The sequence below is a fragment of the Kumtagia sp. genome, from assembly GCF_059502445.1.
Genome location: NZ_JCACER010000032.1, coordinates 1 through 54,913, shown reverse-complemented (window position 1 = coordinate 54,913; position 54,913 = coordinate 1). Strand labels below are relative to the sequence as shown.

Sequence of the window (54,913 nt, the reverse complement as noted above, 5' to 3'; positions counted from 1 at the left end):
TTCATGGCGAGCTTCGCCGCCATCTGGAACGCCATGTCGGAGGAATCGACCGTGTGGTAGGAGCCGTCGGAGAGATTGACGGCGACGTCGACCACCGGAAAGCCCAGCGGCCCGGATTTGAGGAAGTCGCGCACGCCGGCTTCGACGGAGGGGATGTACTGCTTGGGCACGACGCCGCCGGTGATGGTGTCGGTGAACTGGAAACCCGAGCCACGCGGCAGCGGCTTGATCTCGATGACGACGTCGCCGAACTGGCCGTGGCCGCCCGACTGCTTCTTGTGACGGCCGCGCTGCTGCGTGCCTTTTCGGATGGTCTCGCGATAGGGCACGCCGGGTACCGATTGCTCGACCGCGATCTGGTTCTTGCCGTCCAGCCGCTCGACGGTGACGCGCAGATGCATCTCCCCGTGGCCGGAAAGAATCGTCTCGCCGGTATCCTGATGGGCGACGCAGAGCGACGGGTCCTCCTCGGCAAGCCGCTGGATCGCCGCCGACATCTTCACGTCGTCCTTGCGCTCGCGGGGACGCAGCGCGATGGCGAAGACCGGCTGCGGCGCGGGCTCCTGGAAGAGCTGGACGGCGGCCGTCTTGCCGGTGGTCAGCGTCTGGCCGGTGCGCGCGCCCTCCAGCTTGCCGAGCGCCACCGTGTCGCCGACCGTGGCCGAAGCGAGCTTGCTCTGCTCCTTGCCGAGCAGCCGATAGATGCCGGAGACGCGCGCCGCGCCGCCGTCGGGCAGGACGAGCTCCGCGCCGTCGGCGATCGATCCGGACAGGATGCGGGCGACCGACAGTTTTCCGCCATGCGGCGTGTGCACGGTCTTCATCACCTGCGCCAGGGTCGCGGCATTGCCGGTCACGCCGAGCCGCTCGCGTGTCGCCTCGACATCGGCGACGTCGTGGCGGATCGTCTTCAGCAGCCTGAGCACGCCGTTGCCCTTCTCGGCGGTGCCGATCAGCACCGGCGTGACATGGCCCTCGCGCAGGTCGGCGGCAAGGTCGTCGAACACCGCGTCCTGCGGCGGCGCCACTTCCTCCAGCAACTGCTCCATCAGATTGTCGTCATGGTCGGCCAGGGTCTCCAGCATGGAGAAGCGCGCCTCGACCTCGCGGCCCTTCTCGTCGTCCGGAATCTCGGCGACCTCGCTTTCGGCATGCTCGCGCCAGACATAGGCGCGCTCCAGCGCGAGATCGATCGCGCCGACCACGATGCCATCGCGGCGCAGCGGGATCTGGCGCAGCAGCAGCGGCGTCTCGCTGACCGGCTGCAACAGCTTCAGCGTGTCGCGCACGCCCGCCGGAGTCTTGTCGATCTTGTTGAGGAACAGGATGCGCGGCAGGCCGATCTCATCGAGACGGCGCATGATGAGCTGCAGCGCCGGGATCTTCTTCTCGTCGGCCTCGGTCACGACGATCGCCGCATCGCAGGCGGCAAGCACGGGCTGCGCCTCGTAGGCGAACTCGACGGAGCCGGGGCAGTCGACGAAAGTGATCTGCTCGCCCATGAAGTCGATGGTGGCGACGGCCGCCTCGACGCTCATGGCGTGGGCGCGGGCCTCGGGGGAATTGTCACCGACCGTGCTGCCCGAAGTCACGGAATTTTGACGGGGGATGGCGCCCGTACGGGCGAGAATGGCTTCGAGAAGCGTTGTCTTGCCGCTGGCGAAGGGACCGACAATGGCGATGCATTTCGGTCCCGTTCGCCTGCCTCCGGCGCGAGTTCCCATGCTGACCTCCACTCAACCGTTTCCTCGTGAGCGGCGGCCGGCCTGCGGCCGTCGCGGGTGGGGCATTGTCGTTTGCCGCCTACCTCCGCGCATCGTCACATGGGTTTGCCGGGAGGGCAAGGAAAAAGCCCGGCTTGTGCCGCCAAGGCAATGCTCCTACTTTGTATGACGACCGCCATCTCGGTCACGACAGGCTCTTCAGAGTCGAACGCCCACAGGACGGTACCGCGAAGGCAGATGACGGACGGCAGGCAGCACACGGAACGGCTCTGGGCATTCGTCCACGGCGTCATGCTGTGGCTGGCGGCTGCCGTCGCGATCGCCGCCGCGCCCGCGGCATCGGAGCCGGACCGGCGCTTCGAGTCGGCTTCCGCCGCCGAGCGGGTGCTGGAGGCGCGTAAATCCGATCCGCGTCCCAGCGCGCCGCTCTGGGAAACCGGCATCATACCTGCCGAGCCGGATACACCGGCCTCGCCGCCCGACATTGCCGAGGCAGCGGACGGTTTCGGCCTGCCGCCTGCGGGTCCGTGGCATGGTCCGTCGCCGCAGCTGGCCGCGAGCCTGCCGGATCATCTTTCCTTCGTCGTCCGATCGGAGCTCGGCCTCGTCCAGGCGCGCGCTCCGCCGCCTGCCACGCTCGGCGCCTGATCGCCGGCAGGCCCGCGCCTGCCCCTGCCCAGGCAATGGTTCCGCGAACGTCCCATGACGCAAGCGTCTCGGATTTTAGACAGACAGGCAAAGGACTACCCATGGCCAAGACCCATCCTCTCGGTTTCCGGATCGAACCGGACATCAAGGAAGCGCTCACCGTCGCGGCGAAGGAGGACCATCGTTCGGTCTCCTCGCTGGTCGAGCTGATCATCGCCAAATGGCTGCGCGAGAACGGCTATCTCGCCGGCCAGCCGCATCGCTCGCTTCGTCCGGCGCTCGACGCCTGATGCCTCGTCGATCCGGGCCGGTGCCGGCCCGGATCGCTTGACGTATGAAAGTGTATGGAAAATACATTCACGCCTTCCCTAACGTCAGGCCTGTACTGTCTCTTCGTGTATGAGACAAAAGTCGTAATTCAATAGTCATAATCCTAAAGACGCTCTGCCTAAGCGCATTCTTTTCTGACACTTGTTCCGTCTGCCGGCCGAACCGGCCGGCATTTCCGACAAAACGGATCGCTTTCAGGAGGAACGACATGTCAGTGGCAGCAATTGCCGCTGCCGAGAGGCGCGGCATGACCAAGGAGGAGAAGAAGGTCATCTTCGCCTCGTCGCTCGGTACCGTCTTCGAATGGTACGATTTTTATTTGTTCGGCGCGCTTACGCTCTACATCGGCCAGGCGTTCTTCAACAGCTATCCCGAAGCGACACGCAACATTTTCGTCCTGCTGACTTTCGCCGCCGGCTTCCTGGTGCGCCCGTTCGGCGCGCTGCTGTTCGGCCGCATCGGCGACCTCGTCGGCCGCAAATACACCTTCCTCGTCACCATCCTGATCATGGGCCTGTCGACCTTCCTGGTCGGCCTGCTGCCCGGCTCCGCTACCTGGGGCATCGCGGCGCCGGCCATACTGATCGCATTGCGCATGCTGCAGGGCCTGGCGCTCGGCGGCGAATACGGCGGCGCGGCGACCTATGTGGCCGAGCACGCGCCTGACGACAAGCGCGGCTTCTACACATCATGGATCCAGACCACGGCGACGCTTGGCCTGTTCCTGTCGCTGATCGTCATTCTGGCGATACAGACGATCGTCGGCAAAGAGGCTTTCGCGGCCTGGTGGTGGCGTGCACCGTTCCTGCTTTCGGCCGTGCTGCTCGCGATCTCGGTATGGATTCGGCTGACGCTGAGCGAATCGCCGACCTTCCAGCGGATGAAGGCTGAGGGCAAAGGCTCCAAGGCCCCGCTTTCCGAGGCTTTCGGCCAATGGAAGAACGCCAAGATTGCGCTGCTCGCGCTGTTCGGTCTCACCGCCGGTCAGGCCGTAGTGTGGTATTCCGGCCAATTCTATGCACTGTTCTTCCTGACGAGCGTGCTCAAGGTCGATGCGCAGTCAGTCAACATCATGGTTGCGATCGCACTTGCGGTCGGCTCCATTTTCTTCGTCGTGTTCGGCTGGTTGTCGGACAAGATCGGCCGCAAGCCGATCATCATGGCAGGCCTGGCGCTGGCGATCGTAACCTACTTCCCGCTGTTCAAGGCGTTGACCTGGGCCGCCAATCCGGCCCTTGCCACCGCGCAGCAGACCACACGGGCAACGGTGACCGCCGCCCCGGGAGACTGCAACTTCCAGTTCAAGCTGACGGGAACCGAGAAGTTCACCTCGTCCTGCGACATCGCCACAGATTTCCTGACCAAGAACTCGGTGCCCTATGACGTCGTCACGACGGCGGCGGCTGGCACGCCGGCTTCCGTCAAGATCGGCGAAGAGACCGTCGAATCGTATGATTCGGTCGCAGCCGGTGCGGATGCGGCGGCGAAGAACGCGGCGTTCGCCAAGGGCGTCAACATCGCGCTTCAGGACGCCGGCTACCCGCTGGTGCGCGATCCGGCCAAGGTCGCCGATCAGAAGCTCGACGCCCTGGTGGCGGCCAATCCGAAGCTCGCCCTCGACGCCGCGGCGATCCGTGCCGGCGACAAGGCGACGGTTCCGCTCGAACAAGCGGTCAAGGACAAGCTGATCACCGCGGAAGAGGCGGCGGGCGCGACGGAGGTCGCCGTCTACACCGTGCCCGGCGCCGGCGCGTTCAAGATGGTAGCCGACCCCGCCAAGGTGAACTGGCCGATGATCATCGGCATCCTGTTCATCCTCGTGCTGTACGTCACGATGGTCTACGGGCCGATCGCGGCGATCCTGGTCGAGATGTTCCCGACCCGCATCCGCTACACCGGCATGTCGCTGCCCTATCACATCGGCAACGGCTGGTTCGGCGGCCTGCTGCCGGCGACCGTCTTCGCCATGAGCGCGGCGGCAGGCGATATCTACTACGGCCTCTGGTATCCGATCGCCATCGCCGCCATGTCGCTGGTCATCGGCCTGATCTTCGTGCGCGACACGCTCGGCACCGACCTGCACGCCAAGGAATAGGGCGAGCCGGACAGCTCTTGCTTCGGGCCGGCAGGCGGAAACGCCTGCCGGCCCTTCTGTGTTGGGACAGGCCTTGGCAAAGCCGAGCCGGGCGAGGCAGGATGGGGGGCAACAAGGACAGAGGGAACGGAAATGTCGGAACTGGACCATCTCAGCCGGCTCGTCGCCGGTGGGCGCCTCAGCAGGCGCGACTTTCTCGGCCGCGCCGCTGCGCTCGGCGTGTCGGCCGGCTTGGCGAATTCGCTGCTGGCGGGCGCCGCGCAAGCGCAGGCTCCCGTGAAAGGCGGCGTGCTCAGGGCCGGCATGGTCGGCGGCGGCGCCACCGACAGCCTCGATCCCGGCAGTTGGACAAGCCAGGTGCCCTACACGCTCGGCCGCTGCTGGGGCGAGCAACTCCTTGATGTGAAGCCGACCGGCGAGATCGACTACCGGCTTGCCGAATCCTTCGAGGCCTCCGACGACGCGAAGGTGTGGACCTTCAAGATCCGCCAGGGCGTCACCTTCCACAACGGCAAGGACCTGACGCCGGCCGATGTGGTGGCGACGATGGAGCGTCATGCCGACGCGAATTCCAAGTCGGCGGCGCTCGCCTTCGTCAGCGCCTTCGACAGCGTCAAGGCCGACGGCCAGAACGTTGTCATCACGCTCAAGGAGCCCAATGCCGACCTGCCATATGTCGTCGGCGACTACCATCTGATGATCCAGCCGAACGGGGGCAAGGACAACCCCACCGAGGGCATCGGCACCGGACCCTACAAGCTCGTTGTCAACGAGCCCGGCGTGAGGCATGTCGGCGAGAAGCATCAGGGATACTGGGGCAGCGACCAGCGCGGCCACGCCGATTCCATCGAGATCATCGTCATCAACGATGCCACGGCCCGAACCGCCGCCCTGCAAGGCGGCCAGGTCGACATGATCAACCGCGTCGAGCCGAAGATCGTCGACCTGGTCAAGCGGGTGCCCGGCGTCACCATCCGCAACGTGCCCGGCAAGGGCCACTATGTGATGATCGCCCATTGCAACATCGCGCCCTTCGACAACAACGATCTGAGGCTGGCGCTCAAATATGCCGTCGACCGCGAGGAGATGGTGCAGAAGATTCTCGGCGGCTACGGCACCGTCGGCAACGACACGCCGATGGTGAAGGGCTATCCGCTGTTCGACGACGACATCGAGCAGCGCAAGTTCGATCCGGAAAAGGCGGCCTTCCACTACAAGAAGTCCGGGCACAGCGGCCCGGTGCTGATGCGCACGTCGGATGTCGCCTTCCCCGGCGCCGTCGACGCCGCGCAGCTCTTCCAGCAGAGCGCCGCCAAATGCGGCATCACCGTCGATGTGAAGCGCGAGCCGGGCGACGGCTACTGGTCGGAGGTGTGGAACAAGCAGCCTTTTTCCATGTCCTACTGGACCGGCCGGCCGACGCAGGACCAGGTCTATTCCATTGCCTACCTGTCCAAGGCGGAGTGGAACGATACGCGTTTCTTCCGCGAGGATTTCGACAGGCTGATCATCGGTGCCCGCTCCGAACTGGACGCCGCCAAGCGCAAGTCCATGTACCGCCAGGCGGCGATGATCCTGCGCGACGAGGGCGGCGTGATCGTGCCGATGTTCAACAACTACATCGACGCGACCAGCCCGCGGGTCGGCGGCTGGGTCGACGATCCGAACGGCGAGATGATGGGCAGCCATGCGCTGACCAAGTGCTGGGTGGCGGTGTAGCCCGGCAGGTTCTATGAAGGCGGGCCGGACATGGATCGATCGGCCCGCCCATCCGACAGGAGAAACCGGCCATGAAGATCATTCCTTGCGGCAGCGTCGCCACCAAACCGGCGCCGGAAGCCTATTTCACCGGCCGGGTGCTGCAGACCCTGATCGTCGAGAAGGAGGAGCCGGCGCGGCTGCGCGCGCTGCTGGTGCAGTTCGAGCCGGGCGCGCGCACCGCCTGGCACACGCATCCGCTCGGCCAGACGCTGCTCATCGTCTCCGGCGCCGGCCGCGTGCAGAGCTGGGGCGAGCCGGTGCAGGAGGTGCGCACCGGTGACGTGATCTCCTTCGCCCCCGGCGAGAAGCATTGGCACGGCGCCGGGCCGGATACGGCCATGAGCCATATCGCCATGCAGGAGGCGCTGGACGGCGTTACCGCCGACTGGCTGGAGAAAGTATCGGAAGAGCAGTATTCGGATTGATTCTGCGGGATCGTCGCCGGACTAATGAAAGTTACGCAATCACCCAGAAGTTTGACCGATGAAGCGCCCTTCATCGGTTCTTTGGACCATCTCTGCCCCGGGTGAGAGGAACCGCTGCCGCGATGCCGGCGCTCCTCCGGCCCGGGTTCCTCGCCCCACGAAGTGGGAGAGGTGGCCCGGGAGGGCTGTGAGAGGACTGCCCAACAGACCCAAAAGTCAGAGCTCGAGGCCCTCGGTGTCGGGCTCCGGATCAAATCTTTCCGAGCGTCTCATTTGAGCTGCCCGTCGCCGGCACGGTCAGCTCCGGCAAAGTCCTTCATGACCTGTCCCATGAACTCGGAGCGGCTCACCCGCTTGTCGCCGTTGGCATCCATGGACGAGAACTGGTCCGGCGTCAGCATTTTCGCCACTTCGTCCTGGCTTATCGAGCCGTCACCGTTGGCGTCGATTTTCGAGAAGGCGGCGGACATGAAGGTCTGGTACTCGGCCTTGCTCACGCCGCCGCTTTTGTCGGTGTCGAGCTGGTTGAGTTGACCTTCATGCATCGCCGGAGCTTGTTGTGCTGTGGCGATGCCGTTGCCGAAAAACACGACGCACGCGGCCGTCAGAGCGAGCTTTTTCATCAGATATCTCCTGGTTAGCCGCAAGCCAGACGGTTTCCGAGGTAGCCGCCGCCGCCAATTCCGGCCGCCACCGCCAGGACCTGGCCGCTTCCTGCTCCGATCGTGCTTCCTATGAGGCCCCCGACGACCGCTCCGCCAACAGTGCCGGCCATGCAGCCGAACTCGTGGTTGCGGGCCTGCACCTGCGGGTCCGAACTCGATTGGCAGCCCGCTATCATGAGGGTTGCGGCGGAAATCGATAGAATACGTCTTCTGATCATAACCTCTCCTCGTATTCCGGACCGCTGAAACGTCGACGGTCCGTCGCCCCGACGGCAGGATGGCAAGTACCAGACCGAAAGACAACCTGTTGTTGTCTATTGATGTGTTGTCGGACGAGGAACGTGCCGGACAAGACCGCGGTGAGCCACAGCGGGCACGACGTCATCCGGCGTGGGAGCGCCTTGCCCGCAGCAGGTCGAGGAACATTTCCGACAGGCGCTCGGCAAGCTGCCGGCCGTCGGGCTCGCCTTTTTTCGATTGCCTCGTCCGTGGCGCCGTGCAGCCCCGGAAAGGACGATCGCCGTCAGTTTCGGCGATGCCGCCGACCAGGCTCCGGCGGCGGCGCCTGCGGCAATGAAGACCATGCCGTCGCGGCGGCCGGGCTTCTCCTGGTCACGCGGCTTGGGGTGGTGCGCGAGAACATCGCTGCGCCGCCGAATCCGGCGGCTGCCGTCGAAATCCCGTCAGACTTGTTACTCCCGCCTGTCGATTTCCGGTGCCAAAAGCTATCTCACGGCCAATGAGCGTACTGCGCGGCGGCCGCATCCCGCTCGGCGATACCGCGCTGCGCCCAATGAGGAGGTTCGAGATCATGACCGCATCAGCCGAAAATCGAAGCGGACATCCCGCCATGCACACGCCGCCGGTGGTATCGCCGCGGGAATGGGAGGCGGCCCGCGAAAAACTGCTGGTCAAGGAAAAGGCCAACACCCGCGCCCGCGACGCGCTCGCGGCCGAGCGCCGGCGCATGCCGTGGATGGCCGTGGACAAGGCGTATGCTTTCGAGGGGCCCGAAGGCAAGGCAAGCCTGCTCGACCTGTTCGACGGCAGGCGTCAGCTCATCGTCTACCGCGCCTTCTTCGAGCCGGGCGTGTATGGCTGGCCCGACCATGCCTGCCGCGGCTGCTCGATGGTCGCCGACCAGGTCGCCCACGTCGCTCACCTGAACGCCCGCGACACCACGCTCGTCTTCGTCTCGCGCGCCCCGCAGGCCGACATCGCGCGGCTGAAGGCGCATATGGGCTGGACGATGCCGTGGTACACCGTCACCGACAGCTTCGACGCCGATTTCGGCGTGGACGAGTGGCACGGCACCAATGTGTTCATCCGCGACGGCGACCGGGTGTTCCGCACCTATTTCATCAACAACCGCGGCGACGAGCAGATGGGGGGCACCTGGAACTACCTCGACATCACGCCGCTCGGCCGGCAGGAAGACTGGGAGGATTCTCCCGAGGGCTATCCGCAGACGCCGCCCTACAAATGGTGGAACTGGCACGACAGCTATGTCGCGGATGCGCCGCCGGACAGGAAGTGGGTGGAGGTGTCGGACGCCGGAGAGGCGGCTTTCCGCGACCAGGACGTCAAACCGTGAGCCACGCCTGCTGCGGCGGCTCTGAAGGCGGCGAGGCCCGCCGCAATGCCGCCGCACACCGGTCGGCCGACGGGCCAGCCCTTCGAGCGGTCGACGGGCTGGCGCTTGCGGCCTCGCCGACCTTCGCCGCCATGGCGCTGCTGACCGGCGTGCTGGGCGACCCGGCGGAGATGCTGTGCTCGGTCGCCGGTGTATCGCCGCTGAGCGGAATGGCCTTGATGTACCTGCTGATGAGCGTCTTCCACGCCGGGCCCTGGCTGAGGCTGCTTCGCGCCCGCCGGCCGGTCTGACGACGGGAAGCGAAGCCTCGCTTGCCGGACTGCTCCACCGCGGCTGGCCGCCGTCTTTCTTCTGCTTCCGTGAAAGAAAAACCCGGCACGTAGCCGGGTTCTTCTTCGTTCGATTGTCAGCGCCGCCTCAGTCCAGCGAGGCGGTGAAGCGCTGGATACGCGTGCAGGCCTCCTCCAGCAGCGCCTCCGAGGTGGCGTAGGAGATGCGGAAGTTCGGGCCGAGGCCGAAGGCCGTGCCGAACACCACCGCAACGCCTTCCGCGTCCAGCAGCTCGGCGCAGAAATCCTCGTCGTTCTCGATGACCTTGCCGGACGGGCCCTTCTTGCCGATCAGGCCGGCGCAGGACGGGTAGACGTAGAAGGCGCCTTCCGGCGACGGGCAGGAGATGCCGCGCGCCTGGTTGAGCATCGACACGACCAGGTCGCGGCGGCCCTGGAAGATCGCCTTGTTCCTGGCGATGAAGTCCTGCGGGCCGTTGAGCGCCTCGACCGAGGCCCATTGCGCGATCGTGCAGGCGCCGGAGGTCTGCTGGCCCTGGATCATGTCCATCGCCTTGATCAGCTCGACCGGACCGGCGGCGTAGCCGATACGCCAGCCAGTCATCGCGTAGGCTTTCGACACGCCGTTCATGGTGAGCGTGCGGCCGTAGAGGTTCGGCTCGACCTCGGCGATGGTCTTGAAGACGAAGTCGCCATAGGTCAGGTGCTCGTACATGTCGTCGGTAAGCACCCAGACCTTCGGGTGCTTCAACAGCACGTCCGCCAAGGCCCGTAGCTCGGCCTCGGTATAGGCCGCGCCGGACGGGTTCGACGGCGAGTTCAGCACCAGCCATTTGGTCTTAGGCGTGATCGCCTGCTCCAGCGCCTCCGCCGTCAGCTTGAAGCCGTTGGCCGAGGTCGTCGCGGCGAAGGTCGGCGTGCCGCCGCACAGCGCCACCATTTCCGGATAGCTCACCCAGTAGGGGGTCGGGATCACCACTTCGTCGCCGGGGTTCAGCGTCGCCATGAAGGCGTTGAACAGGATCTGCTTGCCGCCGGTGCCGACGATGGTCTGTTCCGGCCGGTAGTCGAGATTGTTCTCTCTGCTGAACTTCTTGGCGATCGCGTCGCGCAGCGGGGCGATGCCGGAGACCGGCGGATACTTCGTCTCGCCGCGGCGGATCGCTTCGATCGCCGCGTTCTTGATGTTGTCCGGCGTGTCGAAATCCGGCTCGCCGGCGCCCAGCCCGATGACGTCGCGGCCTTTCGCCTTGAGTTCGCGCGCTTTCTGGGTGACCGCGATCGTGGCGGAGGGCTTCACGCGGGAAAGGGCGTCGGCAAGGAATGCCATGACTGGATGTCTCCACAGGGTTCGGATCGGCTAGAGCCGCGGTTGACCGCCAGCGCGACATCGATCGTTCGGACGACGTCCAGCCGTGGGCGACGCTCTAATGTCCGATCGCGGAAAGATGTGCAAGTATTGCATCGTAACCGGGACAATTCCGCGCAAGGGCGGTTCCCGTTAACGGCCGATAAAACCATGCGGGTTACCGTCCCGTGTTGGCCAGAGGCGGAGGCGGACGTGTCGCCAAGCGGGATTTTCGCGCACATCGCCCGGGACGGCGACGGATCATCGGTCGGCGTGTGGGGAGCCTTCACGCTGCGGACGGCCTTCCAGCCGATTTTCGCCTTCCATGAGAACACGCTCGCCATCGCCGCCTTCGAGGGGCTGATCCGGCCCTACCGGCACGGCCAGCCGGTGCAGCCGGCCGCCTTCCTCGCCGCTCTGCCCGTCGGCGACCGTCTGCAGGTCGAGACGCTGGCCCGAACCCTGCACCTGGCCAACGCCGCCACCTGCCTGCCCGAGTCGGCCAGCGTCTTCGTCAATTTCGATCCCTCCATCTTCGTCGACAGGTCTATCGCCAGCGCGGCGCTTTCCGACACGCGCAACACCTTGGCGCAGGTCGGCATCAAGCCCGGGCGCGTCGTCTGCGAGGTGACGGAACAGAGATCGGCATCGCAGCAGGTGCTGCGCGACTTCGTGCGGTCGTTCCGCCAGGCCGGCTTCAGGATCGCCATCGATGACTATGGGGCCGAGGATTCCGACATCGAGCGCATCCGGGTGCTGAGGCCCGAGATCGTCAAGTTCGACGCTCATTGGGTGGCCAGGCTGATGGAAACCGGCCCGGGCCTCGGCCTGCTGAAGGCGATGGTCGGCATTTTCGCCGGGCAGGGGATCACGACAGTGTTCGAGGGCATCGAGGAAAGCCGGCAGATCGGACTTGCCGAGCAGGCCGGGGTAGCGATGGTCCAGGGTTTCGCCCTCGCCCGTCCGGAACTGGCGCCGGCGAGCTTTGCGACGTTTCCCAGGACCGCGATGCCCGTCGCTCGACGGGGACGCGGTCAGCCGGTGCATTCCATGGCCGGCCTTGCCGGAGAGACCTTCGGGCCGCGTTTCGGCCGCAAGGTGGCGCCATGAGCCCGAATCAGCGGATGCTGGCGATCATGGATGCGATCGCCGTCGACGAGACCGGCTTGTCCTTCGGCGTCCTCGACGCGCTGCGGCTGAAATGCGCCTTTCAGCCGATCTTCGCGCGGCGCGGGCCGATGCTGGTGCCCATTGCGGTCTCGGCAGGTTTCGTCGCACAGCGCCGAGGGCAATCGCTCGGCGAGACCGAGCTCGCGGGTTTGTCTGCCGCGGAGCGCGGTTTCATGCAGGCTCTCGGCCGCAGCCTCGCCATCCGCAATCTCGCCCATATCGGCTGCGACGATCCCGTGTTCGATCTCGTTCTCGACCTTTCCGAGGACGTCAGCGATCCCGAAGACGAGTTGCGGCTGCTCCTCGACGAAGCCGCGCTCGCCGACATCGCGCCGGATCGGCTCTGTTTCGACCTCACCGCGCTGCGCAGCGCTCCCTGTTTCGCCGCGCTTGCCATGCAGTTGGAGACGTCGGGCACGCCGCTGGCGCTGGATCTGGCGGCGGCGAGCCGGCGCGAGGCGGGTTCGGCTGCGGTGCCCGGGCTCGTCCGGATCCCGTCAGCCTGGACCCGCGCGATCGTCGCCGAGCCGGACCTGCTGCGGCTGTTGCGCCTGCTGGTGACGACGCTGCGGCGGCGCGGCGCCGCGGTCCAGATCGAGGGCATAACGGACGAAATCCAGCTGCGCGCCGCGGTGACCGCCGGCGCGGATAGGCTTCAGGGCGATTTCCTGGCGCCGGTCGCGCTCGCGGGCACGGATTTCGACGCCTCGCCGCGCGCCTTCGCCGATTTCATCGGCGGCAGCGGCAATGTCGTGCCGCTTTCGGCTTGACGCATCTCTCCCGAAAGTGTGCGGCGGTTTCGGGATAGTGACGTGCGCAAGATCAAGAACCCTACAGCGTAAAAGAAAAAGGCGGGAAGATCCCGCCTTTTTCTCAATTCCGAAGGTCGGACGTTCAGCCGATCTTGGCCAGCTTGCCCGCGGCGGACTTGCCGGTGCGGCGGTCCTGCTCGATCTCGAAGCTGATCTTCTGGCCCTCGACGAGGCCGGTCATGCCGGCGCGCTCGACCGCCGAGATGTGCACGAACACGTCAGCACCACCGGCGTCGGGCTGGATGAAGCCGTAGCCCTTTGTGGTGTTGAACCATTTGACAGTACCGGTAGCCATCTTCTCTCCTGGTGTCGCTACGTTCTGACCGGACTAGGCGCCCGGCAGGCCCTATCGAAATTTGCAGATGAACGTCAGCGGACGCGAAGGTATCGCGAGCTACCGATCGACCGAAAATTCAATACTGCGCGTATAAATTGCTTCGCCGGTCGAGACAAGAGGAGATCGGACCGTCGGCTCACGGACTTGTGATAGGATATGCGCCTGGAAAGGTGAACCCGCCCTGGGTGAGCCGCGTATCTGTTCTTGCGGACCGGCCGGCGGCCGGACCCGCGCTGACCTTCGGAGGCTTCGATGAAATCCGTGCTTCTGGCGCTCGGCCTGGCTCTGGTCGCCGGCGAGGCTTATGCGATCTCCCGCTACAATTCGGCCGGCATGAGCTGCGCCGAGGTGAAGGCCGTGATCCAGCGCGATGGCGCCGCGATCGTGCGCTACCGGTCCGCCCGCACCGGCGCCCAGCTCTACGGGCGTTATGTGCGCGACAGCCGCTTCTGCGCTACCAGCGAGCTGCCACAGATCGTCTACATCACCTCCGCCGACAGCCGGCAGTGCCTGGTGCGCGAGTGCCGCTACTATGATCCCGACGACGAGTTCCTGCTGTTCGGGCGGTAGCGCGGCCAGGGCCGGAATGACGCCAGGGCGCTTGCGCCGATCGGTTAGAAGGCGAAGGCGCCCTGTCCGGGCGGGGAAGGCGGGCGGGCCCGCTCCAGGTCAAGCAGCCGGCGCTTGGTGAACACGCCGCCCGGCGCCGAGAAGCCGCCCATCCTGCCGCCGGCGGCCAGCACCCGATGGCAGGGCACGATGATCGGAACCGGATTGCGGCCCATCGCCTCGCCAACCTCGCGCGCCATGCCGGGGCGGCCGACCGCCTCCGCCAGCCCGCCATAGGTGACGGTCTCCCCGTAGCCGAGCAGGCGCATGCGCGCGTAGAGCGCCTGGCGAAGGTCGTCCGCCTCGCCGAGATCGACCGCGACGCCGGCGAAATCGACGCGCTCGCCGGCGGCGTAGCGGGTCAGGGCGTCAATGGCAGCCTGTACGGGCGCCGGCGGCTCGCCGGGTTCGGCAGGCGCCCCGCGCGACAGCAGCCTCGCCCGGGTGGCGTCCCGGTCCCGCTCCGGCAGCTGCAGCTGGGTGATCCCGCGTGCGCTCCAGGCGACGCCGATCCAGCCGAGCGCGGTCTCGAACACGGCATGGCCTGTGGCGGTGGGTTCTGCGGACATCGGGCATCTCCTGATCAGGCGACTCTACCATGCGGTGCTCGGGGTACAAAGGGCGAACGGCGGCTGCCGTCCCTGCATGGAGCCCGAACCTCGTTCCACGCGCCCAAATCCGGGCAATCACCATCGGCTCGCGTTTTCGCGAGCCGGCGGATTGCCGGATTCGTTAAAGTTCGGTAAGTCGGCAATGGGGACAACAGAACGGCAGCCTCCGCATTGCCCTTGACGCCGAAGTACCTCCTGCTGATCGCAGCGCTCGCGCCGGCCGCTCTGAGCGGCTGCACGTCGACCGGAACCAATACCTCCGCGGCATTCAACATGGCGCCGGGCGATCCCGAATTGCCGGCGACGATGGCGCTCGAGCCGGGTACGACGGGCGAGATCGTCGCGGTCACCAGCTTTGCCGCGGCCGCTCCGGCCGGCAATGCCGCGGCCGCCGTCCAATCAGCAGTGCAAGCCAAGGTTGCGGACGCCGCGTCGCCGCAGCAGCCGGAAGGCGAGGCGGCGGCTGCTGCGGATGAAAAATCCGCGCCGGCCGCCGCGACAACAGGTCCGCTGGCGATAGCCGAGGCCGCGGCGGCCAGGAAAGCCGGCACGATGGCAGCGGCGGGCCCGCCGCCGGCCGAGGGTCGGGCACAGGCGGTCAAGGCGATCGCCAGGCCTGCGGATCTGGCGGCGGCAACGGCTGCGCCTGCTGCCTATGCGAAGGCGGACAACTCGCGCGGCGACCTCGACCAGCTCATCGCCAAATACGCTGCCCTCTACGAGGTGCCGGTCGATCTGGTGCGGCGCGTCGTCAAGCGCGAGAGCAATTTCAACCCGGCCGCCTACAATCGCGGCCATTACGGCCTGATGCAGATCAAGCACGCCACGGCGCGCGGCATGGGCTACCAGGGGCCGGCAAAAGGCCTGTTCGACGCCGAGACCAATCTGAAATACTCGGTGAGATATCTGCGCGGCGCCTACATGGTCGCCGACGGCGACCACAACCGCGCCGACCGGCTCTACCAGACCGGCTACTACTATCACGCCAAGCGGAAAGGCCTGCTCGAAGAGACGGGCCTGGGCAGGGACCGCGTGCGCCGGCGCGCGGCCGCGCTTCCCGAAATGGCGCCGGTTCCCGTTCCGACGCAGTAGTGCCTTTCCGGAAGGCAGGAACCGCATCGCTGACCTATGCGGCGATTGCATAGGTCGGCCCTCGCAGCCTCGCGCCCCACTCCCCACATAGTCGGAAAGCATCTTTCCGAAAGGACGCCCCGATGGGCTATCACGACAAGGATCTCGGCGCTGACGCCGCGCTGCTCGACGCCTATTCGACGACCGTGGCCGACGTGGTCGACCGGGTCGGGCCGGCGGTGGCGCGCATCGACCGGCTGGGTGGGCGCGGCGGCCAGGGGTCGGGCTTCGTCATTGCGCCGGACGGGCTGATCGTCACCAACAACCATGTGGTCGAGGATGCCCGCAGCGTGCGGGTGACATTGCCGGACGGCCTTGCCGGCGAGGGCAGGGTGCTCGGCCGCGATCCCGACACCGACGTCGCGCTGGTGCGCGCCGACCTCAGCCCGCCCGTCTACGCGCCGCTCGGCGATTCCAAACGGCTGAGGCGCGGCCAGATCGCCATCGCCATCGGCAATCCTCTCGGCTTCGAATCGACGGTGACGGCCGGCGTCGTCTCGGCGCTCGGCCGCTCGATGCGGGCCGCCACCGGCCGGCTGATCGACGACGTCATCCAGACGGACGCCGCGCTCAATCCGGGCAATTCCGGCGGGCCGCTGGTGTCGTCGGCGGGCGAGGTGGTCGGCGTCAACACCGCGGTCATCAGCGGCGCGCAGGGCATCGCCTTCGCCGTGGCGTCGAACACGGCGAAGTTCGTGATCTCGGAGATCCTGCGCTTCGGCGGGGTGCGCCGCGCCTTCATCGGCGTTTCGGCCGACACGATCACGCTGCCGCGCCGCACCGCGCTGCTGGCCGGCCGCAAGCTGGACACGGCGGTGCGGTTGCGCACGATCGAGAAGGACGGCCCGGCAGGCAAGGCGGGGCTCGCCGTCGGCGACGTCGTGCTGGCGATCGACGGCGTCGCGGTGACCGGCGTCGACGACCTGATCCGCCTGCTCGACGGCGAACGCATCGGCCGCGCCGTCGAAGTCGCCATCCTGTCGCCGCGCGGGCTGGAGACGAGAAGCGTGGTGCCGGTGGCGCGCGGCGGCTAAGGGCGACGATATCGAGCCGGCCCTGCCGCTGCCCTGATCGTCTCGCCGGGCCGCCGACTCAATTCCCCGCCGCGCCTTCGGCATACTGCGCCAGGAATTCCTCGCTCGGCGGGATCGGCTTGACCACGTCGATCATGACGCCGTTGGGGTCGGCAGTGATGAAGTGGCGCTGGCCGAAGGCCTCGTCGCGCAACGGCAGGAGGACCGGCAGCCCGGCCGCCGTCACCCGCTCGTAGACGGCGTCGGCGTCCCGCACCTCGAAGTTGATCAGCAGCCCCTGCGTCCTGGCGCGGCCGGCCGGCGGCACGGTCTCGTGGTTCCACAGCACGATCCCGAGATTGACCTTCTTGTCCTCGGTCGAGCGCAGATGCACGTACCAGTCGTTCTCGAACAGCGCCTCGAAGCGGAAATGCTGCTTGTAGAAAGCCGCCGTGCCGGGGACGTCATCGGTCATCAGCACCGGATAATAGCTGGTCGTCTTCATGGCTCTTCCCTTTCGCTTGAAACAAACATACAGTCTGCATGTTTCTTTTAATTAACATACAGGCAGAATGTATGCAACAGGAATCCGCACGACGCTCGAACAAGGATCGCAGCGAGACGACGCGTGCCGAGCTCATCGCCGCGGCGCGCAGCCTCTTCATAGAAAAGGGCTATACCGACACTGCCACGCCCGACATCGTGGCGGCCGCCGGAGTAACGCGCGGCGCGCTCTACCACCACTTCGCCGACAAGAAGGCGCTGTTCGCCGCAGTGGCCGAGGCCGAGGCGAGGACGGTCGCCGAGGAGATCGACCGTGCCGCGCCGGACGACACGCCGACGCGCGAGGCGCTGATCAGAGGCGGCGAGGCCTATCTCGCCGCGATGGCGGAACCCGGCCGCACGCGCCTGCTGCTGCTTGACGGACCTGCCGTGCTCGGCCGCGGCGGCATGGATGAGATAGACGACCGTCACGCCGCCCGCTCGTTGCGTGCCGGCATCCAGTTCGCCGTGCGTGCCGGGGAACTTCCGAGGGATCTGCCGGTCGATGTGGCGACGCAGCTTCTCTCGTCGGCCTTCGACCGGGCCGCCCTGGCGATCGAGGTCGGTGGCGATGCGCGCGCCTATGGCAGGGTGCTGGCCGCGCTGATCGACGGCCTGGCCAAGCTCGACTGAATCGTTCCGCAGCGTTGACGCAGGCCGGCCGGCACGTCACTCTCCGTCGGCTTCGCGAGGGGGTGTCGCATGGTCAGGCTGTTGAAATGGCTGTTCTATCTGGTCGTCGCCGCCGCCGTCGCGGTCGTGGCCGGATCCTTCCTGCTGCCTGCCTCGGTCACCGTCACGCGCTCGATCGAGATCGCCGCGCCCCCGGAAAAGGTGTTCGCGCTTGTCGGCGACCTCAGGCGCTTTCACGAGTTCTCGCCTTGGGCCGACATCGATCCGCTGACGCAATACGTCTTCGAAGGACCGGACAGCGGTGTCGGCCAGAAGATGAGCTGGGCATCGTCCAATAGAAATGTAGGCACCGGCTCGCAGATCGTCACCGCCTACCAGCCGCCGTCGCATGTCGGCATCGATCTCGTGTTCGGACAAGAGAGTACAGCCGTTGCCGCATGGAACCTTGCCCCCGCGGGCTCCGGTACACGGGTGACCTGGAGCTTCCACACCAGCCTCGACGGCATCGTGGCGCGCTGGTTCGGCCTGATGTTCGACCGCTGGATCGGCGCCGACTACGAAAAGGGGCTGGAGCGCTTGAAACTGGTGGCGGAGAAGCAGATTTAGCGCAGCAGCTACGGCGGCATGCGAGTTGGCGGTTGTCGGTGGGTTCCCATGCCCGCGGCCACTGTCGCCACCCTGCGGGCGGTTCATCCGAACATGCGGTCGCCCTGCTCGTTGACGATCTGCTGGCCCTTCTTCAGCGCCATGTCGGCGGCGTCGCTCTGCGAGGCGAAGCGGTCGGCGCGCACGAAGCGGTGCTCCTTCACCACGCCGTCGATCTCCTTGGAGATCACCCCGCAGGTCTGGAACTGGCCTTCGGCCTTGTACGGCGTGGCGCGGATGGTGAAGCCGTTGTATTCGAGCGCGCTACCGACCGGCTTTTCGCCACTCTCCTCGCCGTTGCCGCCACCGCCGCCGAACAGCCGCTTCAGGAATGACATCGATCGTTTCCTCGCCTGATTTGCCGGACACCCTAAAGCATGTCGCCCGAAGGTGGGAACCGGTTCGGACGACGAGATGCCTAAAAATGCACGAGGTGCTCGCCGTCAGGCGAGATGCAGCACGATCTCGCGCCGGTGCGGGCGCGTCCGATGCTCGAACAGATAGATGCCCTGCCAGGTGCCCAGCGCCAGCCGCCCGCCCATCACCGGAACCGACAGGGAGGTCGCGGTCAGCGCCGCCTTGATATGCGCCGGCATGTCGTCCGGCCCCTCCAGACGGTGAACCAGAAAATCCATGGACGGGTCGTCCGCCGGCGGGACGAGGCGCCTGAAGAAGGCGTCGAGGTCGCGCTTCACGTCGGAATCGGCGTTCTCCTGCACCAGCAGCGAGCAGGAGGTGTGGCGCACGAACAGCGTCAGCAGCGCGCTCTCCAGCCTCGCCTCGCGCACGACGGTTTCGGCGCGGTCGGTGAATTCGTAAAGGCCCGGGCCATTGGTCGGGATCGTCAGCATCGTCTGCGGCATGAAGGGCAGCCCGGGCGCTCAGAGGGATGTCAGGCCGAGCTGTTCCAGGCACATGGTGATGGAAGGCGCACGCACCGCCTGAAGTGTTTCGGCTGGGCCAGCCTGAAAGATGTCGGCATAACCCTGCGCGCCTAGCCGGCGATGGACATGCGTCACCAGCGTGTTGGCGTCGATCACCCATACCTCCGGTATGCCGTAGGCTGCATAGACCCCGATCTTGCGGCCGAGATCGTAGCGCAGGCTGGTATCGGCGACTTCGATGGCGATGAGCACATTGTGGCCGCGCAGTTGTTCGATCGTCACGGCCCGTGGAAAGACGCAGAAGTCGGGCTCTAGAAAGGCGATCTCGTCCAACCGCAGCGTCGTTTCCTGCAATGCGCGGAGATCATTGGAGATTATGCGCTGCAGATGCGCGTTGATCTCGCCTTTCACATGCTCATGGCGCGCGCCCTTCGGCGACATCGGCACCACCTCCCCGCCGATCAGCTCGAACCGCTCGTCCTCGTCGATGATGCCGGCCGCTACCATCGCCTCGATCTCGGCGACGCTCCACGGACGCCGCGGCATGCCGTCTGCTGCCTGCGTGGTCGCCGGCCAAACCATGTCCAGGTGGAAGCGCTCGTTCATGCTTGAACACTAGCACAAGCTGAATGAAACCGCGACCAGCCTCACCGCTCGGTCAGCGCCAGCTTGGCGCCGAGCGCGACGAAGGCCGCGGCGAAGGTGCGGCGCATCCAGGCCATGACGCGCGGGCTCCCTGTCACCTTGTCGCGCACCGCGGCGGCGCACAGGCCGTAGATGGCGAAGATGACGAAGGTCGCCAGCATGAAGACGCCTGAAAGCTCCAGCATACGCATCAGCACGTTGGGATCGGCCGGGGCGATGAACTGCGGCAGGAAGGCGACGAAGAAGATCGACAGCTTCGGGTTGAGCAGGTTGATCAGCACGCCGTCGACCAGCACCTGCCGGGCGCTGCGCGGGTCCGGCCTGGCGTCGATCTTCAGCGCGCCGTGCTCCTTCAGCGTCTGCCAGGCCATCCACAGCAGGTAGGCGACGCCGGCATATTTCACGATGTCGAACAGCAGCGCGCTGGCATGCAGCAGCGCGGCCAGGCCGGTGAGAGCCGCGACGAGATGCGGCACGATCCCCAGCGTGCAGGCGAAGGCGGCCAGCACGCTGGCGCGGCCGCCGCGCGACAGGCCGGCGGCGAGCGTGTAGACCACGCCGGTTCCCGGCGAGGCGACGATGATCAGTGTGGTCAGCAGGAACTCGATCGACATGCCCGTCCTCCTTCGGTCCGGCGACCATAGTCGAGGCTTCGCCTTCGCGGAAGCGGCGCTGCGGATGCCGGCTGGGGAGAAGGCGGACCGGAACTTTCTACGGCTGGCCCGGTTCGGTCCCATCATGACCGAACACCGACATAGCTACGCCTATCTCCGCCTGCTGGTCATGACAGTGCTGTCCTTCCTGGCAATGTACATCCTCATGTATGCCATGGTGAACCGTCTCGCCGATGTCTACGCCAATCTCAACCAGGCCTATATGGCGGCTCTGATGGTCTGCCCCATGGTAGTGATCGAGCTCTGGCTGATGCGCGGCATGTACGCCAACCGCGCGGCCAATCTCGCCATTGTCGTCGCCAGCATCCTGGTCTTCGCTGCCGCCTGGGCGATGACGCGGCAGCAGACGGCGATCGGCGACGAGCAATTCCTGCGCTCTATGATCCCGCATCATTCCGGCGCGGTGCTGATGTGCGAGCAGGCGCCGATCGAGGACGCGGAGATCCGCGATTTATGCGGCACCATCATCCCCGGGCAGCAGGCCGAGATCGACCAGATGAAGGCGATCCTCGCCAGGGTCCGGGCGGAGTAGGTACATAAACCGAAACAGCCGCGCCGTCATAGAGGGCATCCGGCGGAGCAATTTCGAAGCGCGCCGGTGACGGAGGAAGAGACGGCATTGCCGTCTCTTCCGTCCACCTTGATCGCTTGGCTCGATCCTTTGTATGCAGTCCGGCTCAGCCGAGCGAGTTGATGATTTCCCGATAGGCGCTTTCCGGAAACGCCTTCAGCGTGCGGGTGCGCACATTGCCGGCCGCGCCGAGCTGCAGGGCAAAACGTGCCATCACGGCGTCGTCCGGCGCTTCGCAGACGGCGACGATGTCGCAGTCGCCCGTCGTCAGGAAGAAGTCGCGAAAGGTGCCGCCCATGTCGGCCAGCGCCTTCTTCGAGGCATCGAGCCGCTTCGGCGATTCGCGCAGGTTTCGCACACCCTGGTCGGTCCAGTTGATCAGAAGCACGTAGGTGGTCATTCCACACCTCCCTCCGGCGCCATGACGCAGCGGAGAGCCGGGGCGGAACGATGTCAGGTCGGCGCCGGTCCGTTCGCCCCGGCCGCATGCGCGAGTATGATCCCGGCCCGGTCGGGCGGCAAGAGCCGCACGCGAACCAGGCCGCAGCCACAGGGACACCCTCCGTCGGCAGCCTTCGGTCCGCGATCTCAGCCGGCGCCGGGCTCCGCCGGCATCGGCCCGGCATAGGCCGAATCCGGCCGCAGCAGACGGCCGGCGCGCTGCTGCTCGAACGCATGCGCGATCCAGCCCGCCGCCCGTCCCACGGCGAAGACCGGCGTGAAGGCCTCGCGCTGGATGTCCAGGGCGCCGAGCAGGATGCGGTGTAGAACTCGACATTGGTGTCGAGTTGCCGGCCGGGCTTGGCGCGAGCCGACAGCCTGCTCGCCGCGCTGGCGGCGGCCGGCGCCGACAAGTGCCTCGCTGTCGAGGCGCCCGGCACCGATCACCGAGCCGACCTGGCTCCACCCCAACATCGACTACGCGCTGGCGGTGATGATGCGCATGTTCGGCCTGGCGATCGACCACGAGGCGGCGTTCTTCGCCATCGCCCGCTCGGCCGGCTGGGTGGCCCATGGAGCAACTCGCCTCGGAAGTGCTGACCCGCCCCGCGCCCGCTATGTCGGTGGGCGCCAGGACGGTGAGTGGCGCCGGCCCTAAGCCGGATTTGAGCCGGGAGGGCCGGCGGCATGGCCGCTGCGGACCAAGATGGCGGGCCTGCCGCGACAGGCGTGGTTCGTCTTCAGGACGACAGGATCGCTTCGAGCGGTACCGTAGTCTGGCCTGCGGGCCGCGAAACGTGCAACTCTGCAAGATACCAGCCGTCGCGCTCGGCTTCCTCCGGGGAAAGGCCCCGCCTGCCGAGGGCGTCGAAGACGTTTTCCTGTTCCTCCGCCGAGACGAAGCGCCGTTGCGGAAACAGCGCGCCGGCGAGCTTTTCGGTGACGTAGCCACGCTCGGCCAGCATCTCCTCGACGGGCTGGTAGTCGAACATGCGAAGCACGAAATTGGCCATCCATACGCCCTTGTCGCGCCCGGCTTCCGCCAGATGCTCGAGCGACGTCTTCGTCACATAACCCACGCATCCCGTGGAAATGATCATGTCTGCGTCCTCGACGGCGCGGACGTCGGCGCTGGTGGGCTCATGCCGCTCCAGATTGGTCGATACGCCGCCGTCCATGACGCCCGCGCCGACGGCATAGGCGACCGCCCGCTCGGCGGCGTCGACGCCGACCACGGTCAGGGTGTCGTCGGCCGATCTGGCAAACAAGGCCCGGTCTCGTTCGAGCAGCGCCTTGCCGCCGCCGGAGACCCCGCCGTAAAGCCGGTAGAGATCGTCGAGCGACAGATCGTGCTTGAGCAGCGCCGAATTCACCCCGTAGGAACAGCCGACATCGATGATCTTCGCGGCCGTCTCGCCGTTAGCGTCCCGTTTCGCCTCCAGCAAGGACTTGAAGACGGGCTTGGCCACCTCGGGCACGCAGTAGCCGAGCTTGTGCAAGGTGGAGAAATAGTCCCTCGGATCCGGCCGGTTGTAGACGTGCTCAAGGCTGAGCTTGCCGACCCGATCGAAGATCGGCGCTGCGGCGGTCGAGGGTGGCGTGATGTCCATCTTGCAATTGTCCTTTCGGAAAGGGGAAGGATTTCCGCGCCCGCGGCGCGAAAGGCGAAGCTCCATGTTTGTTGGATGGCGACAGCATAGGCAGGCGGGGGGCGGAAAGAAACCCCAAATGTCGCAATTTGTTCCGCCGCGTCGCAATTCGGCTATAGTCTGGCCGACGCGGTTCGTTTGGGCCATCGTTGCCCGATCAAAAAAGAACCGCCGAAACCGCATTCAAGCGTGTTCCGGCGGCTTGTTCTTGACGGTCCGCCGCTGCTAGCGGTCGGAGCGGCGATTTCGATCTAGCTGTCCAGGAAGCTCCTCAGCTTGCGGCTGCGGCTCGGATGCTTCAGCTTGCGCAGCGCCTTCGCCTCGATCTGGCGGATGCGCTCGCGTGTCACCGAGAATTGCTGGCCGACCTCCTCGAGGGTGTGGTCGGTGTTCATGCCGATGCCGAAGCGCATGCGCAGCACGCGTTCCTCGCGCGGGGTGAGCGAGGCGAGCACGCGCGTCGTGGTCTCGCGCAGGTTGGCCTGGATCGCCGCGTCGATCGGCAGCACCGCGCCCTTGTCCTCGATGAAGTCGCCGAGATGCGAATCCTCCTCGTCGCCCACCGGGGTCTCGAGGCTGATCGGCTCCTTGGCGATCTTGAGCACCTTGCGCACCTTCTCCAGCGGCATGGCCAGCTTCTCGGCCAATTCCTCCGGGGTCGGCTCGCGGCCGATCTCGTGCAGCATCTGACGCGAGGTGCGCACGATCTTGTTGATCGTCTCGATCATGTGCACGGGAATGCGGATGGTGCGCGCCTGGTCGGCGATCGAGCGGGTGATCGCCTGCCGGATCCACCAGGTGGCATAGGTCGAGAACTTGTAGCCGCGGCGGTACTCGAACTTGTCCACCGCCTTCATCAGGCCGATGTTGCCTTCCTGAATCAGATCAAGGAATTGCAGGCCGCGGTTCGTGTACTTCTTGGCAATCGAGATGACGAGGCGCAAATTGGCCTCCACCATCTCCTTCTTGGCGATCGCCGCCTCGCGCTCGCCCTTCTGCACCTGGTTGACGATCTTGCGGAACTCGGAGATCGAGATAGCCGTCTCGGTGGCGAGGCTCTGGATCTCGGACCGCAGCGCGCCGGCGGCGGCGCCCTCGCTTCTGGCGAACTCCTTCCAGCCGCGCGTCGGCAGCCCGCCGACCCGCGCCAGCCAGTTGGTGTCGAGTTCCGAGCCCTGGTATTCCCGCAGGAACTCTTCGCGGCGCACGCCATAGCTCTCGGCCAGCCTCAGCAGCTTGCCCTCGTTCTGCACCAGCCGCTTGTTGATGTCGTAGAGCTGCTCGACCAGCGCCTCGATGCGGGCGTTGTTGAGCGACAGCGACTTCACCGCCTTGATGAGCTGATCCTTCAGCTCCTTCAGCCGCTTGTCCTGCACGGGCGACAGGGTCTCGGCGGAGGCCAGGCGGCTTTCGACCTGCTGGTCCTGCAGCTTGCGCAGCTTGCCGTAAGTGTCGGCAATGACGTCGAGCGTCTGCATCACCTGAGGGCGCAGCTCAGCCTCCATCGCCGCCAGCGACAGCGAGGCCTCGTCGTCGTCCTCCTCGTCCTCCTCCTGTCCGCGGGTATCGCCGCCGACATTGGTGATGTCGTCGTCCTCGCGCGCGGCGCGGCGTCCGCGCTCTTCGGGGGCCTTCGGCTTCTCCAGCTCCTCGGTGCGCTCGACGGTCGGCGCCTGCTTGGCCTCCGGGCCGGCATAGGTCGCCTCGAGGTCGATGATCTCGCGCAGCAGGCCCTTGCCCTCGTTGAGGTCGTCGCGCCAGATGATGATGGCCTGGAAGGTGAGGGGGCTCTCGCACAGGCCGGCGATCATGGTCTCGCGGCCGGCCTCGATGCGCTTGGCGATGGCGATCTCGCCCTCGCGCGACAGAAGCTCGACCGAACCCATCTCGCGCAGATACATGCGCACGGGATCGTCGGTGCGGTCGGTCGGTTCCTTCTTGGGCGTCGTGGTCGCCACCGCCGTGCCGGTCTGCTCGGCCAGCTCGTTGGCGTCATCCTCCGCATCGGCGTTGGCGTCGGTGGCTTCCGCCTCCTCGCCTGTCTCGTCGTCCTCGACGACGTTGATGCCCATGTCGGAGAGCATGGCATTGATGTCTTCGATCCGATCCGGATCCGTCTCCTCGGACGGAAGCACCGCGTTCAGCTCGTCCAGGGTGACGTAGCCGCGCTTCTTGGCGGCCTTGATCATCTTCTTGACAGCGTCGTCGGAAAGGTCGAGCAGCGGGCCGTCGGTGGTGGCTTCGCGTTCGGTCTCGACTTCTTCCTTTTCCTTGGTCGCCATTCCTTGCCTACTCCAAAAGGGCGGTGATGCGCGGCACTCCGATTCCGGCCCGAAACCGGATATCAATGGTCCGCTGATGCCGGCCGCGGCCGGTCCTGCTCACGTTTCGGTCAATCATCGTATCTGGAGCGAGGTCCCGTCCCGTCCAGCCTTTGGTACCGCCATTCCACGATCGGTGAGAACAATCCCACGGGTCTACGTCTCGAATCGTCCTGATTCCGCCATTCCGGCGGAAGGTCAAGCGCCTGTCGCATGATTCGCGTTAAAAAAGCGAATCAATTGAGGCAGACCCCGGTGCGGTTCAGTTGCGATCCGCGCGCCCCGACGGAATGCCAAATCCCTCGATCAGCGCTTCGGTGGCCTGGAGGTCCCGGAACTGCGCCTGGATGTCGATGAGATGACGGTAGTTCTCGTCGGTGGGCTCGGCGGCAAGAGCCGTCTCGGCCAGTTTCAGCTCCTTATGTAAGGTGCGCGCGCTGCGCTGCAAGTGCAGGGCCTGCGCGAAGGCCTCGCGGGCATCCTCGATCGCGGCTTCCCGCAGCGCCGGCCACTGCCGCGCCCGCCGCACCAGCGCCTCGGCGCGCTGCCATATCTCGTCCAGCCCGGACGCGGCGATCGCGGCGTGCATCTGGTCGCGGTCGCCGGCCCGGCCATGGGCGGCGGCATCGATGATGCCGGCATGCAAGTGCCTGAGGTCGGCATTGCCGGGGTCGAGCGCCTCGACATGCTCGAAATGCTCGTCGATCAATTGCGGATGGTTGACCAGGGCAACGAGCAGCGTGGTCTCGCGCAGCGGCATAACGCCGCCGGCCCGCTTCACCAGCGCCGACCGGGCGAGGCTCTCGGAGACGGCGAGGCGTCCGGCGGCCTGTCCCGGTCTCCCGCTCCCGCCGCGCGCCGCGAAACCCCGGTCGCCCTGCTGGCTCGGCCGGCCCTGAGGTCTTCCGCGCGGCGCGCCGAAAAACGCCTGGACGCGCTCGCGCATGTCCTGCTGATAGTGGAAGCGCACGCTCTCGTCACGGATCTTCGACGTCAGCTCGCGCAAGGTCTTCTCGAGTTCGGCGCGGCGCTCCGGCGTGTCGAAAATGCCGCCGGTGGTCTCGCGCATCCACAAAAGGTCCGACAGCGGCCGCGCTTCGGTCAGCACCGCGCGGAAGGCATCCGGCCCCTCGTCGCGCACCAGGTCGTCGGGATCCTTGCCCTCCGGCAGCAACGCGAAGCGCGCCGTGCGGCCCGGCTGCACGGAGGGAAGGATCATGTCGGCGGCGCGCCAGGCGGCGCGCAGCCCGGCCTGGTCGCCGTCGAAGCACAGCACCGGCTCCGGCACCATCTTCCACAAGAGCTCCATCTGGGTCTCGGTGAGCGCCGTGCCGAGCGGCGCCACCGCGTAATCGAAGCCGGCCTGCGCCAGCGCGATCACGTCCATATAGCCCTCGACGGCGATGACGGTGCCGTCCTTGCCCATGCCCTTGCGCGCGCGGGCGAAATTGTAGAGCATCTCGCCCTTGTGGAAGAGCTCGGTGTCGGGCGAGTTCATGTATTTTGCCGCGACCTCCGGCGACATGGCGCGGCCGCCGAAGGCGATCACCCGGCCTTTGCGGTCCTCGATCGGGAACATGATGCGGTCGCGGAACCAGTCGTAGGAGACGGGGATGTCGTCGCCGTGGCGCACCAGCCCGCAGGCCTCGATCTGCTCTTTCGCCACGCCCTTGCCGGCCAGAAACTCCTTCAGCGCGTTGCGGCTGTCGAGCGCGAAACCCAGCCGGAATTTCTGCTGCGTCGCCGGCGTCAGGCCGCGGTCGCGCAGGTAGGCGCGGGCTTTCGCGCCGGCGGCCGAGTGCAATTGCTGCTGGAAGAAGCTCGTGGCCATCTCCATCACGTCGTGCAGGCTGGCGCGCTGGCGCTCGCGCTGTTCGGCGGCTTCATCCCGCGCGGGCATCGCCACGCCGGCCATGTCGGCGATGCGCTCCACGGCCTCTGGAAAGCCCAGACCGTCGAGCTCGGTCAGAAAGCGGAAATGGTCGCCAGAGACGCCGCAGCCGAAGCAGTGATAGCGGCCCTTCTTGTCCTCGCAGTGGAAGGAGGGTGTCTTCTCGCCGTGGAAGGGGCAGCAGGCCCAGAAATCGCCGCGCGCCGCATTGGTCTTGCGGCGGTCCCACGACACGCGCTGGCCGATCACGGCCGAAATCGGCACGCGGTCGCGTATCTCGTCGAGGAAGGAAGGGGGGAAGCGCATGGGGCTCGCTGTCGGTTGCCGATCTATATAGGCGCGAATGATCGCCGGCGCGAAGGGCCGCCAACGTAAATGCCCGCGATTCACAGGTGTCCGACCGGCGTCTGGCAACAACCGTGGCGGTTCCCCACTCTGTCCGACGGTACGGCAGATCTACTGCTTTGATGTTTTCTGATTGTTTCCTGCATGATTTTTGACCGCCCGCCTGGACGCTTCCATGAGGGCAAGCGATCGTTCCGAGGGTAATCGTCCTCACAGGCGGTGAACGTCACCACGGAAGAAAATCTAAACCCTCGCCTACAACTTCTGGGTTGCCCCGTGCCGCCGTCCGTGCTTGGTCGCCGGCCTCGCCTGCCTCCTCCGGTGCCACCATGCCGCTCCCGCTCGTCGCCCTCTTCCTCGCCGCCTTCGCCTTCGGCACCACAGAGTTCGTCATCGCCGGCGTGCTGCCGCAGGTGGCGGCGGGGCTGGAGGTGTCGATCCCGACCGCCGGCTACCTGGTTTCCGGCTATGCGCTCGGCATCGCCATCGGCGGCCCGCTGCTGACGCTGTTGACCGCCCGGTTGCCGCGCAAGACGCTGCTGGTGTGGCTGACGGTCGCCTTCGTGATCGGCCAGGTCGCCTGCGCGCTGGCGCCGGACTTCTTTTCGATGCTGATGATCCGCTTTGCGGTGGCGGTGGCGCACGGGGCCTATTTCGGCGTCGCCATGGTGTTGGCCACCGGTCTGGTGCGGCCGGAGCAGCGCGGCATGGCGGTCGCCGTCGTGCTTGCCGGCCTCACCGTCTCCAACGTCATCGGTGTGCCCGTCGGCGCCGCCATCGGCAATGCGCTGGGATGGCGCGCCACCTTCTGGTCGATGCTGGCGCTGGGCGGCGTCGCGTTGATAGCCATGATCGCGCTGCTGCCGGCCGCCACTGGCGCCTCGGCGCGTCCGGTGGGGCTGCTGAAGGAGGTGCGGGTGCTCGGCCGCCAGCAGGTGTGGACCTCGCTCATCCTCATGCTGATGCTGATGATCGGCCAGTTCGTGCCGTTCACCTACATCGCCCCGCTGCTGCAGGAGGTCACGGGCATCGAGGCGGTTTCGGTGCCGTGGGTGCTGCTGCTCAATGGCGGCGGCGCCACCCTCGGCGTCTTCCTTGGCGGCCGGCTTTCCGACTGGAAGCTCATGCCGTCGCTGATCGTCATGCTGGCTTTGCAGGCGGCGGTGCTGGCGGCGATGTATTTCGCCAGCTCTCATCCGCTGCCGATGGTGCTTGCCGTCACCGCCTGGGGCTGCCTCAACTTCGCCATCGGCACGCCGATCCAGGCGCGCATCCTCGGCTGGACCGCCGACGCGCCCAACCTCGCCTCCTCGCTCATCCCGTCCGGCTTCAACATCGGCATCGCGCTCGCCGCCTTCGTCGGCGCTGCCATGCTGAACGGCGGCTACGGCTATCGCGACCTGCCGGTGCTGGGCGTCGGCGCGATGATCGTCGCGGCCGCCGTGGCCGTGCTCTCATACCTCTCCGAGCAGCGCAGCGGGATCAAGCCGCCGCGCCGGGTCGAGGCGCAGTGAGAGCGGTGCACGGACCTGACTTCGGCGTGAAGACACCGCGCCGCAATGCCGGAGATGCGACAGGGGCGGCCCTCGCGAGCCGCCCCTGTCATTTCCGCTCGTCCGCTCAGCGTCCGGCGATCAGGCCGGCGATGATGCCGCTGGTGATGCCGATCAGCAGGTAGTCGTTGTCGACCTTGACCCAGCGCTGTCCCGGACCCGGGCGGTGGAGGCCGTAGCGCCCATAGTCACGCACGACATGCTTGCGCTGCCACTCCGGAACGCGGTGCCCCTTCACCCAGCGATGGCGCTCGACCTTGCGGACGACGACCTTGTCGCCGCGCCGGATCACCTCCTTCCTCTCGACATGGCGGGAATCCCGCCTGTCGAAGTGGCGGGAATCGTGCTTGGGGGCGTGGTACTTCTGCACCTTGCGGTATTCCTCGCGAGAACCGTGGCGCTCGGCGGCCTGGGCGGCCGGCACGGCGAGCATCGACAGGGCGAGTGCGGAGAGGATGAGACGTTTCATTCGGGAGGTCCTTTCGTCATGTGACACGATGGACGGTAGGTCTCGGCGGATGAATGCAGTCTGAACGGGAACATTACAATTACGTAATGGATTCAGTGGCGTAGGAAGGGTTCTGAAACTTCTCCGCAATTTCCCGACAGTCGTTGCGAACCATGGCCCCCGAGGCGGCGGGCCGCTGCCCGGGGAGGACGCAACCGTCTATGCCGATCGCTGCGCAGCGCCGCCGGACCCGCCGCGCGAACGCGCCGCTTTGTGGATTTTTGTGTCGGCACGATGCTCCATGCTTCTTTTCCTTACGTCGTGCGTTGATGAAAAATGGCTGTTTCCGACATCGCAGGTCGGTGCCGGACAACCCGGTCGATCCACTTGGCATTCTATTAATCGGCTAATATATTTGGGCTTGTCATGCGCATGATTCCCGCCGGTCGTCGACCATTCGGCCGCCCGCTTCGCCTGTACAGGTGCGGCCGGTGACCGGCTCGGTCGTCCTCGTCCACCTTGCCGGTGCGATCGCGCTGCTGCTTTTCGCCACGCGCATGGTGCGCACCGGCGTCGAGCGCGCCTATGGTGATGCGCTCAAGCAGAAGCTGCGCGGCACCATGCGCAATCCGCTGCTGGCGGTGCTGGCCGGAACCGGGCTGTCGATCGCCTTTCAGAGCTCGACCGCCGTCACCCTGCTGGTCGGCTCCTTCGCCGGCGCGGGCATCGTCAGCGGCATGGCCGGCCAGCTCGCCGTGCGCGGCGCCGAGATCGGCTCGGCGCTTGTGGTCAAGCTGCTGTCCTTCGACTTGAGCCTCCTGGTGCCGGTCTGCATCGCCGCGGGAACGGTGATGTTCATGGCCACCGAGCGCCGCGACTGGCGCCAGATCGGGCGCATCCTGGTCGGCGTCGGCCTGCTGATCCTGTCGCTGGAGATGATCGGCGAGGCTGCCGAGCCGCTGCGCGAGAGCCGGCTCCTGCCGGTCATCGTCGCCTATTTCGCCAGCGACCCGGTGACGGCCTTCCTGCTCGCGGCGCTGATGACCTGGCTGTTCCATTCCAGCATCGCCGCCGTCCTGCTGTTCGTCACGCTGGCCGAGCGCGGCTTCATCCCGCCGGAGCTCGGCATCGTGCTGGTGCTCGGCGTCAATCTCGGCAGTTCGGTGATCGCGCCGCTGCTCACCCGCGGCGCCGCGCCGGCGGTGCGCGTCGTGCCGGTCGGCAACCTGTTGATGCGCGGCGCCGGGTCCATCGTCATGCTGACGCTGTTCCTTGTGTTCAAGCCGCCGGTCGGCATGCTCGGCGCTGCCGTCAGCGATCAGATCATCCACGCCCACATTCTGTTCAACTGCATCATCCTGATCGCCGGTATTCCGCTGGCCGGGCTCGTCTACCGTGCTTCGCAGGCGATCGTGGCGCTGGGCGGCGGCGGGGAGAAGGCCGGCACGCTTGCCGATGCCGAGCTGAGCGCGCTCGACGAGGCGGCGCTCGCCACGCCCAGCCTGGCGCTCGCCAATGCGACGCGCGAGGTGGTGCGGGTGTGCGAGACCGTCGAGATCATGCTGACACGAGTGATCGAACTCTACGAGCATGCCGACCAGGACAAGATCGATGAGCTGGCCGCGCTCGACGATCGCGTCGACCGGCGCCATGCGGCGATAAAGCTCTACCTGGCCAAGATCGCGCCGGCCGAGCTGACGCAGGCCGAGGCGCTGCGCTGCCAGGAGCTGCTGGGGGCCTGCGTGAAGCTGGAGCAGGTCGGCGACATTATCGTGCGCAACATGCTGGCGCATGTGCAGAAGAAGCTCGACCGCGGGCTCACCTTCACCGACGAGGGCTGGCGCGAGCTGACCGCCTTCCACCACGTCGTGCTCACAAATGCCCGGCTCGCCTTCAACGTGCTGGTGTCGCGCGACGCCGAGACGGCGCGCCAGCTCGTCCAGGAGAAGGACCGGCTGCGGGCGCTGGAGAAGCAGGCAAGCCAGAGCCATTTCGAGCGGCTGCGCGAGGGCACGGCGAAAAGTGTCGAGACCAGCTCCATCCATCTCGACACCATCCGCGACCTGAAGCAGATCAACTCGCTGCTCGCCTCGATGGCCTATCCGGCGCTGGAGGAGGCCGGCCTGCTCACCGGGACCCGGCTTAAGGCGGTCTAAGGCCCGTGGCCTGATGCGGAAGCGCGGGCCATTCACCGCGCGATGGGGCAAGCCCGCCTCGCTCCTGCGCAAAATTCGTTGTCGAGCTGGCCGGCACAAGCGACGGGCGGACCGGGCTTCCTGCCTGGCTGCCGCGCCGGCTGCTGGAACAATTGCCGCTGCGCGGACATTGCGGGGGATCGGACGATCGAGCAGAGGAGGCAGGAGATGGACCTGGCCCGGCAACGACTCCGCCTGTCCGGCGGCACGGAATTGTCCTTCGTCACCGCGGGTGAGGCGTCGATGCCCCCCGTCCTGCTGCTGCACGGCTTTCCCGGTTCGGCGGACTATTTTCGCGACGTGGTGCCGCTCCTGTCGCAGGTCGCCTACGTGATCGCGCCGGATCTGCCCGGCTTCGGTGAGTCGGACGTCCTGCCACAGGTCACCTTCGATGCGTTCGGCGAGGCAATCGCGGAGCTGCTGGACCGGCTCGCCGTCGGGCCGCGCTATGTCTACCTTCACGATTTCGGCGCTCCGGTCGGCTTTCATATCGCCATGCGGGCGCCGGATCAGGTTCTTGGCCACATCATCCAGAATGCCAACGCTCACCGGACCGGGTTCGGGCCGCCATGGGACCCGGTCATCGCCTATTGGTCGCATCCGGACCCGGACAACGAGGCGGCGGCGACCGCGCATCTGACATTCGAGGGCGTGCGCAACGGCTATCTCGGCGGGATGCCGCCGGACGTGGCGGCGCGAATCCCGCCCAAAGTCTGGGAGGAGGACTGGCGGGTGATGCAGTTGCCGGGCCGGATGGAGACCCAGCGGGCGCTGATCAAGGATTATGGGAACTACGCCGCGCGATTCGACGAGATCGCCGACCATCTCGCGCGCTGGCAGCCGCCCTCCCTGATGATCTGGGCGCGCCACGACCCCTTCTTCGACCTCGCCGAGGTGCTGTCATGGATGCAGGCGCTGCCGAGGATGGAAGCCCATGTCCTCGATGCGGGCCACAAGCTGCTTGAGACGCACGCGGCGACGGCCGCGCCGCTCATGGTCGATTTCATCAAGCATACGCAAGGGCGAAGCGAAAGATCGGCAGTGTGAGCATATGGGGCATGTGTGCCGCCCACGGGCAGCACACATGCTTGAGTGACAGGCCTGCTACTGCAGCAGCTCCTTGACGATGCCGCTCGCCTTGCCGAAGTCCATCTTGCCCGGATATTTTTCCTTGAGCGCGTTCATGCAGCGGCCCATGTCGCGCAGGCCGCCGGCGCCGACCTCATCGACCACCTGGCGACAGGCGCGCTTGACCTCGTCCTCGCCCAGCTGCCTGGGCAGGAACTCGCGGATGATGGCGATCTCCTGGCGCTCCTGCTCGGCCAGCTCCAGCCGGCTGCCCTGCTCGAAGGCGGCCGCCGATTCCTCGCGCTGCTTCACCATCTTGGCCAGGATCTGCAGGATCTCCTCGTCGTTGACGGGATCCTTGCCGGCACCGCGATTGGCGATGTCGCGGTCCTGGATCGCGGCGTTGATCAGGCGCAGCGTCGAGGTGCGGCGCTTGTCCTGAGCCTTGAGGGAGGTCTTGAGGGCCTCGGCGATAGCCGCGCGCATGGCGGATTCTCCTTTTCACGAGCGCGGACAATAGCGCTGCCGCCCGGCCGACGCAAATCCGAGCCGCGCAGCCAACTTCCTGTTTTCGCTCCGGAAAATAATTGGCATTGCGGCCGGCTCACGCCGGTTGACCCGCCGGGAGGCATCGCATATCGTGCGCGCCTTGCATAAAGTAGGTTTTGCATTTACGGCTGCCGCAACATTGCGGCGAGCCGTTTCTTGCCGCGTATATGGCCCTTCGCGTGCTTGTCCGCAAGCACCGGGCATTTTCTGACGGAGCCGCCTGATGACCGCCTCGACTGCCCCCTGGGGACCCGAACTGCTGACCGCCGCCCTGGTGCTCGCCGACGGCACGGTGATCCGCGGGCGAGGCCTCGGCGCCACCGGCAGCGCGGTTGCCGAAGTGTGCTTCAACACGGCGCTCACCGGTTACCAGGAGATACTTACCGACCCGTCCTATGCCGGCCAGATCGTCACCTTCACCTTTCCGCATATCGGCAATATCGGCGTCAACGACGAGGACATCGAGGACCTGAACCCGGCGGCGCGCGCCGGCGCGGTCGGTGCTGTATTCAAGGCCGACGTCACCAACCCGTCCAGCTACCGGGCCGGCGACCATCTCGACCGCTGGCTGAAGCGGCGCGGCGTCATCGCCATCAGCGGCGTCGACACGCGGGCGCTGACCGTGCTCATCCGCGAGAAGGGCATGCCCAACGCGGTGATCGGGCATTCGCCGGATGGAAAATTCGACCTCGACGACCTCAAGCAGCAGGCCAAAGCCTGGCCGGGGCTGCTCGGCCTCGACCTCGCCAAGGACGTCACCTCCGGCCAGTCCTCGGTGTGGACGGAAAAGCCCTGGGTGTGGAACGAAGGTTATGACGGGCAGGGCGAACCGGAATTCCACGTCGTCGCCATCGACTACGGCGTCAAGCGCAACATCCTGCGCCTGATCGCCGGGCTCGGCGCCAAGGTGACGGTGGTCCCCGCAAGCGCCACCGCCGAGGACATAATGGCGCTCAAGCCGGACGGAATCTTCCTCTCCAACGGCCCCGGCGATCCCGCCGCCACCGGCGCATACGCCGTGCCGGTGATCAAGGACCTGCTGAAGACCGACATCCCGATCTTCGGCATCTGCCTCGGCCATCAGATGCTGGCGCTGGCAGTGGGCGCGACCACGACGAAGATGCATCAGGGCCATCATGGCGCCAACCATCCGGTCAAGGACCACACCACCGGCAAGGTCGAGATCGTCTCGATGAACCACGGCTTTGCGGTGGATTCGGCGAGCCTGCCGACGGGCGTGGAGGAGACGCATGTGTCGCTGTTCGACGGCTCGAACTGCGGCATCGCGCTGGCCGGCCGGTCGGTGTTTTCGGTGCAGCACCATCCCGAGGCCTCGCCCGGTCCGCAGGATTCGCACTACCTGTTCCGCCGCTTTGCCAACCTGATCCGCCAGCGCAAGGGCGAGCCGGCGCTCGCCGAGCGCTGACAGGACAGAATCTTTCCTGTTCTCGAAGCGAGGAGGCCAATCGCCTCCTCGCTCATCCGGCACAGGCCGGGGCGGCGGAGCCGTCCGGGCTATTGCCCTCAGATCGGGTTGTTGAACGTATCGCAGTCCGACAGCTTGCCGCTCTTGAAACCGGCGGCGAACCAGCGCTGGCGCTGGTCGCTGGTGCCATGGTTGAAGCTCTCCGGCACCACATAGCCCTGAGTGCGACGCTGCAGCGTGTCATCGCCGATCTGCGCGGCGGCGTTCAGGGCCTCCTCCAGATCGCCGCGCTCCAGAATGCCTTTCTGCGCGGTGTAGTGGCCCCACACGCCGGCGAAGCAGTCGGCCTGCAGCTCGACGCGGGTCGACATCTGGTTGGCCTCGACCTGCGACATCTGCTGCCGCATCTGGTTGAACTTCGGCAGGACGCCGATCAGGTTCTGGACGTGGTGGCCGACCTCGTGGGCGATCACATAGGCTTCGGCGAAGTCGCCCGACGCGTCGAACTGGCGCGCGAGCTGATCGAAGAAGGCGGTGTCCAGATAGACTTTTCGGTCGCCGGGGCAGTAGAACGGCCCGGCCGCCGAGGAAGCGTAGCCGCAGGCAGAGGCGATGCCGCCCGAGAACAGCACCAGGCTGGGCTCCTGATAGGTCAGCCCCTCGGCCTTGAAGATGCCGCTCCACACGTCCTCGGTCTCGGCCAGGATGGTCGAGACGAACTGGCCCATCTCGTCGCTGGCCGGCGTGCTCTTCTGCTCCGTCAGCTGGCCGCCGCCGCCCGGCACCTGCTGGCCGCCGTCACCCAGCATGGCCAGCGGATCGATGCCGCAGGCGCGCAGCGCGAAGAACAGCACGACCAGGATGACGATGGTGGATATGCCGCCGCCGCCGGCGCCGCGGCCGATCGGGATGCGCATGCCTCCACCGCCCGGCCGGCCGAAGGGGCCGCCGCCCCCTCCACCGCCGCCGCGCCTGTCCTCGACGTTCTGGCTTTGCCTGCGGCCCTTCCAAAGCATACCGGCTCTCCCTGCGCCGGCGGACGACCGGCTATCTTGTCCGTGGAATCCGAAACTAGAGCAAAGGTTGCCTGGAGGGAACTGCCCGTCTCAGCTGAGTGGCTCAGGACGCCGCCCGCCACGAGCCGCTGCGGATGTAGTCTTCCAGGGCGGCGGCGCTGAGCGCCGGCCCGAAGGCGAAACCCTGCAGCTTGTCGCAGCCGATCTTCTCCAGGATGCGCGCATGCGCCATGGTCTCGACACCTTCGGCCACGACCTCGATGCCGAGCGTCCTGCCGATCTCGATGATCGATTCGACCAGATGGCGCTGACGCACCGACTTGACGATGGGCTGGACCAGCTGGCGGTCGATCTTGAGGCGGCGCGGCTGCAGCTTGAGCAGGCCGACGACGGAGGCATAGCCGGTGCCGAAGTCGTCTATCTCGATGTCGATGCCGAATTCCTTGATGCGGTCGACGTTCCAGCGCACCAGCTCGTCCGTTTCGTCGAGGAAGATCGACTCGACCAGCTCGAAGGACAGCACTCCGGGCCGGATGTCGAGCCGCCTTAGGCTGTCGATCAGTTCCTCGTCGCGCAGGCGGCGCGCCGACACGTTCACCGATATGCGCGGCACCAGGAGGCCGCTCGCGGTCCAGCGGTCGAACTGCGACAGCGCCTGCTCGAGGATGATCCTGTCGAGGGTCGAGACGACGTTGAGATCCTCCGCGGTCGCCAGGAAGGCGTCGGGCGTGAGCAGGCCCTCGGTCGGATGGGCCCAGCGCACCAGCGCCTCGACGCCGGCGATCTCACGGGTCCGGGCGTCGAACTGCGGCTGGTAGTGGGCGATGAACTCGTTGCGCTCCAGCCCGCGCAGGATGTCGTCGGCGAGTTTCTTGGTACGCACGATCTCGGCCTGCAGCGCTTCGTCGAAGAACTCGTGCCTGTTGCGGCCCCGGTTCTTGGCCCGGTAGAGCGCGATGTCGGCGTTGACCAGCAGGCGTCCCGGATCGATTTCGGCGCCTTCCTCGACGGCGATGCCGATGCTGACGCCGAAGCGGCATTGGTGGCCTTGATAGGCGACGGGGCGCCGCATCTCCCGGACGATGCGGCGGGCGACCTCCTCGATGTTGTCGCTGCCCGGCCGGCCGACGCAGACGACCACGAATTCGTCGCCGCCGATGCGGGCGACGAAGTCGTCGCTGCGCACGTTCTGCTTCAGCACCTGCGAGGCGTGGACCAGCATGGCATCCCCCGCGACATGGCCGAGCGTGTCGTTGATCTGCTTGAAGCGGTCGAGATCGATGTGCAGCAGCGCGATGCGCCGGCCGTCGTGGGCGCACGCCGCCGCCAGCCGTTCGAGTTCTTGGTCGAGATAGCGGCGGTTCGGCAGACCCGTCAGAGCGTCGTGCTGGGCGATGTGCTCGATGCGGGCCCTGGCTGCCTCGAGCTGGGCGCTCCGCTTCTCCGCCAGCACCTTGGCCTTCTCCAGGTCCTTGTTGAGCGTCACGTCGTCGGTGACGTCCCATTCCGCCCCGATCATGCGCGGCGTGTCGCGTGGATGGTGGACGATGGTAGCGTGAGTGCGGATGTGGCGCACCGTCCCATCGGGACGGATGATCCTGTATCTGGACGAATGCGGCCTGTCTTCCGCGACCTGGCGGTGGAAATCGGCGTCGGCGCGCGCGATGTCGTCGGGATGCAGCACCGCCAGCCAATCCCTGTAGTTGCGCGGCCCGCCCGATCCGCCCAGGCCGTAGATATCGGAAAGCCGGTCGTCCCAGATCAGCTCGTTGGTGGCGAGGTCGAGTTCCCACACGCCGATGTGCGAGGCGCCGAGGGCGAGCTCGAGGCGGTTCGAGAGCCGGCGCAGACGGGTCTCGCTGTCCTGCAGGGCAAGATAGTTGCGCTGGCGCTGGGCATAGAATCTGCCGGCGAAAGCGATGGGGATGACGACCAGGATGCCGGCGGCGAGGATCAGGGCGCGCAGCAGCCAGGCATTGCCGGGCTCGCCATCCCAGCCTCCCCGCGGCACCGCCGCGATCTGCCAGGTACCGAAGGGCATGGACACGTCCATCACGACAGGGTCTTCCTCGGTAATGCCTTGACGCCCGAAGAACGGGGCGCTTCCGGGCGCCTCGCGGCGGAGCAGGGCGATCTCGACGCCGTGATCCTCCAGCAGTCCGCTGTCGCGATAGAGCTTGTCGATATCGATCACCGCCGACACCAGGCCCCAGAAGCGCCGTCCCCCATCGTCGCCGACGAACACCGGAAACCTGCCGATCAGCCCTTGTCCGCCCTGCACCAGGTCGACCGGACCGGTGAGGACCATCTGCCGGCTGTCGCGGGCGCGAAGCGCGGCCTCCCGCTGGGCGGGATTGGTGCGATAGTCGAGGCCGACCACCCGCTCGTTGCCGTCGGCGGGATGGACCATGGTGACCACGAGGTCGGGGGCGGCGACGACGTTGCGGAGCTGGTTGGTCCCGTCGAACAGGCGTTTCGCCAGTTCGCCGAAGCGCCGCTGGTCGATGTCCGGTTCGGCGGCGACCATGGCGACGAGGCCGCGCACCAGCTGGGCGTTGCCGTGGATATTGCCTTCCAACTTGGCGCGGACCAGGTTGATCTTGGCGAGAACCTGGGCGCGCAGCGCCTGTTCGGAGACGATCCTGTTCTGATGGTCGGCGAAGATGCCGAGCAGGGCTATGCCGATGACGGCGACGACAGCTGGAAAGGTGCCGGGCGAGATCAAGCTTCGTGAAATCTGGCCGAAGTTTATCAAGGTTGCCACTCGCACCGGAACGGCCGGGGCCTGCCAAAATCCGACGATGGCATGTAACCTTTAAGTATCACTTTCGGTCCGTCGTCAAAAAGTAGTTAAACGGGACTCGAAATTCTCGAAAAACGCGGCATCCGGTACTGGGACTTTACCTCATGCCGCGGCCGCCAGACGCCCGCCGGCTCAGGCCGCCGGCACGCGTTCCCGGCTACGGCGCGTCAGGGCGACGACGGCGAGCGCGGCGAGCGGGAAGGCGGCCGCGGCGATGCCGAGCTCCGCCACCGGAGCGGCCTCCAGCAACCTTCCGCCGATGAAGCTGCCCAGCGCGATGCCGAAATACATGGCCGACACGTTGAGCGGCAGCGTCAGGTTGGCGAGTTCGGGCGCGTGGCCGACCAGCCGGCTGGCTTGGGCGGGTGGGAACGTCCAGCCGACGAAGCCCCAGGGAAGCATGATCGCGACCAGCGCCGGGCCGGCGATCTCCGGCGGCAGCAGCTCCAGGATCGCGGTCATCGATGCGCAGATCGCCGAGGAAGCGAGCAGCGCCATGACGATCATGCGGCCCGGACCGAGCCGGTCGGCGAGCTGGCCGCTGGCGTAGTTGCCGGCGATTGCGCCGATGCCGAAGGTGAGCAGCAGCGCCGGCAGCATGGCGACCGGCAGTCCCGCGCCCTGGGTGGCGAGCGGGCCGAGATAGGCGATGATGATGAAGCCGCCGGTAAGGTAGAGCAGGGTGACCGCCAGCGAGGGCAGGATGCCCGGCCGGCCGAGAGCGGCCAGCCGTTCCCGCAGCGACAGTTTCAGGCCGGGCAGGCCGCGCGGCAGGCGCAGCCACAGCACGGCAAGGCAGAGCAGCGCCAGTCCCGCCACCACCAGATAGGCCGCCCGCCAGCCGGCGAGGCTGCCGACCAGCGAGGCGAGCGGCGCGCCGAGCGCCACCGCGAAGGTGGTACCGCCGAGCACGGTGGCCACCGCGCGGGCGCGGTGCTCGGGATCCGCCAGCGCCACCGCCGTCGCCTGGGCGGTGGAGGCGAACAGACCGGCCGAGGCGCCCATGACGATCTGCGCGGCGAGCAGGGTGGCGAAGGAGCCGCTGGACGCCGCCGCTGCGTTGCCGGCGATGAAGGCAAGCAGCGCGGCGGCGATGACGCGGCGCCGGTCGGCGGCACCGGCGAATGTCGACAGGATCGGCGTGCCGATCGCATAGGCGAGCGAATAGACGGTGACCAGATGGCCGGCATCCGACACGGAAATGCCGGCCGAGGCCGAGATCAGCGGCAGCAGCCCCGCGAACACGAATGCCACCGTGCTCGTGGCGAAGGCGCCGACGGCGAGCCAGACGAGACGTCTGTCCATGGGAGATCCTTAGTTCAAAATTCATTGAACTATTGAGCCGGATCGGCGCCTATGTCAATGTGCCAGACTGTTGTTACGCATGGCTCCCGCCAGCCCGTGTCAGGAGCCGGCGGCGTCGAAACATTGGAACTGGTATCTGTCCGGAATGTCGCTCTTTCATCCATCGGCCGAACAGATCGACCTGGCGACCGTGCTGTCCGTGCTCGGCGACCAGACGCGGCTGTCGATCGTCGGCTATCTCGCCCGCAACGAGGATTTCGAGATCAACTGCAGCCGCTTCCTCGACCTCGGCTCGAAGACCAACATCAGCTATCACCTTGCCAAGCTGAGGGAAGCCGGCATTACGCGCACTGAAGTGCGCGGCATCAACCGGCTGATCTCGCTGCGCCGCGCCGATCTAGACGCGCGCTTCCCCGGCCTGCTCGATTCGATCCTGGCCAGCGCGGCCGCCATTCCCTTCGACATGCGGGAGGTCGCCAGGGTCGAGCTGCGCCAACTCGAACGCGACGGCGAGGCCACGAAGGGATCGGTCGGGTGAAGATGCGGATCGCGGTTATCGCCGACATCCACGGCAATATACTCGCCCTCGAGGCCGTTCTTGCCGACCTCGCCCGGCGCGGCGGCGCCGACTTGACCGTCGGCGATTGCGCTTCCGGCCCGCTGTGGCCTCGCGAGACGGTCGGGCGGCTGATGTCGCTCGCCTGGCCGACGGTGCGCGGCAATCACGACCGCCGCGTGCCGCTCGATCCGCTCGACGCGATGGGCCCGTCGGACCGCTGCGCCCACGACCGGCTGTCGCAGGCGCAACGCGACTGGCTCGCCGGCCTGCCGCTACAGGTCAGCCCCGCGCCCTCCATCCTCGCCTTCCACGCCCGGCCGGACCACGACGAAAAATATCTGACCGAAAACATCGTCGACGGAGGCCTCGTCCGCGCGCCGACGGCGACCATCGCCCGCCGCCTGGAAGGTCTCGACCCGGCCGTCCGGCTGGTGCTCGCCGGCCACAGCCATCGTCCCGAACTGGTCGAATTGCCCGGTGGCCCGATCGTCTTCAATCCGGGCAGCGTCGGCTGTCCGGCCTATTTTGACCCGACCGAGCCGGCGCATCGCTCCGAACAAGGCTCCCCGCACGCCCGCTATGGCCTCGTCGAGGTTTTGGGCGCCGATTTCGGCTTCCAGGCGCTTGCGGTCCGCTACGACCATGAAGCGGCGGCACGACGCGCCGCCGAAGCCGGCCGGGCGGAATGGGCGGAAGGCCTGCGTACCGGTTTCATAACAGGGTAGGCTTGATCTATGCCTGTCGGTCTCAGGCAATCTCGAAGCTGGTTCCGGCGGGGTTGTCGAGTGAGCGGGATATTCTTCACCGCGTTGACTTCGCCGAGTCCAAGGCTATCCGGAAGGGTAGGGAACGGACCTGAACGTCAGCCGGCGTGCTTGGCCGGATAGCGCTTCAGTGTCGCCGTGAACATGCCCGCCAGCGCCTCCACCGCCTCGTCGCGGGAGACGCGGCCCGCCGCGGCGTCCTGCGCCAGCGCCTCGGCCGCGCCGAGACAGCCGAGCAGCACCGCCGTATCGTTCCGCGGCAGTTCCACGAAGCGGCCAAAACCTTCCCGGTAGCGGTCGACATAGCCGCGCCGCAGCGACTGCCGGAAATCCGCCGTCTCCTCCGTCGCCGAGAGCGCCGCGAAGGCGGCGCCCATCGCGGGGCCCATGTCGAGCACGCAGCTCACATAGGACGAGGCGAAGATCGAGGCGACATCCTCCAGCGTCTCGCCGCCGGCGGCCAGCGCCTCGCGCTGCGCCTGCATCTGCCGCTTGTCATAGGCGCTGCAGATGGCGATCAGCAGGCCGGCGCGCGTGCCGAAATGCTCGTAGGCGATCGGCTTGCTGACGCCGGCCCGTTCGGCAAGATAGCCGAGCGTCAATGCGTCGGTGCCTGTCTCGCCCATGATCGCCTGGGCGGTCTCGAGCAACTGCTCGCGCCGCTCCGCCCTCGGCAGTTTTTTTGCTGCTGTTCCAGTCATCCCAGCCTGCGTGGCCTATCAGTCATGCGGCGTTCGGCTTGACTTCGCCTGTTGCGCTGCATATTACCAATGGTAACCTACCAGTCGTAAGTTACTGTCCTTAAGTTTCTATATAGGAGATTCTGGTGACCATTGCAGCCCGCGAAATCCACCTGAAAAGCCGCCCGGCCGGCCTGCCGGGCCCGGACAATTTCGAGCTGGTCGAGCGCCGCCTGCCGGTGCCCGCCGAAGGCCAGCTCCTCGTCCGCACGCTGTGGATGTCGGTCGATCCCTATATGCGCGGCCGCATGGTCGACCGCCCCAGCTACATCGCGCCGTTTCAGGTCGGCCAGCCGCTCGAGGGCGCGGCCGTCGGCGTGGTCGAGCAGTCCGCCGCGCCGGGCTTCGCGCCGGGCGACGTCGTGACCCATTTCTCCGGCTGGCGCGACCGCGCCGTGATCGACGCCGCGACGGCGGGCAAAATCGATCCCGCCGCGCCGCTCCAGGCCTGGCTCGGTCCGCTCGGCGTGCCCGGTCAGACCGCGCATGCCGGACTTCTGCATATCGCCGGGCTGAAGGAGGGAGACACGGTTTTCGTCTCGGCGGCGGCCGGCGCCGTCGGCTCGATGGCGGTGCAGATCGCCAAGATCAAGGGCGCCCGCGTCGTCGGCTCGGTCGGCACGGAGGACAAGGCGCGCTGGGTGCGCGACGAACTCGGCGCCGATGCCGTCATCAACTATCGCGCCGCCGGGGACCTCACCAAAGCGCTTGCCGAGGCGGCGCCCGAGGGAATCGACGTCTATTTCGACAATGTCGGCGGCGATCATCTCGATGCCGCGCTTGCCGTCGCCAACAGGTTCGCCCGCTTCGCCATCTGCGGGATGATCGCGCAGTACAACGACGAGACTCCGCCTCCAGGCCCGCGCAACATGACCGCGCTGATCGCCAAGCGCATCAAAATGCAAGGCTACATCATCCTCGACCATCCCGACCTCACGCCGCGGTTCACGCGCGAGATGCTCGGCTGGCTTGCCGAGGGCCGCATCAAGTCGCGCGATACGGTGATCGAGGGGCTGGAGAACGCGCCAAAAGCGTTCATCGGCCTGTTTTCCGGCGACAACACCGGCAAGATGCTGGTCAAGCTCGCCGGCGGCTGAACCGCCCTCCGAGACTTGCCGTTCGGTTTCGCTCGGCCCACTCGTTGCGGCTTGCCTGGTCTGCCATTAATCTAAGGCGGAACGCGAGCGTGAGAGGCATGAGCGAACCGACGCAGCGAATCGTTGAAACCAACGGCATCCGCCTCAATGTGGCCGAGCAGGGAGAGGGGCCGCTGGTGCTCCTGTGCCACGGCTTTCCCGAATCCTGGTATTCCTGGCGCCATCAGCTGGGCACGCTCGCGGCGGCCGGTTTTCGCGCCGTCGCCCCGGACATGCGGGGCTACGGCAGGAGCGATCGGCCGGAGACGATCGAGCAGTACACGATCCTTCACCTGGTCGGCGACATGGTCGGCCTTCTCGACGCCTTGGAAGCGCCCACCGCCGTCATCGTCGGCCACGACTGGGGCGCCCCTGTCGCCTGGCATGCGGCGCTGATGCGGCCGGACCGCTTTCGCGCCGTCGTCGGCCTCAGCGTGCCGTTCCGGCCGCGCGCCAATGCGCACCCGACCAGCCTCATGCCGCGCACGGCGGATTCCCAATTCTACCAGCTCTATTTCCAGGAGCCCGGCGTCGCCGAGGCGGAGCTGGAACGCGACCCTCGGGCTACGGTGCGCACCATGCTCTACGCCGTATCGGGAGAGGGTACGGGCGCGGGCGCGGGAATCAGCATGGTCCCGCGCAGCGCCGGCATCCTGCAGGGCGTCGAAGCGCCAGCGATGCTGCCGCCCTGGCTCGGCGAAAGCGACGTCGATGTCTATGCCGGCGAATTCGAGCGCACCGGCTTTGCCGGGGGCCTCAACTGGTACCGCAACATCGACCGGAACTGGGAGCTGATGGCGCCCTTTGCAGGGGCGCGGGTCAACGTTCCCGCCCTCTACATGGCCGGCGACCGCGACCTGGTGGTGGCCTTCCCCGGTATGGATCGGCTGCTGGCCAATCTCAAGCTTTTCGTCCCGCAGCTGCGGGATACGCTGATGCTGCCGGGCTGCGGGCATTGGACCCAGCAGGAGCGGCCGGACGAGGTCAACGCGGCGATAATCGGGTTCCTCCGGAGCTTGCCGGACCAGGGTTGATCCTGGATGCCTCATGTACGGCCAGGCCTCCTCGACATGGGCTACTGCGGGGGGCGGGCATAGGCGCGACGTCGTCGTTCTCGCATCTCGGCGCCTCATTGCGATCCAGACCGTCGGTCCCGGCAATCCCGCTGCTTCTGCTCGCGGCCGTTGCCAGGCGTCGGCATATTCGGAAGGCGTGATGCTCTCCACCCAGCTCCCTGTCACAAAGCCGCAATGGCGGCCCTGCATGATCGCCGGCCGATCCGGTCGGCGCGGGAAGCGCAGGTGCTTGCCCTAATCCCGCCATGGAATCGGAGATTGTGCCGCAACGTCAGGCGGGGGCCGCGACGAGAGGGACTTCATGACCGCAGATTGCGTCCAGGCGGATTTCTTCCGCTTCCTTCGTTCCTGGCTGGCGGCCCCGCTGCGCGTCGCTGCGGTGGCGCCCTCGGGACCGGCCCTGTCGCGGCTGATCACCTGCGAAATCTCCCCCGCCGACGCGCCGGTGCTCGAGCTCGGCCCCGGCACCGGTGTGTTCACCCGCGCGCTGCTGGCGCGCGGGCTCAGCGAAAGCGATCTCACCCTGGTGGAGTTCGGCCCGGACTTCGCGCGGCTGCTCAGGCTGCGCTTTCCCGCGGCAAATATCCTGTCCATCGACGCCGCGGCGATCGGCGCGACCGGCCTCTTCGCCGAGCGCCCGGCCGGCACGGTGGTCAGCGGCCTGCCGCTCCTGTCGATGCCGCAGGCCAAGGTGGAAGCGATCCTTGCCGGCGCCTTTTCCTGCCTGCGCCCCGGCGGCAGCTTCTATCAGTTCACCTACGGCCCGCGCTGTCCCGTGCCGAACGCGATCCTGGACCGGCTCGGCCTGCAGTCCGTCCAGATCGGCCGGACCATGCGCAACATCCCGCCGGCGAGCGTCTACCGGATTTCGCGGCGCGGCGAGGGCGGGGTGCAGAGCGCTCCGGCCGTCGAGACGCTGCCGGTGTGATGACGGGCAAGCTTGCCGTTCCGGCGACCGGCCTGGATATGATATGGCGGACTCCCGAACGGATGCCGAAGGGCCGGCTCGAACGCGCGGCACGGTGGCATCCGGCCTTGTTTAGCGGTGGAACCGCCATGCGCTGTGGATTTCTTCTGGCCCTTGCGGCCTGTCTTCTGTTGCCGGCCGCCGGTCCGTCGATGGCGCAGACCGAGGCTCGTCCGCAAAGATCCGAGGAGGCTGCCGGCTTCTTCGTGGTCGAAGGTGTCGCCAGCAACGACCTCCTGAACGTCCGCGCCACGGCCTCGGCGGGCGGCAGGGTGGTGGGGCGCTTGCCAAACGGCGCGCTGCTGCGCAATCTCGGCTGCAGCGACGTCAACGGTAATAGCTGGTGCGAGGTCGAGACTGTCGAGGCTCCCAGGATCACCGGCTTCGTCGCCGGGCGCTACCTGCACGAAACGCTCGTCGACGATCCCGGCCTGGCGCCGCAGGACGAGGCGAGCGCCGCCCCGCCGATCGAGGAAGGCGAGCCGCCGACGGAAGCGGAGCCGGCCAGGGTCGATGCGGCCGCCGAGATTCCCTGCGCACGCTATTATGGGCAGCCGATGCGCATGTGCGCCGCCTCCGTGCGGCGGGATGCGGAGAAGGAGGCGACGGTCACCGTCACATGGCCGGACGGCGGCCAGCGTGTGATCAGCTTCCGCAACGGCCGGGCCGATACCTCGGATGCGCCTGACCCGGTGAGCTACACCCGCGAGGCCGAGCTCAACATCATCCGCATCGGCAAGGCCGAGCGCTTCGAGATCCCCGACGCGCTGGCGTTCGGCGGGTAGGGCGGCTCGCTCGGTCCCGAGCCAGCCGTCTTCCCGGATCGAGCGAAGTGGGATGCGGGATGGCTGGTTCGAAGCCGCCGGCAGGCCGCGTCCTGATCGAAACGCTGCCCGCATCTGGCCCTGGAAGCGGCGGTCCTGATATCGCACCCTTCAGGCATTGCCGGCGGAACGTCGGATGGTGCCAGCGCATTCTGTGAACGTTGTGCATCGTTGCGACGGCTGTGAACCGCTCCCAGTGCGCGGAAATCAGGACCGAGTAGGTTTCAAGAGAGAGGACTAGCAATGCAAATTGCCAAGAACACGATCTGCCTGTGGTACGACAAGGACGCCGAGGCTGCCGCCCGCTTCTATGCAGGGGTTTTTCCGGACAGCGCCGTGCATGCGGTGCACCGTGCTCCTGGCGACTACCCGTCCGGCAAGGAGGGCGACGTGCTGACGGTCGACTTCACGGTCGCCGGCATTTCCTGCATCGGTCTCAATGGCGGACCGATATTCAAGCACAACGAAGCCTTCTCGTTCCAGATCGCCACCGACGACCAGGAGGAGACCGACCGCTACTGGAACGCCATCGTCGGCAATGGCGGCCAGGAAAGCGCGTGCGGCTGGTGCAAGGACAGATGGGGCGTCTCCTGGCAGATCACGCCGCGCGTGCTGACGGAGGCGATGGCGGCCGGCGGCGCCGAGGCGAAGCGCGCCTTCGAGGCGATGTTGGACATGCGGAAGATCGACGTCGCCGCGATCGAGGCGGCGCGGCGCGGCTGACGGACGGGACGCCTGAGTCGGGTCCCGAACCGGAGCATGGTCGAGCGAAGCGGGGTGACCGGTCCCTGATCCCTTACCTGCCGGGCGACTCATCCTCGCCGGCGACCGACAGCATGTCGGCGAACAGCGCATCCCATTGCGCATCGTCGAGATCGATCAACCCGAACGTTCGCAGCATGAACGCACCCTCGCCGGCGAGGAAAGCCAGGGCGGCGCGCCGGTCCGCCCGATCCGTCATGTCCAGTCGGGAGAGGCGGCTCGTGTACCACGCCCTGGTCGCCGCCACCTGATCGGGGCGCTGAAGCAGCGCCGTCATCATCGCCGCCGAACGGGAGTATTCGGACTCGTCGCCGTCGCGCGTCGCCTCCAGATGCCCGCGGATGACGGAGCGCGGCGACCTGTCCTCGCCGATCCGCTGCATCACGTCGCGTTCGAAGGAATCGCCCCAGCGCTGGATCATCGAGCGGATCAGGTTCTCCTTGGTTCCGAAGCAGTATTGCACGCCGCTCTTCGTGATTCCGGCCGCCTTGGCCACGGCTTCGAAGCTCAGAGCGGCGGCGCCCGTCTGCGCCACAAGTGCCTCGGCGGCATCCAGAACCTTGTCCCTGTCGATGCTTCGCGGACGCCCAGCCATTAGCCTCTTCCATTTCAATACGATCGTATTTATATCGGCAGCCATGTGCCGGCAACCGGCGCATGTCGAAGGAAAATCCGATGTCGCACCAAAACCGATGGCTGGTCCTCTGCATAGTCTCCAGCGCCCTTTTCCTGATCGTCATCGACATGACGGTTCTCTACACGGCGCTGCCGACGCTCACCCACGACCTTGCTGCCACGGCCACCGAGAAGCTCTGGATCGTCAACGCCTATCCGCTGGTCGTGGCGGGGCTGCTGCCGGGCCTCGGCACGCTCGGCGACAGGCTGGGCCACAAGCGGATGTTCATGGCGGGCCTCGTCGTCTTCGGTGCCGCGTCCCTGGGAGCGGCCTTCGCACCGTCGTCCGCGGCCCTGATCGCCGCCCGCGTGCTCCTCGCCGTCGGAGCGGCCATGATGATGCCCGCCACGCTCTCGCTGATCCGCCTCACCTTCACCGACGAGAAGGAGCGCGCATTCGCCATCGGCATCTGGGCAGCCGTCGCCTCCGGCGGCGCCGCGCTCGGTCCGGTCGTCGGCGGGCTGCTGCTCGAATATTTCTGGTGGGGCTCGGTCTTCCTGATCAACGTGCCGGTCGTGCTCCTGGCGCTGACCGCGAGCGCCCTGCTGCTCGCAACCCGCCCCGGCGACGCCAGCCGTCCCTGGGACCTGGTCGGCTCGGTGCAGGTGATGGTCGGCCTGATCGGCGTCGTCTATGCCGTCAAGGAACTCAGCAAGCGCGATCCGTCCTGGATCGCCGCCGCTGCCGCGTTCGCGCTCGGCGCGGCAGCCCTGATCGTGTTCGTGCGCCGGCAGCGCCGCAGCGCGGCGCCGCTGATCGACTTCTCGCTGTTTGCCAATCCGCGCTTCTCCTCGGGCGTGGCGACCGCGCTGGTGGCTTCGGGTGCGCTTGTCGGCGTCGAGCTGGTGTTCAGCCAGCGGCTGCAGCTCGTGCTCGGATACTCGCCGCTCGAGGCGGGTCTGCTGATCCTGCCGATCCCGCTGGCCGCCTTCGTGGCGGGTCCGCTCACCGGGCTGGCCTTGCCCTGGGTCGAGCCGGCCCGCATCCTGATGGGTTCCCTCCTGCTGACCGGCGTCGCGCTTGCGGCGTTTCTCCTGGCCTATGACGGACCGACGGGGGTGTGGCTCACGCCGCTCGCGGTCATGGGTTTCGGGCTCGGAGCGGCGATGACGGCGGCCTCCAGCGCCATCATGCTTTCGGCGCCGGAGGAGAGGGCGGGCATGGCAGCCTCCGTCGAGGAAGTCTCCTACGAACTCGGCGGAGCGCTCGGCATCGCGCTGCTCGGCAGCCTCATGTCGCTTCTCTATACCAGCGCGATGATCGTCCCCGCGGGCATGGCGATCGCTCCGCAGGCGCGCGACAGTCTCGACGAAGCCCTCATGCTTGCGGCCACGCTGCCGGCCGGCCAGTCCGTGCAGGTCGCCACGCTTGCCCGCGCGGCGTTCGACCAGGCGTTCGTAGGCGTTGTCGCCGCGGCGATCGCATGCCTGCTGCTGGTTGCCGGGCTCGTGTGGAACGTGTCGCGCAGCAGGGGCGGTTCCTTCGTCCGGGAGCGGTGATTCTGCCCGGCGGGGTCGTGCTCGTCCTGTCCTGGATTGGAACTCTCCCGCAGCCGCTGGCGCCTGAGGGTTCGCTGCCCGCCTTCGCAGGGCGGGCATGCACATTTTCGGGGTTACATAGCGGAAAACTCTCCCCTATAAGGCCCGCCTAGCCTGACACCTGAATTTCTCTCGCGCACCGGCCGGGCACGCCCGTACCGGTCTTTCGCGCGGGGCCAGATCGACGAGCGAGACATGCCGAAACGCACCGATATCAAATCGATCCTGATCATCGGCGCCGGCCCGATCGTCATCGGCCAGGCCTGCGAGTTCGACTATTCCGGCACCCAGGCCTGCAAGGCGCTCAAGGACGAGGGATTCCGCGTCATCCTGGTCAATTCCAACCCGGCCACCATCATGACCGACCCGGAACTGGCCGACGCCACCTATATCGAGCCGATCACGCCGGAAGTGGTTGCCAAGATCATCGCCAAGGAGCGGCCGGACGCGCTCTTGCCGACCATGGGCGGCCAGACCGCGCTCAACACCGCTCTGTCGCTGCGCCGCATGGGCGTGCTGGATCGCTACAATGTCGAGATGATCGGCGCCGACGCGCACGCCATCGACAAGGCCGAGGACCGCTCGCTGTTCCGCGAGGCGATGCAGAAGATCGGCCTGGAGACGCCGAAGTCGATGCTGGCCAATGCCTCGGCAGTCAAGGACGCCGACCGCAAGACGCACGAGGCCGAGCGCGCCGCGCTGAAGGCCGAGAAGCCGGACAACCTCGACGCCGCGCTCGACGCGCTCGAAACAAGCTGGAATCTCGGCGAGGGCGACCGCAAGCAGCGCTACATCAGCCACGCCATGGCGATCGCCGCGCAGGCGCTCGACCATGTCGGCCTGCCCGCCATCATCCGCCCGTCCTTCACCATGGGCGGCACCGGCGGCGGCATCGCCTACAACCGCGCCGAATTCTTCGACATCGTGCAGTCCGGCCTCGACGCCTCGCCCACCACCGAGGTGCTGATCGAGGAGAGCGTGCTCGGCTGGAAGGAATACGAGATGGAGGTCGTCCGCGACCGCGCGGACAACTGCATCATCGTCTGCTCGATCGAGAACATCGACCCGATGGGCGTGCACACCGGCGATTCCATCACCGTCGCGCCGGCGCTGACCTTGACCGACAAGGAATACCAGATCATGCGCAACGCCTCTATTCGCGTGCTGCGCGAGATCGGGGTGGAGACCGGCGGCTCCAACGTGCAGTTCGCCGTCAACCCGGCCGACGGCCGCCTCGTCGTCATCGAGATGAACCCGCGCGTGTCGCGTTCCTCGGCGCTTGCCTCCAAGGCCACCGGTTTCCCGATCGCAAAAATCGCGGCGAAGCTGGCGGTCGGCTACACGCTGGACGAGCTGGAGAACGACATCACCGGCGGCGCCACCCCTGCGTCGTTCGAACCCTCCATCGATTATGTCGTCACGAAGATCCCGCGCTTCGCCTTCGAGAAATTCCCCGGCGCCGAGCCGGTGCTGACCACGGCCATGAAGTCGGTCGGCGAGGTCATGGCGATCGGCCGCACCTTTCAGGAATCGCTGCAGAAGGCGCTGCGCGGACTTGAAACCGGCCTCACCGGCCTCGACGAGATCGAGATCCCCGGCGCCGACGGCCCGGAAGCGAAGAACGCCATCCGCGCCGCGCTGGGCACGCCGACGCCCGACCGCCTGCGCATGGTGGCGCAGGCGATCCGCATGGGCACCTCGCTGGAGGACGTCCACCAGATGTGCCGCATCGACCCGTGGTTCCTCGAACAGATCGACGGTATCATCGCCATGGAACAGCGTGTGCGCGAGCACGGCCTGCCGGAGGATGCCGACAATCTGCGCATGCTGAAGGGCATGGGCTTTTCCGACGCGCGCCTCGCCTCGCTCGCTCGCCGCGAAGCCTCCGAGGTGGCGAAGCTGCGCGAAAGGCTCGGCGTGCATCCGGTCTACAAGCGCATCGACACCTGCGCCGCCGAGTTCGCCTCGCCGACGCCCTACATGTACTCGACCTACGAGGTGCCCTTCGCCGGCGAGACCCGTTCGGAGGCTGAGGTTTCCGACCGGAAGAAGGTCGTCATCCTCGGCGGCGGACCCAACCGCATCGGTCAGGGCATCGAGTTCGACTATTGCTGCTGCCATGCCGCCTTCGCGCTGCGCGACGCCGGCTATGAAGCGATCATGGTCAACTGCAACCCGGAGACGGTCTCCACAGACTACGACACCTCCGACCGCCTCTATTTCGAGCCGCTGACGGTCGAGGATGTGCTGGAAATCCTGCGCGCCGAGCAGGCCGCCGGCACGCTGCACGGCGTCATCGTCCAGTTCGGCGGCCAGACGCCGTTGAAACTCGCCGACGCGCTGGAAAAGGCCGGCATCCCGATCCTCGGCACCTCGCCGGACATGATCGACCTTGCCGAGGACCGCGACCGCTTCCAGAAGCTCCTGCGCAAGCTCGACCTCACCCAACCGAAGAACGGCATCGCCTGGTCGGTCGAGCAGGCGCGCACCGTCGCCACCGAGCTCGGCTTCCCGCTGGTGGTGCGCCCGTCCTACGTGCTCGGCGGCCGCGCCATGCAGATCATCCACGACGAGGGCATGCTGCAGACCTACCTGCTCGACACCGTGCCCGGCCTGGTGCCGGAGGACATCAAGCAGAAATATCCCAACGACAAGACCGGCCAGATCAACACGCTGCTCGGCAAGAACCCGCTGCTTTTCGACACCTATCTGTCGGGCGCTATCGAGGTCGACGTCGACTGCCTGTGCGACGGCAAAGACACCTACGTCTCCGGCATCATGGAGCATATCGAGGAGGCCGGCATCCATTCCGGCGATTCCGCCTGCTCGCTGCCGGTCCACTCGCTGTCGGCCGACCTCGTCGACGAGCTGGAGCGCCAGACGGCGGCACTTGCCAAGGCGCTGAACGTCGGCGGGCTGATGAACGTGCAGTATGCGGTGAAGGACGGCACCATCTTCGTGCTGGAGGTCAATCCGCGCGCCAGCCGCACCGTGCCGTTCGTGGCCAAGACCGTCGGCAAGCCGATCGCCAAGATCGCGGCGCGCATCATGGCCGGCGAGACCTTAGACGATGCCTTCGCCCATTACGGCGCCAAGCCGGACGCCCGCAACCCAGGCCACGTCGCCGTCAAGGAGGCGGTCTTCCCGTTCGCCCGCTTCCCAGGCGTCGACATCCTGCTCGGCCCGGAGATGAAGTCGACGGGCGAGGTGATGGGGCTGGATCGCGACTTCGCCATGGCCTTCGCCAAGAGCCAGCTCGGCGCCAACATCGATCTCCCCCGCTCGGGCACGCTGTTCGTGTCGGTGCGCGACGAGGACAAGGCGGGCATCCTGCCGGCGGTCAAGCGCCTCGCCGGCTTGGGTTTCCGCGTTCTGGCGACCTCCGGGACCGCCCGGTTCCTGTCGGAGAACGGCGTCGAGGCTCAGAAGATAAACAAGGTGCTGGAAGGCCGCCCGCATATCGAGGATGCCATCCGCAACCGCCAGGTGCAGATCGTCTTCAACACCACCGACGGCCAGAAGGCCGTTTCCGACTCCAAATCGCTGCGCCGCGCCACGCTGATGCAGAAGGTGCCGTATTACACCACGCTCTCCGGCATGGCCGCGGTCGCCGAAGCCATCGCCGCGCTCAAGGCCGGCAGCCTCGAGGTCAGGCCGCTGCAATCTTATTTCTGATGCGCCGACGCCCACCTCCCCCTTGAGGGGAGGTCGGCGCGCGCAGCGCGCCGGGTGGGGTCGCCGCGGAAGTGCGCCATCCATAATGGGAGCTGTCGTCGATTTGCGGCGCGTTGACCCCGCTGCGGCTCTCGTGTGAAGTGCGCTCGGGGGATTTCCGACGCCATGAGTCTGATCCGTAATGAGCGCCTGAAGCTTTTCGCTACCTATCTCAACGGCTTGGCCATCGCACTTTTCGCGGTCGGCGGCTTGGCTCCAGTTTTCTCGACGCTGTACGGTACCGTGACGAACAGCTCGACGATATCGGTTGTGGTCGTCAGCGTGATTTGTCTTGTCGTGTCAGCCGCACTACATTGGATGGCGAGCCTGGTGCTCAAGAGGCTATTGCCATGACCACCATCCAGATGCTTTCCCTACTCATCATGCCGGTCGGCGCTCTCGTCATTGCGGGCCTGGGGTTGCTCTGGATACGGACCTGGGATGATGAACGTCCGAAACCGGGCGAACATCCGCATCCGGGCGAGTAGCCGTTCGCCAAGCCATCTATCGGCCCCATCCCCGCTTGCCACCGCCGCTTCGCCCGGCATACTCTCCCGCCACCATCAACAAATCGGGAGGGGCGCCGATGCGCGGGACACTGGCGAGACTGGCACTGGCGGGAGCGCTCGCCTTGTCGATGACGGCGCCGGGGCTTGCCCGCCACTGGCATTCCGACGACACGGCCGCGCTGGTCGGCGGGCTGGTGTTGGGCGGCATCGCGGCCGCCGCCATCTCGCACGACCACCACCATCGCGACCAGTACATCCCGCCCGCGCCCGCCTACCAGCCGGCCGCGCCGTTTTCCCCGGCGCGCGGCGTGGTCTGCTATCCGCGCGAGGGCGCCTGCTACGACAATGACGGCGACTTCCTGCCGTCCTGGACGCACCGCGTCTTCTGATTCTTTTGGGGATTTCCGCCATGCGACGTTTTCCGGCCCTCTGCCTCGCCGCCGCCCTGTCCGCCTTCGCCCATCCCGCGCCGGCCGACGAGCCCGACTCCAGCTTCGTGCGCCTGCACGCCGTCGACCTCTTGGAAGGCGCGCTGACGCGCGAGCAGACGACGAAACTGCAGCTTCTCGCCCATCAGGCCGCCATCGCGGCCGCCTGCGACGGTTTCGTGCTCGACGACACCAAGATGAAGACGGCCTTCGAGGCGCTGGCGCCCGTCGACGCGGCAAAGATGACCGACGCGCAGAAGACCTATCACGACCAGCATGTGCTGGTGATTTACGGCGTGCTGGTCGGCGGCGAACTGGCGGCCATGGCCGACGACGTCAGCAAGGCCTGCGCCCGCGCCGCCGAGTTCCAGGCCGACCCGGAGGCCGCGGCCGAGGTGGTGTGGCGGTAGGTTTCCAGCCTGGCGTTTCCTCGCCCCCATGAAGTGGGGGAGAGGTGTCGAGGGCGTAGCCCGAGACGGAGAGGGGGCAAGGACAGATTGCAGGGGACAGTTTATTTTCTTTCCGCGGAAAAGCGGCGGCGTTCCAAGGCCGGCGCGGGCGGGAAAAGTAAACTGTCCCCGGCACTTGCCTGCCGTTGCTGCGATAGCCGCTGCAAGAAACATGCGCTTTCTCGCTGGGTTTTATCCCCTCGCTTCAGACCTCGTGCATAATCCCCGGCAGTCCCTCCTGCGGGAACGCCGATCATGACGGTGGTCTGCGGGGAGGGATCGGTGTCCGGAAGGTAGCGGCTAACGTGGCCGCGAGGTCCGGCGCTGCTTCAGAGTTTCCAACGATCCCGTCCTTGAGCGGGACGGGGCTCCGGTATGGCCTGAGGAGCCGTCATGAGCGGGATATCGCCGGCGTCACTTAAGCCGGAGTAGCGAGTACGATCCCATGACCCGGAAATGAAGCGGCGAAGAAGCACCGGACGGGCGGCCGAAAGGTCGCATATAAAATTAGATGAGCGATCCTGCGGCCGCCCGTCTTCCCGATCTTCTCAATGGCCAGACTGCGATGCAGGGCGTGGCGAGGATGACGTATGCTCAGGGGAC

General features: G+C 66.8%; 55 protein-coding genes and 1 pseudogene (1 of these 56 cut by a window edge). 33 read left to right on the top strand and 23 right to left on the bottom strand.

All coding sequences use genetic code 11. The features are described 5' to 3' along the window. Positions 1-1,724: the 5' portion of an elongation factor G gene (locus AC5JDC_RS13250; protein ID WP_495841749.1), read on the bottom strand. It extends 328 nt beyond the left edge of the window; 1,724 of the gene's 2,052 nt are visible here — the first part of the coding sequence; it begins with the start codon at positions 1,722-1,724; its stop codon lies beyond the left edge, outside the window. 237 nt (positions 1,725-1,961) lie between these two features. Between AC5JDC_RS13250 and AC5JDC_RS13245 the strand changes: the two genes are divergently transcribed. The 5 genes from AC5JDC_RS13245 to AC5JDC_RS13225 all read left to right on the top strand — a co-directional run bounded on the left by AC5JDC_RS13245 (position 1,962) and on the right by AC5JDC_RS13225 (position 6,983). Further along, positions 1,962-2,372: a hypothetical protein gene (locus tag AC5JDC_RS13245; RefSeq protein WP_495841748.1), complete on the top strand. Its 411-nt coding sequence runs from the start codon at positions 1,962-1,964 to the stop codon at positions 2,370-2,372. Positions 2,373-2,473: 101 nt separating this feature from the next. After that, positions 2,474-2,662: a type II toxin-antitoxin system antitoxin gene (locus AC5JDC_RS13240; RefSeq protein WP_106772269.1), complete on the top strand. Its 189-nt coding sequence runs from the start codon at positions 2,474-2,476 to the stop codon at positions 2,660-2,662. Positions 2,663-2,910: 248 nt separating this feature from the next. Further along, entirely contained in the window at positions 2,911-4,797 is a 1,887-nt protein-coding gene (locus AC5JDC_RS13235; RefSeq protein ID WP_495841747.1) for an MFS transporter, read from the top strand. Positions 4,798-4,929: 132 nt separating this feature from the next. Further along, complete coding sequence (locus tag AC5JDC_RS13230; RefSeq protein ID WP_495841746.1) at positions 4,930-6,516, top strand: ABC transporter substrate-binding protein; 1,587 nt, start codon at positions 4,930-4,932, stop codon at positions 6,514-6,516. Between the two features lie 71 nt (positions 6,517-6,587). Then, on the top strand, positions 6,588-6,983 hold the full coding sequence (locus tag AC5JDC_RS13225) for a (R)-mandelonitrile lyase (RefSeq protein ID WP_495841745.1): 396 nt from the start codon (positions 6,588-6,590) through the stop codon (positions 6,981-6,983). Between the two features lie 269 nt (positions 6,984-7,252). Here AC5JDC_RS13225 and AC5JDC_RS13220 read toward each other — a convergent pair whose 3' ends face one another. Both AC5JDC_RS13220 and AC5JDC_RS13215 read right to left on the bottom strand, forming a co-directional pair. Beyond that, positions 7,253-7,606: an EF-hand domain-containing protein gene (locus AC5JDC_RS13220; protein WP_495841744.1), complete on the bottom strand. Its 354-nt coding sequence runs from the start codon at positions 7,604-7,606 to the stop codon at positions 7,253-7,255. 14 nt (positions 7,607-7,620) lie between these two features. Next, positions 7,621-7,866, bottom strand: a complete 246-nt coding sequence (locus AC5JDC_RS13215; RefSeq protein WP_495841743.1) for a hypothetical protein — start codon at positions 7,864-7,866, stop codon at positions 7,621-7,623. A 593-nt stretch (positions 7,867-8,459) separates the two neighbouring features. On the opposite strand from AC5JDC_RS13215, the gene AC5JDC_RS13210 reads away from it, so the two are divergent. Then, entirely contained in the window at positions 8,460-9,242 is a 783-nt protein-coding gene (locus AC5JDC_RS13210) for a DUF899 domain-containing protein (protein WP_495841742.1), read from the top strand. Further along, complete coding sequence (locus tag AC5JDC_RS13205) at positions 9,239-9,532, top strand: hypothetical protein (protein ID WP_495841741.1); 294 nt, start codon at positions 9,239-9,241, stop codon at positions 9,530-9,532. Before AC5JDC_RS13210 ends, AC5JDC_RS13205 begins: the two co-directional genes overlap by 4 nt. Positions 9,533-9,659: 127 nt before the next feature. On the opposite strand, the gene AC5JDC_RS13200 is transcribed toward AC5JDC_RS13205, so the two are convergent. Beyond that, complete coding sequence (locus AC5JDC_RS13200) at positions 9,660-10,862, bottom strand: pyridoxal phosphate-dependent aminotransferase (protein ID WP_495841740.1); 1,203 nt, start codon at positions 10,860-10,862, stop codon at positions 9,660-9,662. Positions 10,863-11,093: 231 nt separating this feature from the next. Between AC5JDC_RS13200 and AC5JDC_RS13195 the strand changes: the two genes are divergently transcribed. Then, complete coding sequence (locus tag AC5JDC_RS13195; protein WP_245428396.1) at positions 11,094-11,990, top strand: EAL domain-containing protein; 897 nt, start codon at positions 11,094-11,096, stop codon at positions 11,988-11,990. Next, positions 11,987-12,820, top strand: coding sequence for an EAL domain-containing protein (locus AC5JDC_RS13190; protein ID WP_495841739.1), 834 nt, complete (start codon positions 11,987-11,989; stop codon positions 12,818-12,820). The genes AC5JDC_RS13195 and AC5JDC_RS13190 overlap by 4 nt, the downstream gene beginning before the upstream one ends. A 124-nt stretch (positions 12,821-12,944) precedes the next feature. Here the strand turns inward: AC5JDC_RS13190 and AC5JDC_RS13185 are convergent, their stop codons facing one another. Next, on the bottom strand, positions 12,945-13,157 hold the full coding sequence (locus tag AC5JDC_RS13185) for a cold-shock protein (RefSeq protein WP_106772253.1): 213 nt from the start codon (positions 13,155-13,157) through the stop codon (positions 12,945-12,947). A 294-nt stretch (positions 13,158-13,451) separates the two neighbouring features. Between AC5JDC_RS13185 and AC5JDC_RS13180 the strand changes: the two genes are divergently transcribed. Beyond that, entirely contained in the window at positions 13,452-13,769 is a 318-nt protein-coding gene (locus AC5JDC_RS13180) for a hypothetical protein (RefSeq protein ID WP_106772251.1), read from the top strand. A gap of 44 nt (positions 13,770-13,813) precedes the next feature. Here AC5JDC_RS13180 and AC5JDC_RS13175 read toward each other — a convergent pair whose 3' ends face one another. Further along, positions 13,814-14,377, bottom strand: a complete 564-nt coding sequence (locus tag AC5JDC_RS13175) for a methylated-DNA--[protein]-cysteine S-methyltransferase (protein ID WP_495841738.1) — start codon at positions 14,375-14,377, stop codon at positions 13,814-13,816. Positions 14,378-14,590: 213 nt separating this feature from the next. Here AC5JDC_RS13175 and AC5JDC_RS13170 point away from each other — a divergent pair, with 213 nt between their 5' ends. Both AC5JDC_RS13170 and AC5JDC_RS13165 read left to right on the top strand, forming a co-directional pair. Further along, positions 14,591-15,511: a transglycosylase SLT domain-containing protein gene (locus AC5JDC_RS13170; RefSeq protein WP_495841737.1), complete on the top strand. Its 921-nt coding sequence runs from the start codon at positions 14,591-14,593 to the stop codon at positions 15,509-15,511. Positions 15,512-15,633: 122 nt separating this feature from the next. Further along, on the top strand, positions 15,634-16,584 hold the full coding sequence (locus tag AC5JDC_RS13165) for a S1C family serine protease (RefSeq protein WP_495841736.1): 951 nt from the start codon (positions 15,634-15,636) through the stop codon (positions 16,582-16,584). 58 nt (positions 16,585-16,642) lie between these two features. On the opposite strand, the gene AC5JDC_RS13160 is transcribed toward AC5JDC_RS13165, so the two are convergent. After that, positions 16,643-17,068 carry a VOC family protein gene (locus AC5JDC_RS13160; protein WP_495841735.1) on the bottom strand — a complete coding sequence of 142 codons (426 nt, stop codon included), beginning with the start codon at positions 17,066-17,068 and terminating at the stop codon, positions 16,643-16,645. 71 nt (positions 17,069-17,139) lie between these two features. On the opposite strand from AC5JDC_RS13160, the gene AC5JDC_RS13155 reads away from it, so the two are divergent. Beyond that, positions 17,140-17,739, top strand: a complete 600-nt coding sequence (locus AC5JDC_RS13155; RefSeq protein WP_495841734.1) for a TetR/AcrR family transcriptional regulator — start codon at positions 17,140-17,142, stop codon at positions 17,737-17,739. 69 nt (positions 17,740-17,808) lie between these two features. Then, positions 17,809-18,345 carry an SRPBCC family protein gene (locus AC5JDC_RS13150; RefSeq protein WP_495841733.1) on the top strand — a complete coding sequence of 179 codons (537 nt, stop codon included), beginning with the start codon at positions 17,809-17,811 and terminating at the stop codon, positions 18,343-18,345. Between the two features lie 83 nt (positions 18,346-18,428). Here the strand turns inward: AC5JDC_RS13150 and AC5JDC_RS13145 are convergent, their stop codons facing one another. The 4 genes from AC5JDC_RS13145 to AC5JDC_RS13130 all read right to left on the bottom strand — a co-directional run bounded on the left by AC5JDC_RS13145 (position 18,429) and on the right by AC5JDC_RS13130 (position 20,527). After that, positions 18,429-18,722 (bottom strand): HlyU family transcriptional regulator, encoded by a 294-nt coding sequence (locus AC5JDC_RS13145; protein ID WP_106772242.1) that lies wholly within the window; start codon positions 18,720-18,722, stop codon positions 18,429-18,431. 105 nt (positions 18,723-18,827) lie between these two features. Then, positions 18,828-19,247 carry a secondary thiamine-phosphate synthase enzyme YjbQ gene (locus AC5JDC_RS13140; protein ID WP_495841732.1) on the bottom strand — a complete coding sequence of 140 codons (420 nt, stop codon included), beginning with the start codon at positions 19,245-19,247 and terminating at the stop codon, positions 18,828-18,830. Between the two features lie 18 nt (positions 19,248-19,265). After that, positions 19,266-19,874, bottom strand: a complete 609-nt coding sequence (locus tag AC5JDC_RS13135) for a Uma2 family endonuclease (RefSeq protein WP_106772240.1) — start codon at positions 19,872-19,874, stop codon at positions 19,266-19,268. Between the two features lie 41 nt (positions 19,875-19,915). After that, on the bottom strand, positions 19,916-20,527 hold the full coding sequence (locus tag AC5JDC_RS13130; protein ID WP_495841731.1) for a LysE family translocator: 612 nt from the start codon (positions 20,525-20,527) through the stop codon (positions 19,916-19,918). A gap of 124 nt (positions 20,528-20,651) precedes the next feature. Between AC5JDC_RS13130 and AC5JDC_RS13125 the strand changes: the two genes are divergently transcribed. Next, entirely contained in the window at positions 20,652-21,119 is a 468-nt protein-coding gene (locus tag AC5JDC_RS13125; RefSeq protein ID WP_495841730.1) for a DUF305 domain-containing protein, read from the top strand. Positions 21,120-21,264: 145 nt separating this feature from the next. On the opposite strand, the gene AC5JDC_RS13120 is transcribed toward AC5JDC_RS13125, so the two are convergent. Both AC5JDC_RS13120 and AC5JDC_RS13115 read right to left on the bottom strand, forming a co-directional pair. Beyond that, entirely contained in the window at positions 21,265-21,558 is a 294-nt protein-coding gene (locus tag AC5JDC_RS13120; RefSeq protein ID WP_495841729.1) for a GYD domain-containing protein, read from the bottom strand. Positions 21,559-21,746: 188 nt separating this feature from the next. Continuing rightward, positions 21,747-21,967: pseudogene (locus tag AC5JDC_RS13115) on the bottom strand (citrate/2-methylcitrate synthase); the annotation flags it as partial. 125 nt (positions 21,968-22,092) lie between these two features. Between AC5JDC_RS13115 and AC5JDC_RS13110 the strand changes: the two are divergent. Further along, positions 22,093-22,257, top strand: a complete 165-nt coding sequence (locus tag AC5JDC_RS13110; RefSeq protein ID WP_495841728.1) for a hypothetical protein — start codon at positions 22,093-22,095, stop codon at positions 22,255-22,257. Positions 22,258-22,339: 82 nt separating this feature from the next. On the opposite strand, the gene AC5JDC_RS13105 is transcribed toward AC5JDC_RS13110, so the two are convergent. From AC5JDC_RS13105 to dnaG, 3 genes are all read right to left on the bottom strand, one after another. Then, on the bottom strand, positions 22,340-23,209 hold the full coding sequence (locus tag AC5JDC_RS13105) for a hypothetical protein (protein WP_495841727.1): 870 nt from the start codon (positions 23,207-23,209) through the stop codon (positions 22,340-22,342). Between the two features lie 290 nt (positions 23,210-23,499). Beyond that, positions 23,500-25,530 (bottom strand): RNA polymerase sigma factor RpoD, encoded by a 2,031-nt coding sequence (gene rpoD / locus AC5JDC_RS13100; protein WP_106772235.1) that lies wholly within the window; start codon positions 25,528-25,530, stop codon positions 23,500-23,502. A gap of 301 nt (positions 25,531-25,831) precedes the next feature. Further along, positions 25,832-27,766: a DNA primase gene (dnaG, locus tag AC5JDC_RS13095; protein WP_495841726.1), complete on the bottom strand. Its 1,935-nt coding sequence runs from the start codon at positions 27,764-27,766 to the stop codon at positions 25,832-25,834. Positions 27,767-28,134: 368 nt separating this feature from the next. On the opposite strand from dnaG, the gene AC5JDC_RS13090 reads away from it, so the two are divergent. After that, positions 28,135-29,319: an MFS transporter gene (locus AC5JDC_RS13090; RefSeq protein ID WP_495841725.1), complete on the top strand. Its 1,185-nt coding sequence runs from the start codon at positions 28,135-28,137 to the stop codon at positions 29,317-29,319. Positions 29,320-29,425: 106 nt separating this feature from the next. Here the strand turns inward: AC5JDC_RS13090 and AC5JDC_RS13085 are convergent, their stop codons facing one another. Beyond that, entirely contained in the window at positions 29,426-29,827 is a 402-nt protein-coding gene (locus AC5JDC_RS13085; protein WP_106772230.1) for an RcnB family protein, read from the bottom strand. A gap of 470 nt (positions 29,828-30,297) precedes the next feature. Here AC5JDC_RS13085 and AC5JDC_RS13080 point away from each other — a divergent pair, with 470 nt between their 5' ends. Continuing rightward, positions 30,298-31,962 (top strand): Na/Pi cotransporter family protein, encoded by a 1,665-nt coding sequence (locus AC5JDC_RS13080; RefSeq protein ID WP_495841724.1) that lies wholly within the window; start codon positions 30,298-30,300, stop codon positions 31,960-31,962. Positions 31,963-32,169: 207 nt separating this feature from the next. Further along, complete coding sequence (locus AC5JDC_RS13075; RefSeq protein ID WP_495841723.1) at positions 32,170-33,048, top strand: alpha/beta fold hydrolase; 879 nt, start codon at positions 32,170-32,172, stop codon at positions 33,046-33,048. 57 nt (positions 33,049-33,105) lie between these two features. Here the strand turns inward: AC5JDC_RS13075 and AC5JDC_RS13070 are convergent, their stop codons facing one another. Then, on the bottom strand, positions 33,106-33,555 hold the full coding sequence (locus tag AC5JDC_RS13070) for a GatB/YqeY domain-containing protein (protein WP_106772226.1): 450 nt from the start codon (positions 33,553-33,555) through the stop codon (positions 33,106-33,108). A gap of 286 nt (positions 33,556-33,841) precedes the next feature. On the opposite strand from AC5JDC_RS13070, the gene carA reads away from it, so the two are divergent. After that, positions 33,842-35,044: a glutamine-hydrolyzing carbamoyl-phosphate synthase small subunit gene (gene carA / locus AC5JDC_RS13065; protein ID WP_495841722.1), complete on the top strand. Its 1,203-nt coding sequence runs from the start codon at positions 33,842-33,844 to the stop codon at positions 35,042-35,044. Between the two features lie 98 nt (positions 35,045-35,142). Here carA and ypfJ read toward each other — a convergent pair whose 3' ends face one another. The 3 genes from ypfJ to AC5JDC_RS13050 all read right to left on the bottom strand — a co-directional run bounded on the left by ypfJ (position 35,143) and on the right by AC5JDC_RS13050 (position 40,168). Further along, positions 35,143-36,060 carry a KPN_02809 family neutral zinc metallopeptidase gene (gene ypfJ, locus AC5JDC_RS13060; RefSeq protein WP_106772224.1) on the bottom strand — a complete coding sequence of 306 codons (918 nt, stop codon included), beginning with the start codon at positions 36,058-36,060 and terminating at the stop codon, positions 35,143-35,145. A gap of 103 nt (positions 36,061-36,163) precedes the next feature. Further along, positions 36,164-38,815 carry a bifunctional diguanylate cyclase/phosphodiesterase gene (locus AC5JDC_RS13055; RefSeq protein ID WP_495841721.1) on the bottom strand — a complete coding sequence of 884 codons (2,652 nt, stop codon included), beginning with the start codon at positions 38,813-38,815 and terminating at the stop codon, positions 36,164-36,166. A 180-nt stretch (positions 38,816-38,995) separates the two neighbouring features. After that, positions 38,996-40,168, bottom strand: coding sequence for an MFS transporter (locus AC5JDC_RS13050; protein WP_495841720.1), 1,173 nt, complete (start codon positions 40,166-40,168; stop codon positions 38,996-38,998). A 145-nt stretch (positions 40,169-40,313) separates the two neighbouring features. Between AC5JDC_RS13050 and AC5JDC_RS13045 the strand changes: the two genes are divergently transcribed. After that, complete coding sequence (locus AC5JDC_RS13045) at positions 40,314-40,706, top strand: ArsR/SmtB family transcription factor (RefSeq protein ID WP_495841719.1); 393 nt, start codon at positions 40,314-40,316, stop codon at positions 40,704-40,706. A gap of 2 nt (positions 40,707-40,708) precedes the next feature. After that, positions 40,709-41,452 carry a metallophosphoesterase family protein gene (locus tag AC5JDC_RS13040; RefSeq protein ID WP_495841760.1) on the top strand — a complete coding sequence of 248 codons (744 nt, stop codon included), beginning with the start codon at positions 40,709-40,711 and terminating at the stop codon, positions 41,450-41,452. A 137-nt stretch (positions 41,453-41,589) separates the two neighbouring features. Here the strand turns inward: AC5JDC_RS13040 and AC5JDC_RS13035 are convergent, their stop codons facing one another. Further along, positions 41,590-42,192, bottom strand: coding sequence for a TetR/AcrR family transcriptional regulator (locus AC5JDC_RS13035; RefSeq protein WP_495841718.1), 603 nt, complete (start codon positions 42,190-42,192; stop codon positions 41,590-41,592). A gap of 125 nt (positions 42,193-42,317) precedes the next feature. On the opposite strand from AC5JDC_RS13035, the gene AC5JDC_RS13030 reads away from it, so the two are divergent. The 5 genes from AC5JDC_RS13030 to AC5JDC_RS13010 all read left to right on the top strand — a co-directional run bounded on the left by AC5JDC_RS13030 (position 42,318) and on the right by AC5JDC_RS13010 (position 46,957). Beyond that, positions 42,318-43,328: an NADP-dependent oxidoreductase gene (locus tag AC5JDC_RS13030; protein ID WP_495841717.1), complete on the top strand. Its 1,011-nt coding sequence runs from the start codon at positions 42,318-42,320 to the stop codon at positions 43,326-43,328. Between the two features lie 98 nt (positions 43,329-43,426). Further along, on the top strand, positions 43,427-44,401 hold the full coding sequence (locus AC5JDC_RS13025) for an alpha/beta fold hydrolase (RefSeq protein ID WP_495841716.1): 975 nt from the start codon (positions 43,427-43,429) through the stop codon (positions 44,399-44,401). A gap of 343 nt (positions 44,402-44,744) precedes the next feature. Continuing rightward, positions 44,745-45,371 (top strand): class I SAM-dependent methyltransferase, encoded by a 627-nt coding sequence (locus tag AC5JDC_RS13020; protein ID WP_495841715.1) that lies wholly within the window; start codon positions 44,745-44,747, stop codon positions 45,369-45,371. 128 nt (positions 45,372-45,499) lie between these two features. Next, positions 45,500-46,195, top strand: coding sequence for an SH3 domain-containing protein (locus AC5JDC_RS13015; RefSeq protein WP_495841714.1), 696 nt, complete (start codon positions 45,500-45,502; stop codon positions 46,193-46,195). Between the two features lie 288 nt (positions 46,196-46,483). After that, a complete protein-coding gene (locus AC5JDC_RS13010; RefSeq protein ID WP_106772374.1) occupies positions 46,484-46,957 on the top strand; it encodes a VOC family protein in 474 nt (157 codons plus the stop codon). A gap of 73 nt (positions 46,958-47,030) precedes the next feature. On the opposite strand, the gene AC5JDC_RS13005 is transcribed toward AC5JDC_RS13010, so the two are convergent. Beyond that, positions 47,031-47,591, bottom strand: coding sequence for a TetR/AcrR family transcriptional regulator (locus AC5JDC_RS13005; RefSeq protein WP_495841713.1), 561 nt, complete (start codon positions 47,589-47,591; stop codon positions 47,031-47,033). An 80-nt stretch (positions 47,592-47,671) separates the two neighbouring features. Here AC5JDC_RS13005 and AC5JDC_RS13000 point away from each other — a divergent pair, with 80 nt between their 5' ends. The 6 genes from AC5JDC_RS13000 (at position 47,672) to AC5JDC_RS12975 (ending at position 54,271) form a co-directional block, all read left to right on the top strand. After that, on the top strand, positions 47,672-49,171 hold the full coding sequence (locus AC5JDC_RS13000) for an MFS transporter (protein ID WP_495841712.1): 1,500 nt from the start codon (positions 47,672-47,674) through the stop codon (positions 49,169-49,171). A gap of 234 nt (positions 49,172-49,405) precedes the next feature. Continuing rightward, the gene (carB, locus tag AC5JDC_RS12995) at positions 49,406-52,885 is read left to right on the top strand and encodes a carbamoyl-phosphate synthase large subunit (protein WP_495841711.1); all 3,480 of its coding nucleotides are present in this window, start codon (positions 49,406-49,408) and stop codon (positions 52,883-52,885) included. 165 nt (positions 52,886-53,050) lie between these two features. Further along, positions 53,051-53,278 carry an amino acid transporter gene (locus tag AC5JDC_RS12990; protein ID WP_106772214.1) on the top strand — a complete coding sequence of 76 codons (228 nt, stop codon included), beginning with the start codon at positions 53,051-53,053 and terminating at the stop codon, positions 53,276-53,278. Next, on the top strand, positions 53,275-53,412 hold the full coding sequence (locus AC5JDC_RS12985) for a hypothetical protein (protein ID WP_165816046.1): 138 nt from the start codon (positions 53,275-53,277) through the stop codon (positions 53,410-53,412). The genes AC5JDC_RS12990 and AC5JDC_RS12985 overlap by 4 nt, the downstream gene beginning before the upstream one ends. Positions 53,413-53,510: 98 nt before the next feature. Further along, complete coding sequence (locus AC5JDC_RS12980) at positions 53,511-53,822, top strand: YcgJ family protein (RefSeq protein WP_495841710.1); 312 nt, start codon at positions 53,511-53,513, stop codon at positions 53,820-53,822. A 20-nt stretch (positions 53,823-53,842) separates the two neighbouring features. Continuing rightward, the gene (locus AC5JDC_RS12975; RefSeq protein ID WP_495841709.1) at positions 53,843-54,271 is read left to right on the top strand and encodes a hypothetical protein; all 429 of its coding nucleotides are present in this window, start codon (positions 53,843-53,845) and stop codon (positions 54,269-54,271) included. Positions 54,272-54,913 lie beyond the last annotated feature (642 nt).

Bases quoted from the DNA above. Each gene is read 5' to 3' on its own strand.
- AC5JDC_RS13245 (WP_495841748.1), top strand. From the start codon at position 1,962: ATGACGGACGGCAGGCAGCACACGGAACGGCTCTGGGCATTCGTCCAC.
- AC5JDC_RS13240 (WP_106772269.1), top strand. From the start codon at position 2,474: ATGGCCAAGACCCATCCTCTCGGTTTCCGGATCGAACCGGACATCAAG.
- AC5JDC_RS13235 (WP_495841747.1), top strand. From the start codon at position 2,911: ATGTCAGTGGCAGCAATTGCCGCTGCCGAGAGGCGCGGCATGACCAAG.
- AC5JDC_RS13230 (WP_495841746.1), top strand. From the start codon at position 4,930: ATGTCGGAACTGGACCATCTCAGCCGGCTCGTCGCCGGTGGGCGCCTC.
- AC5JDC_RS13225 (WP_495841745.1), top strand. From the start codon at position 6,588: ATGAAGATCATTCCTTGCGGCAGCGTCGCCACCAAACCGGCGCCGGAA.
- AC5JDC_RS13220 (WP_495841744.1), bottom strand. From the start codon at position 7,606: ATGAAAAAGCTCGCTCTGACGGCCGCGTGCGTCGTGTTTTTCGGCAAC.
- AC5JDC_RS13215 (WP_495841743.1), bottom strand. From the start codon at position 7,866: ATGATCAGAAGACGTATTCTATCGATTTCCGCCGCAACCCTCATGATA.
- AC5JDC_RS13210 (WP_495841742.1), top strand. From the start codon at position 8,460: ATGACCGCATCAGCCGAAAATCGAAGCGGACATCCCGCCATGCACACG.
- AC5JDC_RS13200 (WP_495841740.1), bottom strand. From the start codon at position 10,862: ATGGCATTCCTTGCCGACGCCCTTTCCCGCGTGAAGCCCTCCGCCACG.
- AC5JDC_RS13190 (WP_495841739.1), top strand. From the start codon at position 11,987: ATGAGCCCGAATCAGCGGATGCTGGCGATCATGGATGCGATCGCCGTC.
- AC5JDC_RS13185 (WP_106772253.1), bottom strand. From the start codon at position 13,157: ATGGCTACCGGTACTGTCAAATGGTTCAACACCACAAAGGGCTACGGC.
- AC5JDC_RS13180 (WP_106772251.1), top strand. From the start codon at position 13,452: ATGAAATCCGTGCTTCTGGCGCTCGGCCTGGCTCTGGTCGCCGGCGAG.
- AC5JDC_RS13175 (WP_495841738.1), bottom strand. From the start codon at position 14,377: ATGTCCGCAGAACCCACCGCCACAGGCCATGCCGTGTTCGAGACCGCG.
- AC5JDC_RS13165 (WP_495841736.1), top strand. From the start codon at position 15,634: ATGGGCTATCACGACAAGGATCTCGGCGCTGACGCCGCGCTGCTCGAC.
- AC5JDC_RS13160 (WP_495841735.1), bottom strand. From the start codon at position 17,068: ATGAAGACGACCAGCTATTATCCGGTGCTGATGACCGATGACGTCCCC.
- AC5JDC_RS13155 (WP_495841734.1), top strand. From the start codon at position 17,140: ATGCAACAGGAATCCGCACGACGCTCGAACAAGGATCGCAGCGAGACG.
- AC5JDC_RS13150 (WP_495841733.1), top strand. From the start codon at position 17,809: ATGGTCAGGCTGTTGAAATGGCTGTTCTATCTGGTCGTCGCCGCCGCC.
- AC5JDC_RS13145 (WP_106772242.1), bottom strand. From the start codon at position 18,722: ATGTCATTCCTGAAGCGGCTGTTCGGCGGCGGTGGCGGCAACGGCGAG.
- AC5JDC_RS13140 (WP_495841732.1), bottom strand. From the start codon at position 19,247: ATGCCGCAGACGATGCTGACGATCCCGACCAATGGCCCGGGCCTTTAC.
- AC5JDC_RS13135 (WP_106772240.1), bottom strand. From the start codon at position 19,874: ATGAACGAGCGCTTCCACCTGGACATGGTTTGGCCGGCGACCACGCAG.
- AC5JDC_RS13130 (WP_495841731.1), bottom strand. From the start codon at position 20,527: ATGTCGATCGAGTTCCTGCTGACCACACTGATCATCGTCGCCTCGCCG.
- AC5JDC_RS13125 (WP_495841730.1), top strand. From the start codon at position 20,652: ATGACCGAACACCGACATAGCTACGCCTATCTCCGCCTGCTGGTCATG.
- AC5JDC_RS13120 (WP_495841729.1), bottom strand. From the start codon at position 21,558: ATGACCACCTACGTGCTTCTGATCAACTGGACCGACCAGGGTGTGCGA.
- AC5JDC_RS13110 (WP_495841728.1), top strand. From the start codon at position 22,093: ATGATGCGCATGTTCGGCCTGGCGATCGACCACGAGGCGGCGTTCTTC.
- AC5JDC_RS13105 (WP_495841727.1), bottom strand. From the start codon at position 23,209: ATGGACATCACGCCACCCTCGACCGCCGCAGCGCCGATCTTCGATCGG.
- rpoD (WP_106772235.1), bottom strand. From the start codon at position 25,530: ATGGCGACCAAGGAAAAGGAAGAAGTCGAGACCGAACGCGAAGCCACC.
- dnaG (WP_495841726.1), bottom strand. From the start codon at position 27,766: ATGCGCTTCCCCCCTTCCTTCCTCGACGAGATACGCGACCGCGTGCCG.
- AC5JDC_RS13090 (WP_495841725.1), top strand. From the start codon at position 28,135: ATGCCGCTCCCGCTCGTCGCCCTCTTCCTCGCCGCCTTCGCCTTCGGC.
- AC5JDC_RS13085 (WP_106772230.1), bottom strand. From the start codon at position 29,827: ATGAAACGTCTCATCCTCTCCGCACTCGCCCTGTCGATGCTCGCCGTG.
- AC5JDC_RS13075 (WP_495841723.1), top strand. From the start codon at position 32,170: ATGGACCTGGCCCGGCAACGACTCCGCCTGTCCGGCGGCACGGAATTG.
- AC5JDC_RS13070 (WP_106772226.1), bottom strand. From the start codon at position 33,555: ATGCGCGCGGCTATCGCCGAGGCCCTCAAGACCTCCCTCAAGGCTCAG.
- carA (WP_495841722.1), top strand. From the start codon at position 33,842: ATGACCGCCTCGACTGCCCCCTGGGGACCCGAACTGCTGACCGCCGCC.
- ypfJ (WP_106772224.1), bottom strand. From the start codon at position 36,060: ATGCTTTGGAAGGGCCGCAGGCAAAGCCAGAACGTCGAGGACAGGCGC.
- AC5JDC_RS13050 (WP_495841720.1), bottom strand. From the start codon at position 40,168: ATGGACAGACGTCTCGTCTGGCTCGCCGTCGGCGCCTTCGCCACGAGC.
- AC5JDC_RS13045 (WP_495841719.1), top strand. From the start codon at position 40,314: ATGTCGCTCTTTCATCCATCGGCCGAACAGATCGACCTGGCGACCGTG.
- AC5JDC_RS13040 (WP_495841760.1), top strand. From the start codon at position 40,709: ATGCGGATCGCGGTTATCGCCGACATCCACGGCAATATACTCGCCCTC.
- AC5JDC_RS13035 (WP_495841718.1), bottom strand. From the start codon at position 42,192: ATGACTGGAACAGCAGCAAAAAAACTGCCGAGGGCGGAGCGGCGCGAG.
- AC5JDC_RS13025 (WP_495841716.1), top strand. From the start codon at position 43,427: ATGAGCGAACCGACGCAGCGAATCGTTGAAACCAACGGCATCCGCCTC.
- AC5JDC_RS13020 (WP_495841715.1), top strand. From the start codon at position 44,745: ATGACCGCAGATTGCGTCCAGGCGGATTTCTTCCGCTTCCTTCGTTCC.
- AC5JDC_RS13015 (WP_495841714.1), top strand. From the start codon at position 45,500: ATGCGCTGTGGATTTCTTCTGGCCCTTGCGGCCTGTCTTCTGTTGCCG.
- AC5JDC_RS13005 (WP_495841713.1), bottom strand. From the start codon at position 47,591: ATGGCTGGGCGTCCGCGAAGCATCGACAGGGACAAGGTTCTGGATGCC.
- AC5JDC_RS13000 (WP_495841712.1), top strand. From the start codon at position 47,672: ATGTCGCACCAAAACCGATGGCTGGTCCTCTGCATAGTCTCCAGCGCC.
- carB (WP_495841711.1), top strand. From the start codon at position 49,406: ATGCCGAAACGCACCGATATCAAATCGATCCTGATCATCGGCGCCGGC.
- AC5JDC_RS12990 (WP_106772214.1), top strand. From the start codon at position 53,051: ATGAGTCTGATCCGTAATGAGCGCCTGAAGCTTTTCGCTACCTATCTC.
- AC5JDC_RS12985 (WP_165816046.1), top strand. From the start codon at position 53,275: ATGACCACCATCCAGATGCTTTCCCTACTCATCATGCCGGTCGGCGCT.
- AC5JDC_RS12980 (WP_495841710.1), top strand. From the start codon at position 53,511: ATGCGCGGGACACTGGCGAGACTGGCACTGGCGGGAGCGCTCGCCTTG.
- AC5JDC_RS12975 (WP_495841709.1), top strand. From the start codon at position 53,843: ATGCGACGTTTTCCGGCCCTCTGCCTCGCCGCCGCCCTGTCCGCCTTC.